The organism is Pseudomonas sp. GW821-FHT07B01 (assembly GCF_059419065.1).
The window spans coordinates 108953-166623 of the sequence record NZ_JBWKRA010000006.1 but is presented as its reverse complement, the minus strand read 5'-3'; the positions used below and the strand labels follow the sequence as shown (position 1 = coordinate 166623).

Below are 57671 nucleotides of genomic sequence, written 5' to 3'. Positions count from 1 at the left end.
TGAAAACGCGCCGAGCAATCGGCGAATACCGGCGAGCCTCCCTCCCCCGGCTCGTACTCGACCAGGGCGAAGCGGTCTTCACGGGGGCGCGCGAAATTGTTGGATAGATGCACCTGGTCCGCCGCCAACACATTCACGGCAAAGTGGCTGGCCTCCTCGAACACGGCATGGCTATTGGAGCGTTTTTCGATGCTCCACAGCACCAGCGGCGGGTCGAGGGACACCGAGTTGAAACTGTTGGCCGTCACGCCCACCTTGCGCCCGGAGGCGGTGGCGGCGGTGACCACGGTCACGCCAGTGGCAAAATTGCCCAAGGCGCGACGAAAGGCCCGTGGGTCGAATACGTCAGACATGCAAGACTCCCGGGTGGCCTCTATGGGCCGCCCTGATTGTTGTAGGGAAAACGCAGCTACACCATGCTCGGGTCGGGCTCCAGGCCCATCAGCTCACGGCCAAGGATCTGCGCGCACACGTCATAGTCGGTGTAGGCATGCGCGCCGGTCATGTGGGCATCGCGGAACAGGCGCTGCATTTCGTTGTGTTCGAACCAGGCATTGCCACCGGCGGCGGCGAACAGCCGGTCTACCGCTTCGATGCACATCTTGGTGGCGTAGGCCTGGTTGGTGCGCCAGAACGCCAGGGTTTCTCGCGCTGGGTAGCGGTGGGCGGCGCTGTGTTCGGCGTGGTCTTGCCAGGTCTTCTCCAAAAACGCCCGAGCAGCGGCCACCTGGTGGGTGGACTCGGCCAGGCGCATCAGCGCCGGGGTCGCTGCGCCGACGGCGGCACCGGTATAGGCGCGCACACGGTTTTTGGTTTTTTCGCGGAACACCTCCAGCATGCGCTCGGCCACGCCGAGGCTGACGGTGGAAAAACCACTGGCGAAATACGGCCGGTACGGCGCGTAGAAAATCTGGCTGTCTGGGTAGAGACCAAAGCCTGCGGACTTGCCTTCCATCATGTCCTTGGCCTTCTGGATCCGGTGCTCAGGCACCCAGGCGTTGTCGATGATCAGGGTCTTGGTGCCGCTGCCTTTCATGCCGGCCGCGAACCAGTCATCGCGGATCTGATAGTCACTGCGCGGCAGCACGGCAAAGCAGTAATCCTGGGTACCTTCGGCATTCTGGCGACGGCAGCCGACAATCGCCCACTCGCCATGGTCACAGCCGCTGCTCCAGCCCATCTCACCACTGAAGTACACGCCGCCCTCGCCCTCGGTCACCCGACCGAACGGCGCAATACTGCTGCTGGCCGTGGCATCCGGGTTGGCGCCCCAGATCTCCTCCTGCAACTGCGCCGAGAACAGCGCCAGTTGATGGCTATGGGTACACAACAAACTCATGGCCCAGGCGGTGCTGGCGCAACTGCCGGCGAGCAAGGCGATGCAGTCGGCGAATTCGGGCAGCGACAGTTCCAGGCCACCGAATGCCTTGGGCTGGAAGGCGCGGTGCAGGCCGATGCTTTTGAGCAGCGCGATATTCTCATCCGGCACTTGGCGCAGCTGTTCGGCACGGCTGGCGTTCGCGGCAATGGCAGGCAGAAGAGGCTTGAGGTCTTCAAGGAGCGGGTTTGGCTTTTTCATGGACGGCCCTGCTTATTATTGGAAGTCCGGCAGGCGCTCCGAATCGTGGAACGGCGCGGGATGCAGGGCCAGTATCAAACGGGTCGTGCAGGCGGGAAATGCACGTTCGGCAGGCAAGCTTGTACTTTTCACAAGCACGGCAGGCACAGGCATAAAAGCTGGCAGGCACAGTCAAGCCGCTTATCAGTGCGTTGGTTAACCTCGGGGTTTCTTTGTGAACTGCCAGGAACCTGCCATGAGCGATATCCCGTTGCTGCCTCAAGTGGAAGCTTTTTTGCGTCGCCGCCATGGGCTGTTTATCGACGGTGTCAGCGTGCACAGCCACGCCGATCAAACCCTGAACGTAATCAACCCTGCCAACGGCCGGGTGATCGCCGAAGTGGCCGATGCTGACCTGGCGGATATCGACGCTGCGGTCGCTTCTGCCAACCGTGGTTTTCAGCTGTGGTCCCAGGCTGCGCCCGCCATCCGCGGCAACGTGCTGCTTAAATTGGCCGACCTGCTGGAACAGCACCGCGAAGAACTCGCGCAGATCGAAACCTGCCAATCAGGCAAGATCATCCAGATTTCCCGTGCCTTTGAGGTCGACCAGGCCGCGCACTTCCTGCGCTATTACGCAGGCTGGGCCACCAAGCTCAGCGGCCAGACCCTCACGCCCTCCCTGCCTTCGTTCAATGGCGAGCGTTACACCGCCTTCACCTTGCGCGAACCGGTGGGCGTGGTGGTAGGCATTGTGCCGTGGAATTTCTCGACCATGATCGCCATCTGGAAGCTGGCCTCGGCGCTGGTGACCGGCTGCAGCATCATCATCAAGCCCAGCGAATTCACGCCGCTGACCCTGCTGCGCATCGCCGAACTGGCCATCGACGCCGGCTTGCCGGCGGGGGTGCTCAACGTGCTGACCGGCGGCGGCCATGTCGGCAAGGGGCTGGTGGAACATCCCGGCACGCACAAGGTGTCCTTCACCGGCTCAGTGCCCACCGGTATTGCAGTAGGCCGCAGTGCCATGGGCGCCGGGCTGACCCGCGCGACCCTGGAACTGGGTGGCAAGAACGCCGCCGGCTTCCTGCGCGACATGGATGTAGACAAAGCGGTGGATGGCATTATCGAAGCGGGCTTCCTGCACTCGGGGCAAATCTGCGCAGCGGCCGAACGTTTCTTCGTGCACCGCTCGCAAATCGACGCTGTGCTGGAAAAACTCAAGGCGCGTCTCAGCCGCCTGACCATCGGCTCGCCCCTGGATGACCACACCGACTTCGGCCCCGTGACCCACCAGCAACACCAACACAAACTGCTCGGCTACTTCAACCAGGCCCGCGCCGAAAACAACACGATCATCCACGGCGGCCACCTCATCGACCGCCCCGGCTGCTACGTCGAACCCACCGTGATCCTGGCCAACCACCTGCACGACACCCTGCTCAACGAAGAAACCTTCGGCCCCATCGCCACCTTCCTGCCCTACGACGATGAAGACGAACTGCTCGCCATGATGAACCACGGGCCCTTCGGCTTGAGCGCCAGCCTGTGGACCAATGACCTGGGCAAGGCCCTGCGCATGATCCCGGCCATCAAGGCGGGGACTCTGTGGGTGAACATGCATACCTTGCTCGACCCGGCAGTGCCGTTTGGGGGCAGCCGGTCTTCGGGGTTAGGCCGGGAGTTTGGTGGTGCGTTTATTGAGGATTACACCGAGCTTAAATCGGTGATGATTCGGTATTGAATGGCTGTAGGAGCGAGCCTGCTCGCGAAAAACGTCAACGATAACGCGTGCATCCTGAATAAATGCGGCGGCTATGGTTTTTTCGCAAGCAAGCTCGCTCCTGCAAAAGCCCTAACTGAACGGAACCACCGCCTCCGCCTCAACCTCGATCAACCACTCAGGCAACGACAACCCACTGACGATAATCCACGAAGACGGCGGCGGGTTGTGCGCGAAGCGCTGGCGCAGCGCCTCGACAATCGGCTCCTGCTGATCCCGGGCAGATTCGACGATATACAGCCGCAGCATGATCACATGAGACAGGTCGCCCCCACCTCGGTCAGCACCTTTTCGACATTGTCCAACGCCGTGGCCGTCTGCTCGGCAATACCTGGGCCCACCGTACGCTCTTGAGCATCGACCCCCACCTGCCCGGACAGCATGATCCGCCGACCCTCTGGCACTTCCATGGCCTAGCTGAAACCGTATTGCAGGGAGTTGAATACCGTCGTGGGATTAATGACCTTTCGTTGCATGACCAATCCTTGTTTGTCAGTAGGAAGACAAGGCTAACCTAGAGACTCTGCCCACGCTGACGGTTCAACATCCAGCAACATGTTCATGGATGAAGCGCTGAACCGGGAATGCCCGGCGGCCTGATGATCAAACGCAAACTCAACAGGCAATGACGTTCCTATGTGGGAGGGGGCTTGCCCCCGATGAGGTAGTGTCAATCAATACATCTGTGACTGACCCACCTATATCGGGGGCAAGCCCCCTCCCACATTTGATCTGCTGCACCCGAACGATCGTGCTCGACGCTGGACGATCACTGCTATCATCCAGCCACTACTTATGACATGGAGGTCGCTATGCGCCAGGTAACAACCCTCGCTTGCTTACTGGTATGCGGCGCCCTCACCGGCTGCAGCATCACGCAAACCGTCACGCCCGTCCCCTCCTCGACTGTTCACTCGCCTGAAATCTGCATGATCCCCGCTGCCGGCTTGCGTGAGGGTTTCAACACGACTTACACCGCCCAATTGCGCAGCAAAGGCTTTCAAACCCGCGAGTTACCGCCAGGCACCCCGCCCGCCAATTGCGCGCTTTCGACCACTTACATCGGTACATGGAGCTGGGACATGGCGTTGTATATGAGCTTCGCCGACATTCAGGTGTTCGAGAACGGTCGGCGGATCGGACAGGCACTGTATGACTCGACCTCGGGCGGCGCCCGAATGGGTAAGTTCATTGACGCACAAAGCAAGATCATCGAGATGACCAACCAACTGTTTCCCCACACTGACTACGGCAAAACTGCGGGTCAGGCTAACCGCCTTCCATAGACTGAATTCGTCAGACGGCTCTTACACAAACTTCGGGTTGCGTCCGATGAGCCTCGCCGCTAACCTTCGCGGGTCGCTGCAAAATCAGCGAATGGGTGTGGTAGCCCAGTTATTTCATAGACCCCGAAACGCTCAAGGGCGTTTTTTTATGCGGGCTGCTTTGTGGCGGCTGTGCATGGGAGGCTTCGGCCTGCCGGGTTTCTATGACCGGTCTACCACCCCGTGTACAGTCGCCTCCTTACTTCGTGTGGTAGCGAAATGGAGGTGCTCATTCATAGGAGCTTCGCCATGAAGAAAGTCACACCCAATCCCCCGTCATCAACTTCGGATGACAACCCGCAACTACCTCCCGATGTCATCTTCACCATTCGCCCCGGACTCAGCACTGAAGCCGCCTTGAGCAATGCCAGCGAAATGCTGGAGTCAGCGACTGTCTGCGCCTACGACTGTGCCGAACAGCTTGACGGTCAGCGCCGCAAGCACGTGCTGGCGGTGGTGCAGATGATCGAGATTGCGCAGTTGCTGGTCGATGAAGCGCTGAATCGGGAATGCCCGGCGGCCTGATGAGCAAACGCAAACTCAACAGGCAATGACGTTCCTATGTGGGAGGGGGCTTGCCCCCGATTGCGGTGGGTCAGTCACAGATGTGTTGGCTGACACTGCCTCATCGGGGGCAAGCCTCCTCCCACATTTGATCTGGCTGTGCCAGGGAGCGGGTGACAGGCTACCAGGTGCCCATCGCCAGGCTGTGCGGCGAAAACTCAGCGAATTGCCAACGCAAGGCCAAGGCTGCCGGGCGGCGGACCATGTGCTCCACCGTCACCGTCCACAAGCGCTGCGCGCCTTCGAACTCAGCCACTTGCGGCCCGCTCAGGATCAACGATGTACGCCCTGCCACTTGCAGCACGTCGCCGGTCTCAAAATCCACAAACAATAACCCTGCCACCGGATTGGCGTGCAGGTTGCCGAGGGTGTTGAAGAACAGGTTGCCGGCGAAATCCGGGATGGTCAGCACGTTACCCTCCACCCGCACAAACCCCGTGTTGCCGCCGCGATGGGAAACGTCCACCGCGCGTTCGCCGTGCTGGTCCGCGTAGCTGGCGACGAAGAAGGTGTCAGCGTTGCGGATCAGCGCTTGTGCAGCAGCGTCCAGGCCATTGCTGCGCTCGGCAGCGTTGCCGGGTTTGCGTGCAATCCCGGCGACGGGGCGCAGTTGGATGTACTTGGGGCAATTGCCAAAGGTGTGCACCACCTCGACCGCCAAGCCTTCCTGATCAAGCATTCCAATCCGGCCATTCATGCGGTTGCGGCGGCGGGTGTTGAGGTCGATGCCCAGGAGGCCGATCGCCGCGCCATCCGTTATCCCAGCCCAGGCGGGATCGCTTTTGGCGGGCAAGCTGTCGATCTGCAGCGTGTGTGGGTCCGGTGAATGCACAAACCCTGGTGCGCCTTCCAGCATCGTTGCCCAGGGGATGCCCTGCTCGTCCACCACGCCCGCGATCAAGTACGGCAGCAGCGGATAAAAATCGCGGTGCTGCTCAGGCAAATGATCACGAATGACCTTGGGCCCGATCATGGCCATGCGTTCAGAGACGCCGGCACTTTCCTGCATGTGTCGTTCGCCGACATGCCAAGGGGTTGCTTCAATCGAGTGCATGGCGCTCACCTCCGGTTAGATACGAGCATGCTGCGCCCAGGCCGTAATGGAGAGAATGCCCACCCAGGGCAATCCACTATTACGCCAACTGAAACGCCGGATGCTCGCGCAACGCGGTGACGCAGTAGTCGACAAAGCTGCGCACGCGCATCGACGCATGACGGCCTTCGCGGTAGACCACATGCACCGGCTGCGGCGGCAACTCGAAGGTAGGCAACAGGCGCTGCAACTGGCCGCTCGCCAGGTGTTCGTGCAGCGGGTAACTCAAGGCTCGAATCACGCCCGCCCCCTGCACCGCCGCATTGATCGCGCCCTGGACGGTGGCGCAACTCAGCCGGGCGCGAGCCTTGAGGGCGTAGTGCGCAAAATCCCAGTGCACCGGGTCGGCGCTGGCGATCAGATGATGCTGCTTGAGTTCGGCCGGGTGGCGAGGTTCGCCCCGGGTCGCCAAGTAAGCGGGGCTGGCACAGACGACAGTGCGCACCTGCCCGACTTGCCGCGCAATGAGTGACGAGTTGGGCAACTCACCGATCAGCACCGCTACGTCCAACCCCTCTACGTGCAGGTTCGGATAATAGTCGTGGTAATGAGCGATAACACGCACCGCCGGGTAGCGATCCGCATAATCGGCCAACAGCGGCGCCATGACATAGCGGCTGAACAGCAACGGCAGGAATATCCGCAGGTCGCCCTGGGCCTGCACATGCAAACCGTTGGCCGAGGCCTCGGCCACGTCCACCGCTGCCAGCAGGCGCACGCAGTCGGCAAGGTAAGCCTGGCCTGCGTCGCTCAGGCTGACCCCACGGGTGCTGCGCTGCAGCAACACCACACGCAGGCGTGCCTCCAGGCGCGCAACCGCACGTACCAGGGTCGGGCCGGAAACCTGCGCATGGCGTGCCGCCGACGCCAGGCTGGGTTGCCCGGCCAGCGCGGCAAACAGCTGCATATCGCGATAACGCTCCATCAGGCACGCTGCTTGGTCGCGGCGTTCAGGGCCGGGTCCTGCCCGAGGCGATGGCTGAGGAAATCCACAAAAGTATTGACCTTGGCCGGTACTCGGCCGTTTTGCTGGAACACCACGTGGATCGGCAGCGGCGCCGGTTCGAAATCCTCCAGTACCAGTTCCAGTTCCCCCGCCGCCACCGCTGCCGCGACTTGATAAGACAGCACCCGCGTCATGCCCCACCCCAGGCGGGCCAGGTTGATCGCGGCATTGTTGGCGGTGACAACCAGGCGTGGCGCGATCGGTACCTTCAGCGGTTGGCCGGCGTCAACGAATGTCCACTCACTGACCAGTTGGCTGGACGATGAGGTGACGAGCTTGGCCTCACGCAACTGCTCGGGGCGCTGGGGGCGCCCGTGTTGGTCAAGATAAGCCGGCGATGCGCACACCACTCGGCGTACTTCGCCGACCTTGATCGCTTGCTGCAAGGATTGCTGCAGGTGGCCGATACGTACCGCCACGTCAACACCTTCGTCGGTCATATTGACCACCCTATCGACCAGCAAGGCGTTGATACTCACCAACGGAAAACGGTCCAGATAATCCCCCAGTACCGGCGCCACATACAACTCGCCAAACAGTACCGGTGCGGTCACCGTCAACTGGCCGCCCGGGATGGAGTAACTGCCCGCCGCCGCTTCCTCGGCTTCGTCCAGCTCGGCAAGGATGCGTCGGCAATCGTCCAGATAACGCTCGCCGGCTTCGGTCAAGTGCAGGCTGCGGGTGGTGCGCGCCAGCAACTGGGTGCCGATGCGTTGTTCCATGGCGGCAATGGCGCGGGTCACACTGGGCGGCGACGTGTTCAGGCGCCGGGCGGCAGCCGCAAACCCCTCCTCTTCGGCTACCGCCAGAAAAACCTGCATCTCATGAAATCGATCCATCTTTACGCCTTCTGATTATGTGCCCCTGTGGCGAGGGAGCTTGCTCCCGCTGGGGCGCGCAGCGGCCAGGAAAGCTGCCAGCGCGGTTTGGCTGAATAAATACGGCAGCCTTGTTGGGGCTGCTGCGCAGCCCAGCGGGAGCAAGCTCCCTCGCCACAGGTGCTGGGCTTCAACTCGATTGCAGGCCGACCGCCGTGCGCGGCATGCCAACGAAACCCGGCAGTGCTTCGATGCTGGCGAGCCAGGCGCGTACCTCAGGGTAGTCGGCCAGGGACACATTGCCTTCCGGTGCATGGGCCACGTAGGTGTAGAAAGCGATATCGGCAATGCTGGGCTGCTCACTGGCGAGGAAACGGCTCTGGTTCAGTTGCTGTTCCATCACGCTCAGCAAGGCATGGGCACGGTTGATTGCACTGACAGTGTCCACCTCGGCGCTAAACACCGTGGCCAAGCGCGCCGTGGCAGGCCCGGCATGGAGTGGGCCGGCGGCGGCCGAGAGCCAACGCTGCACCCGGGCTTGCCCGACAGGGTCGCTCGGCAGCCATTCGCCGCGGCCATAGGTGCTGGCCAGATAAATCAGGATCGCATTGGAGTCGGCCAGTACCGTGCCGCCGTCATCAATCACCGGCACCTGGCCAAAGCTGTTCAGGGTGGTGAGGAACTCAGGCGTTTTATGCGCACCTTGCTTGAGGTCCACCAGGATAAATTCACTCGCCAGCCCCAGCAGGGACAACATCAGTTCGACCCGGTGGGAATGGCCGGACAGGGGGAAACCATAGAGTTTGATCGCAGGCTGGGTCATGACAGGCTCCAAATGAGTGGGTATCGACGCCAGGGATGTTCTACCACTGCCATGTCTGGCGGAATGACCAGGATTCACAATCCAGCATTTCATCCAGCGAAACAATCTTCATTGACGTCATAGCCAAGCTTGGCGCGAGGTTTTCATGAAAAAATTCAAACTATCGCCGCCCCCGTCGTTCACACCTTCACGTGCAACGTTAAGTAGGAGGCAACATGCAGTACCGACAACTGGGTCATTCCGGCCTGCTGGTATCGGAAATCATCCTGGGCACCGTGCCCTTTGGCGGTCGCGCAGAGTTTGAAAAATGCGGTGCGGTGGACGTGCCCCTGGCCAAGCGCATGTTCGATATGGCGTTCGACGCCGGGGTGAATATGGTCGACACCGCCGACCTCTATTCCCACGGCCTGGCCGAAGAAGTGGTGGGCAAGGCGCTGGGCGACAAGCGCAACGACATTCTGCTGGCCACCAAAGGCCGCAGCCCGGTGGACGACAACCCCAACAACTCCGGCTCGTCGCGCTACCACTTGATCCGCGCCTGCGAAGCCAGCCTCAAGCGCCTGGGCACCGACCACATCGACTTGTACCAACTGCACAACTGGGACGGCATGACGCCAATCGAAGAGACCCTGGAAGCCCTGCGCCTGTTGGTCGGCTCAGGCAAGATCCGCTACTTCGGCACCAGCAACTTCACCGCCTGGCAGATGATGAAAACCCTGGGCAAGGCTGAACTGCACGGCATGCTCAAGCCGATTACCCAGCAGATCTACTACACCCCGGAATCCCGCGAGGCCGAGTACGAGTTGCTGCCGTTGGCCCTGGACCAGCAGGTTGGCACTTTGGTATGGGGCCCGATGGGCGAAGGCTTGCTGACCGGCACGACCCGACGCGGGCAAAAGCCGCCCGCCAATACCCGCCAGGGCAGCGGTTGGCCGGAACCCTACGTCCACGACCAGGAGCGTGCGCTGGACATTATCGAGACCCTCGCCGCCGTCGGTGATGAACACGGCGTCTCGGTCGCCCGCACCTGCCTGGCCTGGCTCAAGGATCGCCCGGGGATCACCTCGCTGATTATCGGCGCCCGTACGGAAGCACACCTGCGCGATAACCTGGCGGCCACCGAGCTGAAACTCACCGAAGAGCAGTCGGCGCGCATCGAAGCCGTCACTCGCCGTCAGCCGTTGTACCCCTACTGGCACCGCTTCACTGCCGGGATTGATCGTTTTGATCCCGCGGAGCAACCCTTCCTGGCCGAGCATCAAAAAACCCTGGCTGCGCGCCAGGACAAGTAAAACAGCACCCGCTCCAATGCCGATGAATTAAGCGAACGCAATGCTCAAAGCAACGAAGATCCAATGTGGGAGCTGGCTTGCCTGCGAAAGCGGTGGTGCAGTAACAGATGCAGCGACTGACCTACCGCTTTCGCGAGCAAGCCCGCTGCCACACAGGGACTGCGCTTGACTGAGTGGCACTGGGGCAATGCCCACATTTTCAGGGTTGCACCGAACGGCAATGCTGCCTATATTTCCCGTCTGGCGCTCTCTACGCCACCTTCCGCGGAAAGGGCTGCGCCCAAGGCATCCCAGCTCCAGCTCATTTCTACGACTCCCAACCTTGAAGCGGAAAAGGTTTGTGCAAGGAGCTCGTATGTCGCAACGCCCTTTAGCCTCCACTACCCATGGCCGCCTCAACCTTGAGCAGCAGCGCAAGCGCGCCAAGGAACTGTTGTCGCAGCTGAAAAGCTTAGACCCCAGCGCAACCTTGTCCCAGGCTCAATGGCAGGTAGCCAAACAGCTGGGCTTCGCCAGTTGGCCCAAGCTCAAGGCCCACGTCGACGCCCTCGACTTTGCCGCCCGCCACCCTGGTTTCGATGCCAGCGATGAATCCCGCACCACTCATTGGCGGTGTGGTAATGATATTGCCCACAGCCTGCAACTGGCCGGGTTCAAGGGACAGTTCCGGATGCTCACTGACCCGTTGTGCATGGGGCCAGTGCGTGAACTACCCAGCGAAGCGTTCCGAGCGATGCGCAGTACCTTTATCAGTCAGGCCTTTGCCCTTGACTCCACTGAAGTTGCGCATCGCATCAACGATGAATACAACCAACTACAAGCCTTGAACAACGCCGATCACAGTGTGCTGTGGTGCGAGGCGGACGCCTACGATCAATTGTTCCTGGTCCGCGCCCTGGCTGGCCTTGAGCAGGCGCCGCGCAAGCTGGAGCTGATTGAGGCAGACCGAATTCCCGGCGTCGAGAGATTTATCGGCATAGGCCAATTGGCCCCCGATGTGCTGGCCTGGCTCTGGCCGCAGCGGCGCTTGATCGACGACGACGCAGTGCAGTTGGCCAAACGGGCCTGGTCGGCTTACTGCGACAGCTCACCGCTCAAGCTCGCGGAACTGGCCCATGGCAATCACCCTGCCCTGCCCTTTCTGGCGCCGGCGTTACGGCGTCAGTTACAGGAGTTGCCGGGTCTCGAGGACGGGTTGTCACTGACTGAACGTTTGTCCTTGAAATATATTACTGAGGTCGGGCCTGTGCCTTTCGGTCGGGTGTTTGCCGAGTTGATGGCCAAGCGCGAGCCACTGCCTTTCCTGGGCGATATGATGTTTCACGCGCTGCTGCGCCCATTGATTGATGGGACGGCGCCGCTGCTGATCGAGACCGAAACGAACATGGAGTGGCCGCGCCGCGTATTGGCGCTGACGCCACTGGCGCAGCAGGTACTGGACGGCAATGCCTGCTGGCTGGACCACGCCAGCCATGAGCGCTGGGTCGGTGGTGTGTGCCTGCGGCCACGGCAACCTCACTGGGCACTGGACCATGATGATCTGCCCGTCTGGCGTGACTGATGCTGCACGATACGATCAGCGCTTGGGAAACAACCCCACGGCACATGCCACCACCGTCGGGTCGCCTTGATAGACCGCCCGCGGGCTAATCGAAGGCTGGGACGCTCGGCCGTCCACGGCGTGCAGCATGGGCCACTCAGCGATCGGAGAACTGTGTGCCGGATCGACAATTTCCATGCAGCGACGCAGGGAGGTGAAGTCGGGCGACTGTGACAATGACAGGTGCAGGGTCTGGCTAACCGAGACCGACACCACAGAGCGCTGCGCACATTGCCCGTCATAGATCAGCGTGTGGCGGATCAACGGGTTGTCATGGCAGTACTTGAGCAGGTTGACCTGCCGTGAGTGCACCAGCGCAGTGTTGATGATCAGCAGGTCAAACGCCACAACGCCCGAGCGTGTCAGTGCCTGCAACTCGTCGAACGAACTCAACGGGGCGATGCGGTGATAGCCCAGCTGGTTGAGCATTTTCTCGATCTTGATCCGTTGCAAAAGCTCTGCATCGGCAATCAGAAGGCGTAACGCTTTATTGGACATAGGGTAAACCTGACAGTTGGGCATCCGCGTCGATCATTCAACGCTGAGCAAAGTAACCGTCAGGGGTGAACCCTGACTTTAAGGCGATTCTGAAACGGCAATCAGGGGCACACCGTACTTTTAAGAATCGCCTCAAAGCCTTCGTGCCACTCCCTCCCTACCATGGTCTGCGTTCCCTCACCCGACCATGGAATTGCCGTGTTCATGTTTCTACTCAGAGTGGTACTGCTGGCCTGCGGGCTGCTGGTGCTTGCACCCCCGCCTGCCAATGCGGCGCTGAAGATCGAAGGCACCCGCCTGATCTATTTCGGCCAGGACAAGGCCGCCGGTATCAGTGTGGTCAACCAGGCCTCGCGGGAAGTGGTGGTGCAAACCTGGATCACCGGCGAGGACGAATCAGCCGACCGTACCGTGCCCTTTGCCGCCACCGAGCCATTGGTACAACTGGGCGCCGGGGAGCATCACAAGCTGCGCATACTGTATGCCGGTGAGGGCTTGCCCAGCGATCGTGAATCGCTGTTCTGGCTCAATATCATGGAAATCCCGCTCAAGGTCGAAGACCCCAACAGCGTGCAATTCGCGATCCGCCAGCGGCTCAAGCTGTTCTATCGCCCTCCCGCACTCCTGGGCGGCTCGGCCGAGGCGGTGCAGCAGTTGGTATGGAGCAGCGACGGGCGCACGGTGACGGCCAACAACCCCAGCGCCTTCCACCTATCGCTGGTCAACCTGCGAACCGACAGCCAGACACTCAGCGATTACCTGCTGCTCAAGCCTCATGAACGCAAAACCCTGACCGCGCTCGACGCTGTGCCCAAGGGCACCACTCTCCACTTCACCGAAATCACCGATATCGGTTTGCAAGCCCGTCACAGCACGGCGCTCAACTGATAAATCACGGGGTATTTGAACCGATGTCACTGACCAAACGCTGTTTACCGCTTCTGGTGTTGGCCTGCGCGGTCTTGCCCGCCACCAGCCACGCACTGGCCTGCCGCGAGGACGGCACCAACTCGATCATCACCCAGGAAGCGCTGGGTACGGCGCTGGCGGTCGCCGCCGACGCACCTAACGGCACTATCATTTGGGAATCAGGCCCGCGCTCGACCAATGTCATCTGCAAGGACGACTACCTCCACGGCCGTGAGGAAGTGTATTTCTACGTCAACCCCGCCAGCGTGAGTATCGGCACCGGGATTCGCGTGGGCATTCGCTACAACAACCAACCGATTACCCAAAGTACCGGCAAGGTCGGTACCGGTTTCTTCTCCGACCGAGGCTGCAATTTGTCCAACTGCGTGGGCTGGGACAAGGCGCGCTTCACCCTCAATTTCAGCGTGTTCATCGAGAAGTACGACCCCACGCCACCGAGCGGCCAGGCCAGCACGCTGACCTCTTACCGCGTGTTCCAACTGGACGGCGTGCGCGGGCTCAACTCACGCCCCAACAGCAACTTCAATTATGTGGTCACTGGCATGAACGATATCCGCTTCGTGCCTTGCACTCCCGAACTGACCATCAGCCCCAGCGTGGTCAACTTCCCCACACCTTCGCGCAAAGCCTCGATCGGTGAAGTCGCCAGCAGCGCAAACTTCAGCCTGAACCTGCGCAAGGGTTGCGACACGCCCTATACCGTCAGCGCACGCTTCGCCACCACGCCGGGCGGCGGCAGTGTGAACAATGGCCTGCTGGTGCCGGACAACAACAGCTCAGTCGGCATCTCGCTATCTCGCGCCGAGAGCCAGCAGCAACTGCCCTTCAATAACTGGTTCACGCTGCAGGAACTGATGGGCCTGGGCCAGAGCCACGATGAATTCCGGGCCGACCTCAAGTGGCGCACCCTACCGATTCCAGGAGCGTTCGATGCTGCCGTGGTGGTGGATATGTACTACAAGTAGGTGATTTTTAAGGATCGTCTTATGCCACCGGCAAAGGCCCAGACGTAAAGTCTGCCGATGCGATTGAAAAGTTATCTGCTCCAGATCAACCCCGTCCTCTCCCGACCCGAAGCAGCCAGAAGGCTGCTTCGTATTTTTGCGAGCGTGCTGCTGGTAGGCATCCTCAGCGGGGTCTATACCTTTTTGCTGTCGACCTTCAACAACGACATCTCCCAGCGCCGCGGCTACATGAGCAGCGCCATTGCCGAAGCCCATACCTTTTTCACCAACCGCCAAGCCCTGCTCGAAAGCCTGAGCCTGTCGGCAGTGCGCAAGCAGTCCAGGGTCTATCCATCCTCGGCCGAAGAACAGCACCTGGAATTGGGCGACACATCGGGCAACCAGTGGAGCATCTGGCTGACCGCACGCATGCGCGACTACCTCAAGGCCAAACAGCTGAACCTACTCTATGTCAACGCCGGCCCCAACCCGCAAGTGATGCGCCTTTACGACGCCATCGCACAGGTATTGCCGATTTCCAAATGCATGCTCAACCGCCTCAAGGCCCTGCAGCACACCGACCCGGCCACACTTAACGAACTTTGGCTGAGCGACAGGACTGAACAGCACTCGCACCTGTACATCTTCATCCGCCTGGACGAACGCGACCCCGACTCCGGCTGGCTCGGCCTGGAGATGGATAGCCGTGAAGTCTCCTCGACACTCAGCGACCAGAGCGCCGGCGAGTTCATGATGCTCAATTCCCAGGGCATGCTGGTGTTCACCAACAGCACCGATACACAGTTGAGCCAGCAACAGCTGAGGCCCGGCGAAGACAGTTTTTTCGGTTTTGTCGGCAACGGCTGGCTACCCGACCACCTGGTGATTCGCAAACACCTGAAGTCCTCTGAGTGGCAGTTGATGTACTCCATCGACCTGCGTGCAGTGGTCACTGGCCTGTGGAAACAGCTGCTCGGTTCGTTGTTGCTCTGCCTGTTCAGCCTGACGCTGATCGGGCTGGTGATGCGCCGCGTCGACCAGCGTTTCATCATTCCGTCGATCCATCGCATCCAGGCGCTGATCGAAAGCGAAGCCTTCGGCCGCGATGTGATCCAGACCGCTCCTGTGGCCCTCTGCGTGCTGCGCCGCACCGACGGCCAGGTGGTACTGGAAAACGCCCTGGCCCAGCAATGGCTGGGTAACGGGCCGGAGCGCGAGGCGCTGCGCGCCGGCTGGATCGAGCAAGCCTTTGCCAACGGACCTTCCGAGCGCAGTGACTACTTTGAAACCATCGATGGCCGTCACCTGTACCTGAGCAGTGCACCCACCCGCTACAAAGGCGAAGACGTGCTGTTTTGCGCCTTCAGTGACATCAGTGCGCGCAAGCAGGTCGAGGCGGCGCTGGAAGAGGCGCGGCAATCGGCGGACGCAGCCAACGCGGCAAAAACCCTGTTCCTGGCGACCATGAGCCATGAAATCCGTACACCGCTGTATGGCGTGCTCGGCACCCTGGAACTACTGGCGCGCACGCAACTGGATGCACAACAAAAGGACTACTTGCAGGCGATCGAAGGCTCATCGTCGACCTTGCTGCAACTGATCTGCGATGTGCTGGACGTATCGAAGATCGAGGCCGGGCAGTTGGCACTGGAGATGGGCGAGTTCTCTGCGCTGGACCTTGTGCATGAAATCATCCAGGGCTACGCCGCAGCGGCCCACGCCAAGGGCCTGCAGTTGTATGCCTGCTTTGATCCCAAGCTGCCGGAACGTCTGATCGGCGACGTAACGCGCATCCGCCAGATTCTCAATAACCTGCTCAACAACGCGGTGAAATTTACCGACTATGGGCGCGTGGTGCTGCGGGTCAAAGTGCTGGGCCGCGACGGAGAACGCTCCAGTCTGTTGTGGCAAGTCTCGGACACCGGCAAAGGTATCGCCCAGGAAGACCAGGCGATGATCTTCGAGCCGTTTTACCAGAGTGAAGGCAATACCAATGTGGTCGCCGGCACCGGCCTGGGCCTGCCTATCTGCCAGCGTCTGACGGAGTTGATGAACGGCAATATCCGCATGGTCAGCGAACTCGGCCTGGGCAGCAGTTTCAGCCTGATCCTGCCGTTGGAAGAAGCATCTGTTCCACCGATGACACCGTTGCTGGCCGAGACCATTTACGTGGCCTCGCCGATCCCGGAACTGGCAAACGCCGTCGCCGGCTGGTTGCGCCGTTGGGGTGCGAGGGCCCAGGCCGGCTTGCCGACGCTGGCGGACACACATCTGCTGTTGCAAGTGCACCCCGGCAGTGTCGACCCGTTGCTGGTGCCCGAGTGGCCCGGGCCGGTGATTCACGTGAGCAGCAACGCCTGCCCCGGCGTAGAAGCCGACGCCGGCGCCTGGCACGTCAACCTCAACCACCTGGGGGCTATTCATCAGGCCGTGAGCCAGGCGCAAGGGCTATGGGTGGCCCGTGCCGATGAGCAAACGCACCGGCGGGATCTGAACAAACTCAACCTGCATCTGCTGGTGGCCGAGGACAACATCATCAACCAGCTGATTTTGCGTGATCAACTGGAAGAACTCGGCTGCACCGTGGAGCTGGCGGCCGACGGTCAGCAAGCGTTGCAGCTCCACACCGCCGGCAACTTCGACGTGGTGTTGACGGATGTGAACATGCCCCATATCAACGGCTATGAACTGGCGCGTGAACTGCGGCGCCAGGGCTGCACGTTGCCGATTATCGGGGCCACCGCCAACGCCATGCGCGGCGAGGCCGACCTGTGCCTGGCCGCCGGCATGAACCATTGCCTGGTCAAACCCTTTGCGTTGCGGGCTCTATTCAACTCCCTGGCGCCTTATGCACGGATCACCCATGAAGCCCCTTAGTATTCTGATTGTCGAGGACCATCCCCTGCAGCATATCTACCTGCAGAACTTGCTCAGCGAGTTGGGAGACTTCCTGCTCGAAACCGCCGAGGATGGCAAAGAAGCGCTGGAGCGCCTGCGCCAGCGGGACTTCGACCTGGTACTGACCGACCTGCTGATGCCCGGCATGGACGGCGTGCAGTTTATCCAGTGCCTGGCCAGCCTGCGCTGCAAGCCGGCGCTGGCAATCATGAGTGCGGCGTCGAGGCGCATGCTGATGGCGGCCAGCCTGGTGGCGAAAAACCTCGATGTGGAAGTGCTTGGCCTGATTTCCAAGCCCGTGAACGCCGAGGCCTTGCGCACCCTGGTCAACCAACTCAGGAACAGGGTGCGCACGCCTACCCCCGAACTGCCCGAGCACATGGACATCGACCGTCACACGCTGGTGCAGGCCATGAGCAGCGGCCAGTTCCAGGCCTGGTTCCAGCCGAAAAAATCCCTGGCCAATGGCCGTATCGTCGCTGCCGAAGCCCTGGTGCGCTGGATGCACCCCGAACAAGGCGTGATGCTGCCTGCCGCGTTCCTGCCGGCAATCAAGGCGTTCGAACTGGAGGAGCGGCTGTTGTGGCTGGTGCTCAAGCAAGCGATCCACGCCCAGGAACACTGGCGCCAGCGCGGCTATGAAATTCCAGTGTCGATCAACCTGCCGACCCACTTGCTCAACAGCCATGACCTGGCAGACCGTTTGCTGGAGTTCGTGCTGCACCACGATGGTATCCCGGGAATGATCTGCTTCGAGTTGATGGAATGTTCGGTGCCGCAGGACATCAGCAATTTCTACGCCGGCGCCTGCCGATTGCGGATCAAGGGGTTCGGTTTGTCCCAGGATGATTTCGGCAAGGGCTACAGCTCCTACCTCAATCTGGTGTCCACGCCATTTACCGAACTGAAGATCGACCAGGCGCTGGTGCAGGGCAGCCACGACAACGAAGGCATCGCCCAGGCATTGGCGAGCATTATCGCGCTGGGCCGCAAGTTGGGTCTGACGGTGGTTGCCGAGGGCGTGGAGACCCCGCAGCAATTGGCGCTGCTGCGCAAAATCGACTGCAATCAGGTGCAGGGGTTCCTGATCTCTCACGCAGTGTCTTCGGACCAATTTCAGCAGCTACTGAACAATGATGGCCCCGCGACATCTCACTAGCTGGCGGCCACGATCATAAGGAGTAAGCTCCATCCAGTGCCGATTTATCCTGCGCCTGCGGAAACCCCTGATGAAGCACAATAACGCGATTCTCGAAGCCTTTACCCGCAGCTCATTGCGCCTGAACAAAGGCTTGATGGTGTTGATGGGAATCGCGTTGCTGCTGATGCTGACCAATTACTGGTCTCTGCACCGGGGCGTCGAAATTCGCTACAGCGCGATGCGCTTTCACTTTGCGCGGCTGATGGAAAACCTCGCAGAACAGCAAACCTACCTCAAGAGCCTGACACACCCCGGCATCCAGGCCGAACTGCTGCACGCCACCAACGTGCAGGTCAGCCTCAAAAGCCGCATGGTCGACAACCGTCGCACGCTGTACGAAGGCCAGAAGTATTCGTTTTCGGTGCCCTTCAGCGTCAAGTTCGATGAACAGCAGATCAGCACCGCCGCGAGGCCGCCGATTTTTGCCCTGGGTGCGCACTTGACCAGCTACTACAGCGCCTTCTGGTCCTCCTCGCCGTACGAGGCGCCGCAAACCTTCCTGCTCAATCGCCAGGCCGACTACGCCATCACCATTCCGTCCGTGGGCTATCAGCACCGCGAAAGCCCCGAGGATACCGACAACCCGGTGGCCCGGGTCAACGCCGTGCAGCAAATCCTTGCACAGGCGCCGCAGCCACTGGAGCAGAATCGGGTGTATTGGCAGGCCGGCCCCGAACCCGAACATTTGCTGGCCTACATCGGCCTGCCACTCGACGCCCAGGGCCGGGCCGTGATCGGCACCCTGCTCGACGTGTCGCAGGTCGACGATGTACAGCGCGCGCTGAATCACTCGGCGTTTGATCGCTTTACCCTGATTGGCCCTGACGGTAACCGGTTGATTGGGCCAGCCAACCAGGCGCAGCTCAGCGATGGTGTGCATTTCACGGCCGACGGCTTTGAATTCAAGGTCACCGAGGCCGGCGACCAGCCCTGGAGCGCGGTCTATGGCCTGAACTACTCGCACTTCTTTCACTCCGCATTGTGGCCGTTGAGCACCATGGCGTTGGTGCTGTTCAGCCTGATTACACTGGGTTGGGCTGGCAGCCGATGGTATCGACGCCAGGTGATCACCCCAGCACAACTGGCCCACGAACGCATCGCCGAAAGCGTGGCGTTCAGCCGCGTGATCATCGACACCGCACCCACTGGGTTATGCGTTGTGCGACGCAGCGATGGCAGGGTATTGATCGAGAACCAGCGCGCCCAGCAGTGGCCGGGCACCTCACGCCTGGTGGAGGCAATGGCCGGTAAGCAAGATGGCGCCGAGAGCGGTGAGACGCACTTGGAGATCGAAGGCCGGCACCTGCAGATCGGCTTTGTGTCGACCCGCTATCAGGCTCAAGACGTACGCCTGTATGCATTCAACGATATCACCCGGCACATCGAAGACGCCCAGGCCCTGGAAGAGGCACGTCATGCCGCCGATGCGGCCAGCGAGGCCAAGACGCTGTTCCTGGCAACCATGAGCCATGAGATCCGCACGCCGCTTTATGGCGTGCTCGGCACCCTCGAATTGCTCGGCCTGACCGACCTCGACCCGCACCAGAAAACGTACCTGCACACCATCCAGCGTTCGTCCGCCACACTGTTCCAACTGATCAGTGATGTGTTGGATGTCTCGAAGATCGAGTCCGGGCAAATGGCGATAGAAGCCGTGGATTTCTGCCCGCTGGACATGCTCGAAGATACCTTGCACACCTACGCCGCCTTCGCCCGGCGCAAGGGGTTGCAGCTTTACAGTTGCATCGACCCGCAGTTGCCGAACTGCCTGATGGGCGACCCGATGCGCATCCGCCAGGTCCTCAATAACCTGGTGAGCAACGCCATCAAGTTCACCGACTTTGGGTGCGTGGTGATTCGTGCCAGGGTGGTGGGCAGCGACGCCAATAATGTCGACCTGGAATGGCAAGTCACCGATTCCGGCGTTGGCATTGCCGAGGCGCAGCAGGCCAAGCTCTTCGATCTGTTCTACCAGGCACCGGACACCGCCAGCGAAGGCGGCACCGGGCTTGGCCTGCCGATTTGCCGGTGGCTGGCGCAGATGATGGACGGCGAAATCCGCGTGGTCAGCGAGCCCGGGCTGGGCAGCAGCTTTACCCTGAAAATGCGCTTGCCACTGTGTTGTGGTGCACTGACCAACCTGCCGCTGATCGAGCCCAGCTCGACGCCGGTGTATGTGCAGGCACCGGTACGCGAACTGGCGCAGGCAATGAGTGACTGGCTCAACCGCTTGGGAATCACCGCCGCCCTGGCCGCGACCACCCAGGACAAAGACAGTCACCACGCGGTACTGGTAGAACTGTTACCCGGCGATCCCCCTAAGCCATGGCCCGGCCAACGTGTGCTCTGCCTGCCCGGTGCACACAGCCCGCCGCTGCACACAGCCCAAGGCTGGGTGGTGGATATGCACGACATACGCACCATCGCCGCCACCGTATCACTGGCGCAGCACGGCAGGCACGAGCAACCCACGGCGACCCGGCCACAAAGCGCCGGGCGGCTAGAGCTGCGCATCCTGGTGGCCGAGGACAACCCGGTCAACCAGGCGATTATCAAGGAACAGCTGGAGGCGCTCGGTTGCTCGGTGAGCCTGGCCGCCAACGGTGAACAGGCGTTGCAGTTATGGCAACCGAAGGCCTTCGACCTGGTGCTGACCGACGTGAACATGCCGTTGATGAATGGCTATGAACTGGCCAGAACCTTGCGTGAGCATGATCCACACTTGCCGATTATCGGCGTGACCGCCAATGCAATGCGCGAGGAAGGCGTACGTTGCCTGGCAGTGGGCATGAACGCCTGGATCGTCAAGCCCTTGAGCCTGCAAACCCTGCGCGATCAGTTGATCAAACTGTGCAAGGTCAAGTCGCCGGTTGAGCCTGACGCCCAAGTATTCGACGATCGCGTGCAACTGTCGGACAAGATGCGCCCGCTGTTCATCAGCAGCGTGCAGCAGGATATGCAGCGCATCGGCGCGGCCCTGGTCCAGCGTGATGCTCATGGCCTCGGCCAATTGCTGCACTCGATCGCCGGCGCTCTGGGCGCAGTGCAGGCGCTCAGCCTGGCCCAGGCCTGCATCGAACTGGAAAGCGCACTTAACCGCGGCAGCCTCGACACAACGCTTGAGCTCAAGGTGAAGACTGTGATGCAGCGTCTGTCGGCCGTTCTGGAGACTCTCCAGCTCGGGCACTCTTCACTCACTTGAACTGGCACTACGGACGGCCCTTTATGAAAAAATTCAACGTGGTAATCGCGGACGATCACCCGATCGTGTTGCTTGGCGTTCGCGAACTGGTAGAGCGTGACATGCGCTTTCAAGTCGTCGGCGAGGCCGTGTGTTCGGCCGGCCTGATCGAGCTGTTGCAGCATCAAGGCGCTGACATCGTGATTACCGACTACAACATGCCGGGCGACTCGCCTTATGGCGATGGCCTGAAGCTGGTGGAGTACCTCAAACGGCACTTCCCGCAGGTACAGATCCTCATCCTGACCATGATCTCCAACCACCTGATCCTCACCCGCCTGCAAGAGCTGGGCGTGGTCGGCATCATCCAGAAAAGCCAGTTGCATACCGAGATTCAACTGGCACTCAAGGCGATCGCCCAAGACAGCGACTATCGCAGCCTGGAGCCGCCAAAGACCTCGGTGATAGAGACCCTCACGGCAATTGACGAGCGCTTTACAAGTTTGTCACCCAAAGAGTTCGAGATCCTGCGCCTGTTTATTTCCGGCATGAGCGTGAGTGACATTGCGCGCCGCCAGAATCGAAGTTCAAAGACCATCAGCGCACAAAAAGTATCGGCCATGCGCAAACTTGAAGTGAGCAGCGACCAGGACCTTCTTGCTTATTGCCTGGAACGTAACATCTTCAACTAACGCATAACTTGCAAGCCATTTCTGGACAATGGCTTCGCCCTTTGTTTTCTGGCTCTTCACTGCTGCAACCGTGCAAATAACCTGCCCGCCCCAGCGCTTATAAGAATCGTCTTATTCGCTCCTACCGCCTCGTCGCCTACTCTTTGCTCGCAGTTCAACAACAGCACTTTTTTTCCAACTAAACCTTACGGACATCATCATGAAGAAGTTTTCCCTGGCTGTTATCGCCTCGGCTATTATCGGGGCCTCCGGCAGTGCATTCGCCGAAGGTGAAGCAGCAGCGCCAACCCTGGGCGGCAGCGGCAAAATCACCTTCACCGGCGTGATCAACAACGACGCGTGCTCGGTGGACGGCGCCAACTCCGACCGCACCATTTCGGTGGACATGGGCAACGTTTCGATCAAGGACATGGGCACCGCGGAAAACCCAACCGCAGGTCGTGTGACCGCCAAAGACTTCAACCTGAACGTCAACTGCAACCAGGGCACCAAGGTCGCCATGATCTTTGACGCCAACAACGGCGGTTCCGGCCTGGTCACCGGCAAAAAAGTACTGGCCCTGAACCCGGGTTCGGCCACTGCACAAAACGTCGGTATTGCCCTGCTGGACAGCAAGGGCAGTCTGATTGACCTCAGCTCGCCAAGCACCGCACGCATTGAAAGCACCATGCACGGTGCCGGTACTGAAGGCGGCGACGCCACCCTGAGCTTCGCGGCCGCCTACGTCACTACCGCAGCGGCGGGTTCGTCGACCGCCGGTCGCGGTGACGCCACCCTGCCGTTCATCCTGCAATACGAATAATTCGGCGCCCCGGGCACCGAACGCGCGAGGCCTTGCGGCCTCGCCATTGTCTTCTGATTACACCGGATAACCCTCATGCCGCCTCGTTCTATCGCCGCATGTCTGGGGCTGCTGGGCTTGCTCATGGCTACCCAGGCCGCCGCCAGCATTTCATTGAATGCCACCCGTATCGTGTTTGACGGTGACCACAAGGAAGCCAACATCACCGTGCGTAACGGTAACCAGGATGTATTGATTCAATCCTGGGTCGACATGAACGACGCCAGCGCCAGCCGTGCACCGTTTGCCGTCACCCCGCCACTGGCCCGGGTATTCGCCAAGGAACAACAACTGCTGCGCATTCTGTATGAGGGCACCGGCATGCCCACGGACCGCGAGTCGGTGGTGTGGCTCAATGTGCAGGAAATCCCCCAAGCCAGCGAATCCGAGAACACCTTGCAGTTGGCCATCCGCCAACGCATCAAGATTTTTTACCGCCCTGCCGGTCTTACCGGCAGCGCGCTGCAAGCCCCTGCACAGCTTGAATGGACGCTGGCCAAACACGGCAGCCAAACCCTGTTGCAGGTGAAAAACCCGACGCTGTACCACGTGTCCATGGCCGACATCAAAGTGCAGGCGGTAGTGGCCAGCGACTCCACCATGATTGCGCCCGGCGAACAAAAACAGTTTGCGCTCAGTGCTCCAGTTGCCAGCGGGCCGGTGCGGTTGTCGTTTTCCAGCATCAATGATTACGGCGCGCAGAATCACTACAGCGCGCCACTGTCTAGCGGCACTGCGCTACCGGCGTATGCGACTGAATCGCGACTTAACCCCTAAGCACTTTCGCTAACTCACAAGCTCACTTCGCGTGCGTGTTTGCGTGCCCGACTGTCCGTCAATCAGGGATGTCATAGGTCTTCGCATGTCTTTTCTTTCCAGCAACAGGCCCGCACGTGGCGTATTGAAGTTGAAGACGCTGTCGCTGGCGATTGCTGCCAGCTTGCCCAGTCTGACCATGGCCGATGACGCTGCGCAAACCTTCAACACCACCTTCCTGCAAGGCTCGCAGTCGCCGGTGGACTTGCAGCAATTGCTCTCGGCCAACAGCGTGCTGCCGGGCAATTACCGCGTCGACCTGTACAGCAACGAAATGCTGGTGGGCCGACGCGATATCGATTTCAAGCGCAACCCGAAAAACGGTCGTGTAGAAGCCTGCCTGACCCTCGACCTGCTCAAGCAACTGGGTATCGACCTGCACCGTTTGCAGGCCGAGGGCAAACTTGACCCGCAGCAGCCGCAGGACTGCTACGCCCTTGCCGACATGATCGAAGACGCCAGCGTGCGCTACGACAGCAGCCGTCTGCGCCTGCTCGCAAGTATCCCGCAGGTGGCGATGCAGCGTGGCTTGCGCGGGTATGTCGACCCACAGTTGTGGGACGACGGTGTGCCCGCCGCTTTCATCAACTACCAGCTCAACAGCAGCCGCACCGCCGGCGACTATAAAACCCGCATTGCCAATAACCTGGGCCTGCGCAACGGCATCAACCTGGGGGCCTGGCGCCTGCGCAACGAGTCGAACCTGAGCGGCGGCACCGATCGCTCGAACACCTTCACCAGCAACCGCACTTACTTGCAGCATGACGTCACCGCGATCAAGGGCCAGTTCAGCGCCGGTGAGATTTTCTCCGACACTGACCTGTTCGACAGCGTGCGCTATCGCGGGGTCAAGCTCGCCTCTGATGATGGCATGCGCGCCGACAGCGAGCGCGGCTATGCACCCGTAATCCGTGGGGTGGCGCAGACCAACGCGACGGTGGAAATCCGCCAGAACGACTACATCCTCTACACCGCCAACGTCGCGCCAGGCCCGTTCGAGATCAACGATATCTACCCCAGCGGCTCCAACGGTGACCTGCAAATCACCGTGATTGAAGCCGACGGCACGCGCCGGGTGACGATGCAGGCGTTCTCCAGCCTGCCGATCATGGTGCGCGAAGGCCAGGTGAAATACAGCGTCTCGGCGGGCACGTTCAAAAGCAATGCCGATGGCCTGGCCTCCCCGCGCTTTCTCAGCGGTACGCTGGCCTACGGCTTGACCAGCAACCTCAGTGGGATTGTCGGTGTGCAAGCCAGTGAGGACTACAGCGCGCTGTCGATCGGTGCCGGGCGGAACACCTCGTTCGGTGCGTTCTCCCTGGATACCACCCATTCGTCCAGCAAGGCCCAGGGGCGAACCTCCCAGGGCAGCAGCGTACGCGCCTTGTACGCCAAGACCTTTGCCGGCACCGATACCAACTTCACCCTGGCCGCCTATCGCTACTCCACCGAGGGCTATCGCACCCTCACCGACCATGTGGAAGACAGCAGCGAAGACCTGCGCGTACGCACCGGCCACTCGAAAACCCGCACCGACCTGACCATCAACCAGAGCATCGGACGCAACAGCGAATTCGGCAGCCTGTATGTGAACGCCAGCGACCAACGCTACTGGAATCGGGGCGGCTCCCAGAGCTTTTCCGCGGGCTACACCGGCAACTGGGGCGACCTGAGCTACAACCTTGGCGTGACGCGCACCAAGCAGATCGTCACCTGGGGCGAGCCGAGCAGCGACACGCTGGTGAACCTGTCGGTGTCTTTCCCGCTGGGCAGCCAGGCCCGCGCGCCACGGGCGTTTGTCACCACCAGCCACCAACGTGGCGATACCACCACCCAAGCGGGCATCAATGGCTACGTGGCCGATACCAGCGACACTTTCTATTCGGTGCAGGCCGGCCACAGTGACACCAGCGGCGACTCAGGCTCGGTGAACGTCAACAGTCGCACCGCCGTGGCAGATGTCAGCCTCGGTTACAGCCAGGGCCAGGGCTACAACTCACAGAACTTCCACCTCGCAGGCTCGGTGGTGGCTCATGCGGGTGGCGTCAACCTGGGGCAGACGGTCAGCGAGACCTTCGCCCTGGCCGAAGTACCAGGCGTCTCTGGTGCCAAGATCAGCAGCTACAGCGGGGTGGAGACCGGGTACAACGGCTATGCCGTGGTGCCCACTGCGCAACCCTACCGGGTCAACTGGATCAGCCTGGACACTCGCGATCTGGGAGGCGACGTGGAAATCACCAACGCCACCCAGCAACTGGTGCCGCGCCGTGGCGCCATCGTGGTGGCGCATTACAGTGGCACTAGCGGGCGTCGCGTATTGTTTGAGTTGTTTGATGCCCAGCATCAACCGCTGTCGTTTGGTGCCTCACTGGAAGACGCCAATGGCAAGCAGTTGGCGATTGCCGATCCGAATGGCAATGCCTTGGCACTGGTGGAAGAGGATCAGGGCACGCTGATCATCAAGTGGGGTGAGCAGCATTGTCGTGCCACCTATGCGTTACCACCGCAGAACAAGGCGCTGAACTATGAGCGCCAGTCACTGGTGTGCACGCCTTGATTGTGCGGGTAATTGCGCTACTGTGCTGACCACGCGCCTACCCTCTGCGAGACTTGCTCATGCGTAACTTGTTATTCGCCAGTGTCTGCCTGTTGACCACCGCTCTGGCAGGCTGCCAGCAAACACCCCCGGCCAACGACCAACTCGATGCAGTGCTCTGGACCCAGACGTCCATCGAACACGAGCTGATCTACCGCCAGCTCTTCGCCAACGCCACCCGCCAACTGGATGTCGCCCTGGCCGACCCGAGCTGGGACGCCCTGCCCTTTGCCCCACGCAACCTGGCCGGCTTGCCCCCGGCCGTGGTGGTGGACATCGACGAAACGCTGTTGGACAACGTGCCCCTCAACGCTCGCGACATCATCAACAATCAGGTCTATTCCTACGATCGCTGGAATACCTGGGTCGAGCAGGCCAAGGCCCAGGCGCTGCCAGGTTCCGTGGCGTTCCTGCAAGCGGCCAGACAAAAAGGTGTCAAGGTGTACTACCTCACCAACCGCGAACACAGCCAGGTCGCGGCCACCGCCAAAAACCTGCGTTTGCGCGGCTTTCCGATTGAGAGCGACGCACAGATCCTGGCGGCCAGCACCCCCATCGGCCACTGCGAAAGCGCGGGCTACGGCAAGCAGTGCCGCCGCCAGTGGGTCGCCAGCCATGCCCGCGTGCTGTTGATGGCCGGTGACTCGCTGGGAGATTTCGTGCAAGCCGAACACAACACCCTGGATGCACAACGCAAGGCCGTCGAACCCTATGTGAATTGGCTAGGCCAGCGTTGGTTCCTGCTGCCCAACCCTAGCTACGGCAACTGGTACAGCGCGCCGTATGGGGATGATGAGAGCTTGCCGTTTGCGCAGAAACGCAGGCTCAAGCAGCAGGCATTGCTGTTGCAGGAATAGAGAGTAACCATGTGGGCCGTTCATCCCACTCATTTGCACCACCGCCCTCTTGTCATCACACTCGTCATCAACCCGCCAACTCAGGAATCACAGATGCCTCACTCGTTGCTCAAGCCTGCCTTGCCCGGCATTGCGCTGCGGCGGTGGCGTTTGCTGCACCGCATCAAGCAAAGTCATGCGGCGCAGTTGTTCAACGTCACTCAATCGACTATTTCGCGCTGGGAAAGTGGCGTACAAGCGATGGATCCGGCTGCGCATCAGCAGCTAGAGCAGCTGTTGGCAGCCCGGCTTGATGCAGCCGCCGATCAGGCATTGGCCCGGCTGGTCAGTGAGAGTTCGCAAGCGATGCACCTGGTATGCGACCTGACTCACCGCCTGCTCGCGTGTTCGCCCTCCCGCGCACGCCAGTTCAGCAGCCCCCTCGCCGATCTCATGGGCCAGTCGCTGTGGCGTTTCGCAACGCCGCAAATCCAGCTGGTCGAAGCCACACTGGAGCATACCGGCTGGCGCGAAACCCAGGCACCACCGGCCCTGGAATTCATCACTGGAAGCAACGATTCCAACCTCGTGCCCATACGCCCCAGTACCTGTCGCTGGACACGCATGACCCTGAGCGATGGCAGCGCAGCACGCCTGGTCGAAACACTCTGAAGCCCGCCACGCATATTTTATGCGTGGACGATCTGCACTCCCACACCTAGGCTTACCTGCACAACCGACCTTGCGGGGCAGCAGCATGGACATGGAAAAAATCAAAGGCCGTCTCGACTTTCTGCGCGAGGCGGAAAAACTCAAGGATGTGCTCAGAAGCGCCCACACGGCTTCGGGTCGCACTGAAAGCACGGCCGAACACAGTTGGCGCCTGTGTCTGATGGCGATGGTGTTCGCTGATCAATTGCCCGGCCTGGACCTGCTGAAAATCCTCAAGATGTGCGTTATCCATGATTTGGGAGAAGCCATCCACGGCGATGTCCCTGCGGTTAATCAGGTGGCCTTTCCCAACAAGGGCGAACAGGAACGGCGCGATCTGCTGCTCTTGGCGCAGTCCCTGGACACCCCCCTGAAAGCCGAGATCCTGGCGTTATGGGATGACTACGAGAACGCGCTTTCGCCGGAAGCAAAAGCCGTCAAGGCCATGGACAAACTGGAGACCCTGCTGCAGCACACCCAGGGGCTGAACCCTCCCGATTTCGATTACGCCTTCAACCTGGCCTACGGCAAAAAACACACAGATGCCCAACCCTTGTTCGAAGCGTTGCGGGCACTGATCGATCAAGCGACAGAGCAAAGGCTCCACGCCACAGAGTGACGGGTGTGATCACACCGCCCTGGCCGCAATCGCCTCCACCTCCACCAACGCCCCCGGCAACGGCAACGCCACTACTTGCAACGCGGTGCGCGCCGGTTTGTTTGGCTGTTCGGGCGTGCCAAAGAACTGGGTATAGCCGCGCTGCAACCCGGCAAAATCCAGCTTGCCACCGGTCTCCTCGGCGCCGACCAGAAACACCCGTAACTGCACGATGTCGCCCAGGTCTAGGTCGTGTTGGCGCAGGATCTGGCGCAGTTTGTTGAACACTGAAACGCTCTGCACTTCGGTGTCGCCATACACCCCAGGCACCTTCGGGTCGGCGGGGTCCGGCAGCGTGCCGCTGACAAACACCAGGCTGGCCGAGGCCGGCACGGTGACGGTTTGCGAGATGGGGAATTCGCCGACGCTGGTGCGTTGGATGCTGTCGCTCATGGTGAGACTCCTCAGGATGCGGCCAACGCCGCGAGTTGGTGTTGTTGGGTGATGCGCTCGGCCAGTTGCGCGACCACATGGCGCGCCGAGTTGGCTGCCGATTCCTGCCAGATACCCACGCCGCTCTGCACCAGGCCGTCGCCGGCGAAGTACACCCGGCCATGGGGCTGTTCAAGCAGGGCGTGGGCCTCGGCGGGGAAGTGTTCGCGTTGCAACCACGGGCCTTCGCTGTAGGGGATCTGCTCCCAGGACACCGCCAGAGGACTGCGCAAGTGCCTGGAGAAACCTGGATGCAACAGCTCCACGGCTTGCCGGGAAGCGGCGTACTGCTGATTGAGGGGCTGGCCGCCAAACACGTCGGCGCCCTCGCCGGTCACGTAACCGGCCACCAGCACGCCTTCGCGGGTGTTGAGGTCGTTGCTGGGGTACCACAGCAGGCGCGCCGGATGCTCGATCCACGACAAGCCGCCGTAGGTACGGTAGTCGGTCTCCCAAAAGCGCGGGGATTGCCAGGCCACCTTGGTCGCCTGGTCGCTGCGGGTGCTGAGCAGGGCCGCCTTGACCGGCGCGCTGAAGTCCGTGTCGAGCTTGGCCAGCAGGGGCAGCGGCAAGGTGGAGACCAGAAAGTCGGCACGCGCCACCTGTTCACGGCCACTGTGCTGGTCGTGGTAAGTCACCGCCACGCCGTACTCCAGCTGGCGGATCTGCCGCACCTGGGCGCCCAGTTGCACCTGCTCCTGCACGCGTCGGTAGAAGGCCTCGGTGATACGGTCCATGCCGCCCACTGGCTGGAACATGGTGGCCGAAAATTCCGGGAACTCGGTGTGCAGTAAAGCCCCCCAGAGTTCCGGGTGCAGCAACCGCTCTAACGTCAACGGCCTGCGGCGGTCGGGCAAGGCGCCAGGGTGGGCGGCAGATTCAAGGTGCCCGGAGCGCAGGGTGCCTTCAAAAGCCAGCTCTTGGGACAGGTCACCGTACACCTGCAAAAAACCGAGCAGGCGTGTGCGCTCTTCGCCACTTAATACATCATCGAGAGCGTCGCGTTGCACCGCCTTGGCCAGCAACCCCGACAGATGCCCGCGGGTATCGTTGAGCGCCTGGCCGACACTGAACGCCGCTTGGCTGAGGTCCGGCCGCACCTGGGCGCCATGGCTGCTGTTGACCAGCACTTCCAACGGCACGCCAAGCTCACTGCAATAATCGAGGATCGTGCGGTGCTGGCTGGGGATGCGCGCCGGCCCGGCGTTGAAATACTGGCCTGGGTCAAACCCCACCGTCTGCGAGCGACCGTCCTTATAGTCCACGCGGTCGCCGTTACGCAGGGTCCAGGTGCGGCCACCCACGCGCTCGCGGGCCTCCAGCACCTGCACACTGAAGCCGGCGCGTGTCAACTCCAGCGCAGTGACCAGCCCGGCAATTCCGGCGCCCAGCACCAGAACCCGAGTGCCCTGCCCCAGGTCGTCCTTGAGTTTCAGCGGTTGCGGTCGGCGGTGTGACGATGGGCCCAGGCCCAACACCGCCAATGCGTCCTTGACCGCCTTCTCACCGCCGACTGCGGCAATACTCGATAGCGCTTCACGTCGTGTCAGTCCCATGTCGATGCTCCTAGTCCGGCAGGCCCGGTGGGTTGATCAGCGACTTGTCGACGCGCTCGACATCCAGGCCCCAACGTTGGAGCACCTGCTCGTATTGGCCGCCGGCAATCGCACCCTGCAGTGCCGTGTGGATCGGCTGCACCAGGCCGTTGTCCTTGCGCGTGGTCACCGCGATATCCGCCTGCAACGGCCAGCCACCATTGACGGTGCCGACACGCTTGATGCCGCCGGTGATCGCTGCCGAATAGGCATACACCGAGTTCGGCCCGAACAGTGCGTCACTGCGCCCCGACTGCACCGCCAGTTGTGCGGCGGCCTGATCGTCGAAGTACTGCAACAACGCAGGTTTGAGGCCGGCTTTCTCATTGGCCTCGTTCCAGGCCAGCAGGACTTTTTCCTGGTTGGTGCCGGAACCGACAATGATCTTGAGCCCGGCAATGTCCGCCGCCTGCTTGATCTCACTGATCTTGCTGGTGCTCTTGACGTAAAACCCGAGCACATCCTGGCGGTAGGTGGCGAAGTCGAAACGCTTTTTGCGCGCCTCGGTCACAGTGACGTTGCTGATCACCGCGTCGTACTTGCCCGAGCTGACGCCCAGGGGCCAGTCTTCCCAGCTGGTCTGCACTACGTTGAGTTGCAGGCCAAGGCTGTCGGCTACCAATTGGGCGGTGTCGGCCTCGCTGCCGATGGTGGTCTTGTCGTCACTGGCCAGCAGCGCCAGCGGTGGCCCGGCTACGCCTGACACGGCCACAGTGAACTTGCCCGGCTGGGCGAACTTGAAGCCCGGCGGGATCTGCGCGATGGCCGCTTCATTGCGTGGCGCATGGATGCGCGGTCGGTCGGGGCTAAGGTCGACCTGTTGCACGGCAAATGCGTTGTGGGCAGCGGCCCCGGCAATTGCCAACAGGACGACACGGGCAGTGGTGATAAACATGGGCAGTCACTCCTTGAACTAAAGCACTTTGCCGAGAAAGGCCTGGGTGCGGGGATGTCGGGGTTGGCGCAGGATCTGTTCGGGCGGGCCTTCTTCGATCAGTTGGCCGTCGCAGAGGAACACCACGTGGTCGGCCACTTCGCGGGCAAAGCCGATCTCATGGGTGACGATCACCAGGGTCACGCCCAGTTGGGTCAGGCCCTTGATCACGTCCAGCACCTCCCCCACCAGTTCCGGGTCGAGGGCCGAGGTGGGCTCGTCGAACAGCAGCACTTTGGGGTCGAGCGCCAAGGCCCGGGCGATGGCGACGCGTTGCTGTTGGCCGCCGGAGAGCTGGCGCGGGTAGGCGTCGGCCTTGTCCGCCAGGCCGACCTTGGCGAGTAATTCATCGGCCTTGTCACGGGCCTGCAGCCGGCTCCAGCGCTTGTGCGCCAGGGGCGCTTCGGCGATGTTTTCCCAGGCGGTGAGGTGGGGAAACAGGTTGAAGTTCTGGAACACGAAGCCCACGTCGATACGGCGCTTGAGAATCTCGCGTTCGGTGAGTTCAAAAAGCAGCTCGCCTTTGCGCCGATATCCGACGTACTCACCGTCGATGGTGATATGCCCGCTGTCGATCTTCTCCAAATGGTTGATGGTGCGCAGCAAGGTGGACTTGCCCGAGCCGGACGGCCCGAGGATCACCGTGACCTTGCCAGGGTCAATGCTCAGGTCGATATGATCGAGTACCTGCTGGTTGCCAAAGCGCTTGCCCACGCCCTGGATCTGAATGCGCCCGGCGCGTGCTTCAGGCATGGGCCTTCTCCTTGAACCAGCGGCGCACGCGCTGCAACGGCGTGGGTGGCAGCACCCGCGCGGTGCCCCGGGCGAAGTGGCGCTCTACGTAGTACTGGGCGCTGGTGAGCACGGTGGTGATGATCAGGTACCAGACCGTGGCGACGATCAGCAACGGGATCACCGCCTGGGTGCGGTTGTAGATGACCTGCACGGTATAGAACAGCTCGGGCAAGGCCAGCACGTAGACAATCGAGGTGCCCTTGACCAGGCCGATGATTTCATTGAACCCCGACGGCAAGATCGAGCGCAGTGCCTGGGGCAGGATGATCCGGAAGATGCGTCGAGAGGCCGGCAGCCCCAAGGCCGCCGCCGCCTCATGCTGGCCGGCATCCACGCCAATCAGCCCACCGCGAATGATCTCCGCCGCGTAGGCCGCCTGCATCAGGCTCAAGCCCAGGACGGCCACGGTAAATTGGCTGAGCACATCCACCGTCGACCACTCGGCGAACACCAGGTCGGTGAACGGCACGCCTAGCACGATGTGGTCGTACAGGTAGGCAAAGTTGTAGAGGATGATCAGCACCAGCAACGCCGGCATCGACCGGAAAAACCAGATATAGCCCCAGGCCAACGCCGCCAGCAACGGCGAACCCGACAACCGCGCCAGGGCCAGCGCGGTACCCAGCAGGATGCTGAACACTGTGCTCAACAGCGTCAGCAGCAACGTCTGGCCCAACCCGCGCAGCACCGAGGGCGAAAAGAACCACTGGCCGAACACCCCCCATTCCCAGCGCGGGTTGGTGGCCAGGGAGTGCACGATGGCGAGTAATACCAGCGCGGCGAAAATCGACCCGGCCCAGCGCCAGGGGTGCCGGGCCGGCACCACGCGCAACGCCTTGATTGGCGTGGCGGCACGGCGCTGGCGCAGCGGTTGGACGCTGACTTCATCCAGCAGGTCATAGGGTTTGGCGACAATGGGCATGTTCTTTTCCTCGCAGGCCTCAGAAGGCGTAAGTCAGCCGGGTGTAGTAATACCCACCGGTAAAACCGTAGGGCGAATAGGTGCCGTAGCTGGCAACCATGGTGCTGCTCGGCACCCCTTGTTTCTTGGGATAGAGGTCGAACAGGTTCTTGGCGCCGATGGCAATGTTCAGGTCTTTGGTGAGGCTGTAGCCCAGGTCGAGGTCGGTGATCCAGCGGGCGTTGTAGGCCCGGTCCAGGTCACGATTGGCCGATGAGTTCACTTCCTTGTACGAGCCGTAGCGGGTCAGGGCCAGGTTGAGGTTGAAGCGTTCGATACTCCAGTCACCGCCCAGGATCAGCTTGGTGTTGGGTTGCACGCCGGTGATCAGGTTGCGCGCCTGGCGGTCCATCAGGTCGTAGGAGGTACCAAGAATGTGGGTGGATTCCTTGTAGTTGAGGATTTGGGTCTGGTTCCAGTTGAACGCGGCGGTCCACTTCAGCGCGCCGAACGCGCCCAGGTCCTGGTTGTAGCTGCTGACCAGGTCCAGACCCTTGGTGCGGGTGTCGGCGCCGTTGATAAAGTACTGGCCGCCGGAGGTGGAGTTGATGCCGTTGTTCTGCAGCACCTGGGTGACTTCCGGGCCCAGCAAGGTGCCGGTAAGGGTGATGCGGTCACGCAGGTTGATCACGTAGGCATCGGCGGTGAAGCTCAGGCGGTCGGTGGGCGTGAGCGTGAAACCAAGGCTGAAGTTGGTGGAGCGCTCGGGCTTCAACGCCTGCGCGCCTAGCGCCTGGGCCGCCGCCGAGCCCACGGGGAGCACGCCATAGTTGATCGACTGATACACCCCATCGACGACGCCATAGGTGGTGGAGCGCGCACTGAACAGACTGTTGGCCAGGGACGGCGCACGAAAGCCATTGCTCACCGTGGCACGCACCGCGAACTGCGGGGTGAAGTCGTAGCGGGTGGTCAGCTTGCCGCTGCGGGTGGCGCCCACGCCCTCGTTGTAATGCTCATAACGCACCGCCGCGCCAACGTACCAGTCCGGCAAGGGGTTGAAACCCACATCCACGTAACCGGCCAGGCTGTTGCGTGACGCGCTGCTTTCTTCGTCCGGTGAAATACCGTTGGTGACCTGTGCCCCGGACGACGCACAGTTACCCGGCGCCACGCAGTAACCGCCATTGGCATAAGACGCGTAATCGCCGGCTTGCACCTCGTAAGTGTCGCGCCGATGCTCGAAGCCATAGGACAGGTCCAAGGGCTTTTGCAGTCCGATGTCGAAGCCACGCTTGAAGTCCAGGTTGGTGGTCAGCTCGGTGGAAATCCAGGTACCGGAGGTGAAGCTGTTCGGCGTGGCTTCGCCCAGGGAAGGGTTCTGGTTGTGGGTGGTGCCCTGCTCCGCTTCGTTGCGCCCATAGGTGGTAGACAAGTCCCAGTCCCACTCGCCCACAGTACCCTTGCCACCAAACGCCGCCTGGAAGTCGTCCTCGTCGATGTACCAGGTCGGGGTGTACCCGGCCGGGTAACCGTTAGGCCCGGTGGTGATGGTGTTGGTGATGGTCGGCAGACGGAAGTTCTGCCCCTGCTCGGCCTTGCGTCGCGAGTAGGTGGTAAAGGAGTAGAGGCTGAGGCTGTCGTCGATCGGCAACTCGGCGTTGTAGCCCAGGGTCAGCAGGTTGGTCTTGGGCGTACCGTAGCCGCCATAGGTGGACTTGCCCGCCAGGCCATAGGCTTGCTCATAGGTGTAGCCGTTGGCGCTGGCCTTGTTGTCATCGTTCTGGCTGCGTGCATCCAGGGCCAGTTGCACGATGCCGCCGTTGCCGATTTCGAAGCCCTTGTTGAGGCTTTGCTGCACGGTCTGTTTCTTGCCGTCGTAGCCAAGGCCCGCGTGGGTCACCGAGGTACCACGGGTGTCAGCCTTGAGGATCACGTTGATCACCCCGGCGATGGCGTCAGACCCGTATTGGGCAGCCGCACCATCGCGCAGCACTTCGACATGGTCGATGGCGCTGATGGGGATCAGGTCCAGGTCAGCCGGCGCCGCGCCGGTGTTGATGCCGTTGATATTCAAGGTGGCACTGGTGTGGCGGCGCTTGCCGTTGACCAGCACCAACACTTCGGCGGCGCTCAAACCCCGCAGGTTCGGTGCCCGGGCAATGCCGCTGGCGTCCCAACCGGTTTTTTCCGGCAGGGTCAGCGAAGGGATCACCGCGCTCAACGCCTCCATCAACCCGGGCTTGCCGGTGTTTTGCAATTGCCGGGCGCTGACCACGTCAATCGGCACCGGGCTGCTGGTGACCGTGCGCTGCTCGGCGCCACGGTTGCCGGTCACGACGACCGTCGACAAGGTGCTGTCATCCTGGGCCTGGGCTGCTGCGGCGAACAGCGACAGGGTCAGGGCAGCAGTAGGTTGCAGAATTTGCTTCATATCCATTCCAGCTTTTTCCAAATCGCAAAGTCGGGCAGGCACGCGCCTGGCGCGACGTGGCCGGTAGTCAAAGGGGCGATGCGGCTTGGGCTAGGTGTGGGGCAAGCGAGGGGTTTGAAGTGGCAACATACGTTGAGCTCCCGTCCAACGACTCTGCGGCGGCGGGATGATTACCCGGTCAGGCGCGCAGAATCTGAATCACGCTGGGTACCATCCGAGGTCAGGGGTAGGCTGTTGGGATCAAACATAACGGAATGGATTTTAAAAATATAATGCTATTTGGGCATAAGCTAATATTCTGTACTTTCATTATTTATAAAAACAATTATTCATAAAAATGATTTTTAATCTGAGCTCGCAGAACGCTCAAAGTGTGGAAGGGGGCGTGCTCCTGATGACTGTGGGCCAGCCAAAATGCATTTACTGACACGCCCCCATCGCAACGGTAACTAAGGACGGTAACCACGATGCGAAGCGAGCCGCTCTTGATCTTGATCTGCTTTTGATCTTAAGCGCCCCGTCAAACCACGCTGGCCGGAATTCGACAGGGATTTGGGGGGTAAACCGGCAGGGATGCCGGTTTAGCCGCCCCGCGCCATGGATGGCGCGTGGCGGCGGCCCCCCAAATCACTGGCGGATTACGGGCACACCGAGCCCAGGCGAGGTGCCGAGTGGTGGGGCAAGAGCGTTTTGCTTACTTTGCCGCTTTTGCAAAGTGAGCCGCCGTCAGGGCGGAACCCTAAGTGGCCGTTACCGCAGGAATGGATATGTACCCGGTATAACTGCGTCGCCTGTTAGGCCGCCTTCGCGAGCAAGCCCGCTCCCACAGTTTGATTGCGGAGTGTCAGGTAGATAGGCGTCGGCTGGCACGCCGTTATCGCAGGCAAGCCAGCTCCCACATTTTTGATCGCGGGGTGTCAGGTTGATAGGTGTCGGCTGGCAGGCTGTCATCGCAGGCAAGCCAGCTCCCACATTTTTGATCGCGAGGTGCCAGGCAACCATCGGGAGCGAGCCCCCTCCCACATGGGTACTCGGTACAGCCAGGATCATTGAGCCGGTCGCAACAGCTGCATCTGCTGGCGATAATCATCCGTCACCTGCCGCGCCTGGCTGCTGCTGGTAATCACCCTCGGCGTAATCAACACAATCAGCTCCGTGCGGTCCTTGGACTTGCTGGTATTGCCAAACAACCAGCGCAACCCCGGAATCTTCCCCAGGTAAGGCACGGCACTGACGCTCTCAGCGTTGTCTTGCTTGATCAACCCGCCGAGCAGCACCGTCTGGCCACTCTGCACCGCCACCTGGGTGGACACCGAGCGCGTGGAGATACGCGGGTTCACCGGCGTCTCACTGTTTCCCGTCGAGTTCTGGGCATCACTGACCTGTTGTTGGATATCCATGTACACCAGCCCACCCGGATTGATGCGCGGCACCACATCCAGAATCACCCCCGTCTGCACATATTCCACACTGCTCAAGGTGGTGTCGGCGTCCCCGGTATTGACGGTGGTCTGACTGATGGGAATGTTGTCCCCCACCTGGATCTGCGCCGGCTGGTTGTTCATCACCACCAGCGATGGCGCCGACAGCACCTGGGTGCGGCCGTTGGTCTCCAGGGCGTGCAGGGCCACTTGCAGGTTGGAACTGACGAAGGAGTAGAACAACGAGTCCGCCGCCCCCAGCCCTGCCCCGCCACCGCCCAAGGCGCCTTGGCTGCCGGAAGCATTGGCCACCGTGGTGCTGGTGGAATTGCCGGCCAGGCGGCCCAGGTACCACTGCACCCCCAGGTCCAGTTCGCCGGTGAGCTTGACCTCCAGGATGCGCGTCTCGATCTGCACTTGCAGCGGTGGGTTGTCGAGGCGTTTGATCGCCGCTTCGATCTCTTTCCATTGCGCCGGGCGGGTGCGTACCAGCAGTTGGTTGCTGCTCTTTTGCGCGGTGATGCGCGTGCCCGCCTCGAGGTCGCTGGTGGGCGATGCCTGGGTGTTTTCGGCAGGCTCGGATTCAGGTTCTTCGGCTGCGGGCACCGGGGCGCTCGCCTGCAAACCGGCACTGGTGGACGAGGACAAGGTGGTGGTACGCAAGCCCGGCGCTACTTTCGCCGGGGCGTCATCCTTGATCGCGCCGTTGCCGTAGATCTGCCGCAGGTACTTGGCGAGGTCGGCGGCCTTCATATTGCGCACGTCGTACACATACATCTGCGGCTCGTTGCCGCCGCCCTCGTCGATGGTGCGGATCCAGTCGCCCACTTCGCTGAGGTACTGGGGCTGGGAAGAAATCGCCACCACCGAGTTGGTGCGCTCGACCGGCAAGAACCGCAGCATGCCGGCCAGGGGTGTGCCACTGTCCGCGCCGAACATGGCTTGCAGCTCGGGCATCAGCTCGGCCACCGAGGCGCGTTGCAGGCCGAACACCGCCACCGACATGCCCTTGAGCCAGTCCACGTCGAAAGTGTCGATGGTGTCCTGGTAGTTGGCCAGTTCGTCGGGCGTGCCGGCCAGGCTCAGGACATTGCGCGCCGGGTCCACCAACAAAAAAGCGTTTTCACGAGCGAAGGGTTTGAGCAGTTTCTGCATCTCGGTGGCCGAGATATAGCGCAGTGAAAACAGACGTGCCGAGAGGCCGCTGGCCGGTTGCGCCACGCGCATCTGCGGCACCAGCTTGCCCGCCACTGCCTGGTTGGCCGGCAGGATCACATAGCGGTTGCCCTGTTTGATCATGGCGTTGTCGGTCCAGGACAACAGGGTTTCGAGAATCGACAGCGCTTGCTGTTTGTCTACAGGCTTGGAGGTGGAGAAGCTGACCGTGCCCTTCACGCCCTCGGCGATGCTGTAGTTCTCGTGCAGCAGGTCGCCCATCACGCTGTTGATCACGGCCTCGATGGGCTGATCGGCGAAGTTGAACACGATGTCGCCGCCCTGCTCCGGCACGTTTACGGGTGCCGCGGGTTGGCGCACAAACGCTTGATTGCCACGAATGAGCTGGCGCTGCGGCGGAGCCTGGGTGGCAGGTGGAGCGGTTTCGGCCACAGGCGCCTGAAGCGGCGGGCGTTGTGCGCCGGTGCCCTGCAGGGCCTCGTGCAGCAGGTCGTCGTCCGGGTCGAGGGTGTCGGGCAAAGAGCCACAGCCGCCCAGGGAAACGGCGGTAGCCAGGCAAAACAGCGAAGTGCGCATATCAATCAAGGGAGAGACTCGCGGGGATGTGAGATCAGGGGTAACCGCTTACCGTAGAGGCTCAGGGTCTGGGTGCGCCCGTTGAGGGCAAAACGAGCGTATTGCGGGGTCAGGTGTTCCAGGCGCCAGCCGTTGGGCAACGCCTGGCCCAAGCGCACCGTGAGCGTTGGGCCACCGGCTTGCTTGAGCATGGCCATTTGCAGGTTGCCGGTGATCATGATGCCGCTGAGGGTCAGGTTGGCCAGGCTCGCCACTTGGGTTTTACCCACCTCCCGGTCCGGACGGCGATCCGGGCTGAACAGCGGCGCTTGCCAGGTACCGGCAAGGTCTCGCAACGCCGGCGTGGGAGCGGCCTGCACCTGGAACGAGGGTGGCGCGTGCACCGGCGCATCGGGTAACCACCGGGGGGCGTCGCCGATGCTGCTGAGGATCATCGCCATCAACAGCCCCAAGAGCCCGGCCACGCCGAGCCAGCCCCATTCAAGAGGACGCAATGGGCCAATCATGGTGCCACCCGCGCCGGTTGCAGGTAGCCGCGCACCAGCAGTTGCACCGCCAGCTTGCCCGCCCCGCCACTGGCTGGCGCCTGTTTGTCGCGACGGATATGCAACTCATCGACGAACAGAAAAGGCGGTTGATATTCCAGCCCATGCAGGATCGCGGTCAGCGGTTCGATGGCGCAATTGAGCGTGAGGCTAACCTTGACCTGACGATAGGGCTCGCTGTCGTTCTGTTCAGGCGTGATCGGTTTGCGCTGGGTGAGGTTGCAGCCGCCGCCGAGGTTGGCGTGGCTGTTGATCAGGTCGGCGAGACGCTGCATCAGGTCGGCGGCGACCACGTCCGGGTCGTCCCCTGGCAACAGGCTGGCGCTGCTGGCCGGGTCTTGCTGTGCTTGCGCCAACTGTTCGCGCAAGGCATCGCCCTGGCGTATGACGCTGGCATAGCGCTGCTGCTGTTCACGCAACTGTTCGGCCTGTTCACCCATGGCCCGCAGCGGCCCGGCGAACCAGCTGTCGATCAACAGCCAATAGGCCGCGCCGAGCACCAACGCCAGGGTCAACAAGGCGGCGCCGCGGCGTTCACGGCGTGTGAGGGGTCGGCGCATCGGCGGCCTCCTGGCGTAAGTGGGCACGCAAGGCAAACTGGTCCTTGCCGGTGCGTGCGTCGGGTTGGATCACCCCTTCGAACTGCGCGTTGTCCAAGCGCTGGCAGCCTTTGATGCGGCTGATCAGGCCACTGGCCTTGGCGCTCTGGCCGGAGAAACTCACCTCGCCGTCCTTGACGTCCAATTGGTCGAGCCAGGTGTCGGCGGGCAGGCAACTGGTCAAGTCATTCAGCAGCGCGGCCAGGGGCGGTTGCGCCCGTTTACGCTGGCTGAGGTACTGCGCCGCGCCACGGGTGTTGAGCAGTTGCTGGCGCAGGGCGTGCACCTGGGCGACCTCGGCTTTTTGCTGTTGGACAGTGGCGTGCATGCTGTCGAGTACCCGCTGGCGGTCGTTGAGCCACAACAGCATCGCCGCGATCAGCAACGCGCCGCACAACCACGGCAGGCTGCGCTGCAATTGCTTGCCGGCAGGCCGCGAACGCGGGCGTAACGGCGCGGGCAGCAGGTCGATACCCAGGCCCGCCACATCCACGCGGTGTGGGTACAGGCCGAGGGCGGCGCAGTCAGTGAGGACCTGGTCAAGGCGCTCGCGCAGGATCGCCACCACCCTCACCTCCAGGTGGCTGGGTGTGCGCCGCTCCTGGCGGGCGACAAAGTAGAGCTGCTCGGCGTTGAACGGGGTATAGCGGTCCAGCTCATAGCCAACCACCTCCACGAGGTTGCGCGCGGCAGCCAGAGGCAGTTGCACGCTTTGCTGCAACACGGCATCAGGAGCAAGCATCAGCACCTGGCGCGCATTGCCTGGCACCACTGGAGCCGTCAGCGGCCAGTGATGAACCTGCTCAGGCGGTTCCTGGAACGCCAGCCACTTGGGCACACAGCCGCGTAACTCCGTGAGCCACAGGCGCCAGCCTTGTTGCAGCAGGCTGCCGCGCCAATAGCGGGCAATCGGTTCGAGTTGAATCATTCTTGCCACCGCACCACCCGATAGGGCCGTGCGCTGTCCTCCGCAGGGCTTAGTAAAAGGGTCAGTCGCAGGCGTGCCTGATAGCCGCCGGGGCGCTCGGCGCGGCTGTCGATTTCCACGACCTGGCCGGGGTCGACGCCCTCGGCGTCCTGGCGTGGCAGGTTCAACGCCTTGCGCATCAGGGGGCTGGCGAATGCCGGAGCGGGCCGGTCGAGGTCGCTCCACAAGGTGATGTGCGGCAGTAGTTGGCTGTAGAGCGCCGGGGTCATGCCGGGAAGTTGACGTACCTCCTCCAGCACCCGAAACGGCGCCAGGCCCTGATGGCGGCGAGTCTCAAGGGCCTTGGCCAACTGCTGGGCCTGAACCGGTGTGGCGCCGCAGGCCAGGGCCAGGCGCGTGAGGTCTTGGGGGGCAGCGTTGACCAGGTACAACTTGCCGCGCTCACTGCGCAGACTGACCTGCAAGCGGGCGTCGTCGAAGGTCAGTGCCATAGAACGCCCGTCCGCCACCCACTGCCCTTGCGCCATGACCTGTGCGATACCGGCCTGAGCGGCCAACAGCGTCTGGGTGTGCTGGCGCAGCCACAGCGCCTGGCGACTTTGCAGTTGCACCCACCCGGCCAGGCCACCCAGCAATACGCTGAGCAAGGCCAGCACCCACAACACCAGCAACAAGGCCGCACCGCGTTGGCGCTTCATTCTTCGCTGCTCGCGCTGGACAGGTTCAGGCGCAGCGCAACCACCTGGGCGACCCATGGCACCGGCCCGTCGACGGAGGCGTCGATACGCACCGCTGTGGGCAAGCGCCGGGGCCAGGGCCACGGGCTCAACCAGTCGGTGGGCTGGCCCAGTGGCGAGACACCGCGATAGCTGAACTGCAGCGCCTCGACGTTATGCAAAAGCACCTGCGGCTCATCGCGCTGCGCGTTGGCGTGGGAGGCCCTCTGCGAAAAAGCCACCTGCAGATCCTGCCCGACCCGTTGCAGGGTAAAGCGCTGGATTCCCCCGCCCAATACACCGGGCAAGGTCGCCACAAACTGCAGACGCTCAGGCGTGCCGATAAAAAAACCTTCGGCCTGGCTGTCATCGTCAGTGAGCTTTAGCGGCAGCGCCTCGCTGATCGAGGTGCGCAAAAACTGTTGGGCGGCGCGCATTTCATCCAGGCTGACGGTGTAGGCCTGGGCCTTGGCCACCGCCCGATTGGCCCCCAGCAACGCTGCGCTCACCAGCAGCAACAACACCGACAGCAAGCTGAGCACCACGAGCACTTCCAGCAGGGTGAAACCCTGCTCACGGCGCTTCACAGGCGCGCCTTCAAAGTGCTGAAGTGCGCCTGATGCGCGCCTTCACGCACGTTCAGGTCAAGACGAAACAGGTGCGGCTGTTGGCGGGTGCTGGTCAATTGCCAATGGATGCCGTCGAGTTGGCCTTGGCGGGTTCCTTCAATCAGCGGGCCGGCAGCTTCCTGGTCCAGCAGCGTGAGCGCGGCATGGGTAAGGCGGTCACTGCGGGCCACCTGGGACAAGGCGCGCGCGCTCTGGCCGAAGGCAACCAGCAACACGCTGCTGCACACCGCCATCAACGTCAGGGCGGCGAGCATTTCCAGTAAGGTGAAGCCGGCCTGGTGCTTCATGGCAGCGCCTTGGACTGCACACTGCCGGTGAGCCAACCTATGTCGATGCGCCAACGCCGGCTGCCGTTGGCCAGCAGCAGGTTGCCGCCGGTAGAACTGCCGTCGGGATAGAACACCACGGCGGCCCCGGCCTGCTCGGCACTGTGCAAGGTCACTTGCACCTGCGCTGGCCACTGCTGTGACGCACGCCCTGGAGCCTGGAATGTGCGGCCCTGGAGGTCAAACTGAGTGTGCGTCGCCTGGCCGCTGACGATGGCGCTCGCCCGCGTAGCGCGCAGGGCCTCGACCATCTGCGCGACCACCCGGCGCTCCATGGCCACCTGCAGCCCTTGCCGTACACCCAGCCCCAACAACCCCGCCGCAATGCCGATCAATAGAATGACCACCAGCATCTCCAGCAGGGTAAAGCCTCGCTGGACCACGGGCGGGTTATTCCCAGTTGCCCAGGTCGGCACTGTAGCCCTCACCGCCGGGTTGGCCGTCCTGGCCGTAGAAGATCAGGTCGAAGGCACCGTGCTCACCGGGAAAGCGATAGCCGAACCCGTGGCCGAACGGGTCTTTCAGCTCCGAAGGCTTGGCGTAGGGGCCGGACCAGTTGGAAGCACTGGCCGGCTTGTCGAGCAGCTGTTGCAGGTTGTTGGGCGGCGCCCCCACGTCCAGGGCGTAGCTGTCGATCTTCATGCTCAAACTGGCCAATTGCGCCTTGCCCGCGCCGTACTTGCCCTTGTCCACATTGCCACCGACCTGGCGCACCACAATGGTCGCGACAATGCCCAGCAGCACGATCACCGCCAGCATTTCCAAAAGGGTGAAGCCGCCTTGGCGGTGTCGGGTTTTCATCGGTTCTGCTCCTTGAAAGTTCATATATGGCTGGTGAGGCTCATCAGCGGCAGCATGATCGCCAGCATGATCACCGCCACCAGCACCGCCATGACCACGGTCAGGGTCGGCACCAGTGCAGCGAGCAAGCGTTCGATGGCGCGCTTGGCCTCGACGTCGAAGATGTCGGCGACCTTGAGCAGCATGCTGTCCAGTTCACCGGCCTGTTCACCGACTTCAATCATGTGCAGCGCCAGCTCCGGTAGCAGCGGCTGGCGGCCGAACGCATCGGCCAGGGTGCCGCCGCCCTTGACCCGTTGCGCTGCCAGCGCCACTTGCGCCTGGAGCGCACGGTTGCTGCAGACTTGCCGGGCGATCACCAGCGCGGGCAGCAGCGCCACGCCATTGCTGAGCAACGTGCCGAGGGTGCGGGTCAGGCGGGCGGCTTGCACCCGTTGCAATAGCGGGCCGATCACGCGGATGCTCAGCAGGTGACGGTCGTAACGCTCACGGCGACGGGGGTCGCGCAGGCGCGCCGCCAGAATCCACCCACTGATCGACAACCCGGCCAGCACCACCAGGCCATAGGCGCCGAGGAACTCGCCGAGCGCCAGGATCACCTGGGTGATCAGTGGAATCGGTACGCCAAGGTCCTGAAAAATCGGCACGAATTGCGGCACCACATAGGCGAGCAACAGCGCCAGGGAACCCAGTACACCCACCACCAGGAACGCCGGGTAGATCAGCGCATTGATCACCTCGCCGCGCAGTAACTGGCTGCGCTCCAGGTAGTCGCTGAGCTGGCGCAAGGTGCCCTCCAGCGCCCCGCCGGCCTCACCGGCGCGCACCATGCTCAGGTACAGCGGGGAAAACGTGCCGCCCTCCTCCTCCAGCGCCGCCGACAGCGGTTTTCCGGCCTTGACCTGGTCGCGAATGCGCTCGATCAAGGCCTGCACCTGAGGATGGCGGGCTTGCTTGAGCAACAGGTTTAAAGCGCGTTCGAGGGGCTGGCCGGCGCCCAGTAGCGTGGCCAATTGCTGGGTGAAACTCACCAGCGCTACGCCCTTCAACTGCCCACGTGCCTGGCGCAACAAGGGGCCGCTGGCCGTTTCGATGTGCAGCAACAACCACCCGCGCTGATGCAAGACGGCGACAGCGGCCGCTTGGTCAATGGCCTGCAACGTGCCGCTCTGGGCCACGCCCTGGCTGTCCAGGGCGCGGAACTTGAACAGGCTCACGCGTCATCTCCGCGGGTGACGCGCAGCACTTCTTCCAGGGAGGTGACACCGGCCAGGGCCTGGCGCAAACCGTCTTCATACAAGGTGCGCAAACCGGCGCGGCGGGCGGCGTGCTCGAGGCTGGCGGCGTCGGCGTGGCCCATCAGCAGGCCACGCAACTCGTCGTTCATTACCAACAACTCAGTGAGGGCGCTGCGGCCGTGATAGTCACCGCGGTAAAGCAGGATCGGACGCTGCTCGGTCAGGCGATCCAGGCCGTGCTCCTTGATCAATTCCGGCGGGGCCTGGAAGGCCACGCGCGTGGCAGGGTCCAGGCGCCGCACCAGGCGCTGGGCGAGAATACCGCTGACCGTGGAGGCAATCAGGTAGCTCTCCACGCCCATGTCCAGCAAGCGCGTGATACTCGCAGCGGCGCTGTTGGTGTGCAGGGTCGAGAGGACCAGATGGCCAGTGAGTGAGGATTGGACGGCAATGCGGCAGGTTTCCAGATCGCGGATTTCGCCGATCATGATCACGTCCGGGTCCTGGCGCACGATGGCGCGCAGCGCTCCGGCAAAGTCCAGGCCGATGGCGGGTTTGACCTGGATCTGGTTAATCCCTTCAAGCTGGTATTCCACCGGGTCTTCCACGGTGATGATCTTGCGTTCAGCCGTGTTGAGCTGCGACAACGCGGTATAAAGTGTGGTGGTTTTGCCCGAGCCCGTAGGCCCTGTGACCAACAGGATGCCGTGGGGCCGCGTCAATAGATCCTGGAAGGCCGCCAGGCGCGGGCCGTCGAAGCCCAGGCTGGGGAAATCGAATTGCACGGTTTGCCGGTCCAACAGGCGCATCACCACCGACTCGCCAAAGCTGGTGGGCACCGTGGACACCCGCAGGTCCAACGCTTTGCCCTGGATGCGCAGCATGATGCGCCCGTCCTGGGGCAGGCGTCGTTCGGCGATGTCCAGGCGCGCCATGATCTTCACCCGCGAGATCACCGCCGCCGACGAACTGGCAGGCGGTGCTTCGGCGTCGTGCAGCACGCCGTCGATGCGGTAGCGCACCTTGAGTTGGTTTTCGAAGGGTTCGATATGGATATCCGAGGCGCGCTGTTCCACGGCGCGCTGCAGGATCAGATTGACCAGGCGAATCACTGGCGCTTCGGAAGCCATGTCCTTGAGGTGTTCGATGTCTTCCAGCACGCCGCCCTGCTCATCGAGGTTTTCGATCAGGCTGCCCATGGCGGAACGGCCCTGGCCGTAATAGCGCTCGATCAGCGTCTCGACTTCATTACACGAACCGACTGCCAGCCAGACCGGCACCTCACAGGCATACGCCAGGGCCTGGAACGGATACCACTGCGCCGGGTTGGCGGCCATTACACGCAACCCGCCCTGATGCCAACCCATGGGCACGACCTGGTAATGACGCATAAAGCGCTCGGTGAGCACGGGAAGCGGGTCGAGCAACGGTGGCGCCGCGTCGGCCAGCAGCAGTGGCGCATCCAGCAAATCGGCCCAGGCGCGAGCCAGTTCGACCTCGGACACCAGGCCCAGGCGCGTGAGTAAACCGAGCAGGTCGCCAGGCTCAGTGGATAAACGCTGGGCGCGTTCCAGATCAGCGATTTTGAGCCCGGCGTGCTGCATCAGCCACGCGCACACCTGGTCGGTATGCGGGATCTGCATCTTGCAAGCATCGATGGGCGCTGACGACATCATTGAGGAATATCTAACGTTGCGAAAAGTATGGCTATTTAGAACTACCGAACAATGCCATTAGTTCGCCATAGCCCAGGCAGGCGTTAGCCGGTGTATCGACTGGAAGTTATAGCCCTAGTTCCGGATAAGGGGGTAATTAAATACAAAACATTGCCAAATGCACTGATTTAGAGCGTTAGCAGCCAATAGCCACTAGTTGCAATTAGCCATAACGGCGGGTCATTCAGGTGCTCTCTCTTTCAATTAACTGACAGTGCAAAAGATTCAAGCGCTTAACTTCATCGGTGGCTAATACGCCCAGACTTTGCAGGACGCGTGTGGCAGCGAGTACACCAATCTCCAACGCGGGTGGCTGGAGGGTGCTGAGGCTGGGCAGCAACATATGGGCAAACGGGTAATCGCCAAAACCCAATACAGCGCAGTCCTGGGGGATGCTCAGCCCGGCGCGTTGACCGGCCAGCAAACCGCCCGCGGCGAGGTTGTCATTGGCGAAGAAAATCGCGTCGGGCGTGATCGTCTGCCCCATCAGCGTGTCCATGGCCTGCTTGCCAGCTTCGAAGGGCGCACGGTCGGCGTCCGGCACAAAGACCCACGGCTGCACACCCAACTCGGAGAGGGTCGCGGTAAACCCATCGCGCCGCTCCAATGCGCTGAAGTCGCCCACTGCACTGTTTTGTACGAAGGCGATGCGCCGATAGCCTTTGCCATGCAAGTAGCGAGCGGCGGTGACGCCCACTTCATAATGAGAAAAACCCACTTGCAACGGCGCGCGTTCCGGCACGTAGTCCCAGGTTTCGACGATCGGTATATCTGCCTCGGCGATCATCTTCTCGGTGCCAGGGCTGTGAAAGCGGCTGGTCAGCACCAGCGCTGAAGGCGACCAGCCGAGAAAGGCACGCACCGCACTTTCCTCCTGTTCGATGCTGAAATAGCTGGAGGCCAACAACAGCTGGTAACCGTGACGACTGAGGGTGTCGCTGAAGCCCTGCAGCGTATTGGCAAAAATCGGCCCCGAAATATTCGGAATCACCATCGCAACGATTTTGCCGCGCGCGGAGGCCAACCCGCCGGCCACCAGGTTCGGCACATACCCCAACTGCGCAACTACCTGGGCGATACGTTCACGGCGCTCGGGTGACACCTGTTCAGGTTGGTTGAAGTAACGCGACACGGTAATGGCCGATACCCCGGCCTGGCGCGCCACGGTGTTCAGGGTGACGCGGCCGGCGCCCCGGCGCTTGCGCGGTTTGTGTTCGTCCACGGCAAAACCTCAAAAAAGGAATATAAAACTAATTTTTTAGTATTTGACGCTCTAAACGGCCCGCTTCAATAATGCCGATGTTAGCGCTAACAAAGCGCGCTGTCTGCTACTCGCTCGAGCGAATGCCCAAGACATGTTCACAGGCGCTGACGGTCGCAGAACCGCAGCGGACCAGGGTATTTTTTCGAGCGGGCACAGCATGCATAACTTTCCACGGCACACCCATTTGTTGCTTCTGGCCGGCCTCAGCGCCTTGCCCGTCTGCGGCGCTGTTGCGGCTGATGAGCAGGAACCCACGCTCCAATCCGTGACAGTCACCGCTACCCGCCGCGAAGAATCGCTGCAAAAAGTCCCGGTGGCCGTCTCGGTGCTCGATGGCGAGCAACTGGAGCGTGACAATCGCAACGGGGTGGCGAGCATCGCGCAGCAGGTGCCATCGCTGAACTTTCGCACCGGTGCTTCGAACAAGGACACCTCATTGTTCGTGCGCGGCGTGGGCACCATTTCTACCTCGCCTGGGGTGGAGCCCACTGTGGCCACGGTGATCGACGGCGTGGTCTATGCACGCCCCGGCCAGGCCACCCTCGACCTGCTGGACCTTGAGCGCATCGAAGTACTGCGCGGCCCGCAAGGCACGCTGTTCGGCAAGAACGCCTCGGCCGGCGTGCTGAATATCACCAGCAAGGCGCCGACGGCCCAGACCCAGGGGTTTATCGATCAGTCGTTCTACAGCGGTAATGAAAGCCGCACGCGCTTCGGCATCGGCGGCAGCCTGGTACCGGAGGTACTCAAAGGCTCGATCAGCACCTTGTTCGGCAGCTACGACGGCAACGTCGACAACCGCCATAACGGTCAGGAGGTCAATGGCTACAACCACAAGGGCGTTCGCGGCAAGCTGGAGTTCACGCCCAACGACGACGTGAAGCTGACCCTGATCGCCGATTACATGCAGTCCCACGATGACGCGCCCAATGGTGTGGTCAGCAAGTCCCTGAACCCGGCGTTCAGCAATGCCTTGAGGCCGGTGCGCGCCTCAAGCGACAACCGCGATATCAACACCGATACCCGCAGCCATGTGCAAGACACCAACAAGGGCCTGTCGGCACAGTTGGACTGGAACCTGGGCGACTACACCCTCACCTCGATCACCGCCTGGCGCGGCTGGGACAACATTCAATATCAGGATGGCGATCGTCTCGGCACGGTCACCGCCGCGTTCCCCGGCACCGCTGACAAGGGCGACCTGGCGTTCGACCAATACTCCCAGGAGCTGCGCCTGGCCTCGCCCAAAGGCGAGTTCCTGGAGTACGTCGGCGGCCTGTTCTACATGCATGGCAAGGATGAGGAGACCTATCAGCGCACCCTCACCACCACGACGCGGGTCGATAGAGGCATTGCCGACTACAGCACCACCAGCGACAGCTACGCGGTGTTCGGCGAGACCACGCTCAACTTCACCTCGCGCTTTCGCGGCATCGCCGGGTTGCGTTACACCCATGACGACTTGAAGTACGACCATCGCCGCGTGTCCACCTCTGCCACTACCGTCAGCGGCATTCAACCGGCGACATCGAGTTCCGGTTCGGTAGACGAGGACGGTTGGTCCGGGCGGCTGGGCGTGCAGTACGACATCAGCGACACCGTGACCAGCTACCTCACTTACTCGCGTGGCTACAAAGGCCCGGCCTACAACGTGTTTTTCAACATGCAGCCGCGCGACACCGACGCGCTCAAGCCAGAAACCTCCAATACTTGGGAAGCCGGAATAAAGGCCACGGCCTGGAACAACCGCCTGACCACCAACCTGGCGGTGTTCCACAGTGACTACGACAACTACCAGGCCAATTTTTTTGACACGGTTGCCGGCCAAGTCGTGACGCGCCTGATCAACGCCGGCAGCGTCAGCACCGAAGGCGTCGAGCTCGATTACGCCCTGCAAGCCACCCAGCAACTCAAGCTCTCCGGCGCCCTGGCCTATACCCGAGCGCGCATCGATCAGTTCGCGTGCCCGCCAGGCGCAGCGGCAACCTGCAACGTCAATGGCAAACCACTGCCGTTCAGCCCGGACTGGAAAAGCTACGTGCGCGCCGACTACAGCATCCCTCTGGATAACGGCCTGGATATCGAACTGGGCACTGACTACAGCTGGCAGAGCGAAGTGCAATACGACATCAGCCAGAACCTGAACACCAAACAAGGCGCCTACGGCCTCTGGAACGCCAGCGTGGCCCTGGCCGACTACACCAATGGCTGGCGCGTGGCGCTGTTGGCGAAGAACCTCGCCGACAAATCCTACTCACCGCTGCTAGCCAGCGGCGGCAACTACATCTACCGCGCCGTGCCTCGTGACGATGAGCGTTACTTCGGCGTGCAACTGCGCAAGGATTTCTAGCATGGGCCGTCAACTCAAACTCGGCGCCTTCCTGATGGCTACCGGGCACCACGTGGCCGCCTGGCGCCACCCCGACGTACCGGCGAACGCTGGCCTGGACTTCGCCCACTACAAGCATTTGGCACGGGTGGCGGAAGCGGCGAAGTTCGACGCACTGTTCGTGGCCGACAGCATCGCCGCCGCCACCGGCGAGGTCGCCAGCCAGATGGCGCGCTCGGATCATTTCGAGCCGCTCACCCTGCTCTCGGCCCTCAGTGCCGTGACCGAACATATCGGCCTGATCGCCACCGCTACCACCAGCTATAACGAGCCGTACCACGTGGCGCGTAAATTCGCCTCGCTGGATCACCTCTCCGGCGGTCGCGCAGGCTGGAACCTGGTGACCTCGGATAACGCCGCCGAGGCGCTGAATTTCGGTCGCGACGAGCACCTGGGGCATGCCGAACGCTACAGCCGCGCACGGGAATTTCATAAGGTGGTGACGGGGCTGTGGGACAGCTGGGACGATGACGCCTTCGTGCGCGACAAGGCCAGCGGGCGCTATTACGAACCAAGTAAACGCCATGTGCTGGACCATGTGGGCGAACACTTCCAGGTCAAAGGCCCCCTGAACGTGGCGCGCTCGCCCCAGGGCCAGCCAGTGATCGTGCAGGCTGGCTCCTCGGAAACCGGCCGTGAGCTGGCCGCGCAGACCGCCGAAGTGGTGTTTACCGCGCAGACCTCACTGGCCGACGCGCAGGCCTTCTACAGCGACCTCAAAGCTCGCCTGGGCCAATACGGGCGCGAGGCCGATTCGCTGAAAATCATGCCGGGCGTGTTTGTGGTGGTGGGGCAAACCGAAGCCTTGGCCCAGGCCAAATTCGAAGCGTTCCAGGCGCTGGTCGAACCCAAGGTGGGGGTGGCGTTGCTGGGGCGCATGTTGGGTAATTTCGACCTGTCCGGCTACCCCCTCGATGGGCCGCTGCCCGAGTTACCCTTGACCGACAGCGGTCAACGCAGCCGCCAGCAACTGCTGAGTGAACTGGCCCAGCGCGAACACCTGACATTGGCGCAACTGGGCCGACGCATTGCCGGTGGCCGCGGTCATTACAGCGTGATCGGCACGCCGATTCAGATCGCCGATGAACTGCAGCGCTGGTTTGAAGAAGGTGCGGCGGATGGCTTCAATATTCTGGTACCGCACCTGCCGGGTGGGCTGGAGGATTTTGCCGGCCTGGTCGTTCCTGAGTTACAGAGGCGCGGTTTGTTTCGTCGCGAATACACCGGCACCACACTGCGCGAAAACCTTGGTTTGGTGCGCCCGGTCAGCCGTTTCAAGCAAGCACGATTATAAAAACCCCGCCTTGTTACTGACCAAGGCTGCCTTGGGCGGCTGATCCGTCGACCTCATGCATTAAGGTAGGCACAGCCGTGGGCAACGTACGAAACAAAGACCGTGAGCTGACTCTTCCTCTGGATTAACCTCTCACAGTGCACACGCGCTAGTGAAAGCCACCTAAACTAACCAGGGTTTGGGCCGATACCCCGATCAAACTCCCTTTACCGGGAAATTGAGAAACGCTTCAGCGGATTTAGATTATGAAAGACATTTACCTACTCGTAGAACATGGAGCCGATCAAGGGGAGGTGTACATTTTGGGTTGGTTCGATGACCAAAAAAGTGCAGCCGATATTGCAGAAGCAAAGGAATGGCAGGCTTACCGAGAGGCGCTGAACACTGAACACTCATGGTCTCGCCAAAAACCTGTACCTCCCGACCAGACCAAATACCGCCGCTACTGGATTCAGAGTGTCTCCAAATTTTCTGTGCCTACAATTCAAGCAACACCCGCGCTTCATTAAGCTGCGGAACGTCATTTAACGCCGGCATAGTCGGTGCCTTAGGCTTGGTAGGCATGCACAGCCATTATGGCGCTGGCTCCGTCGGCGGTGATGGCGGCGGCGGTTGACAGGCGAGCCTGGCGCAACCGCTAACCCTCCAAGTTTTGGAACTCCTCTCAAAAGCCGCCCCACCGAAGCGCAAAGCGCTCCATGACCTCAAGGAAATGACAGGGCTAAAGACTGTACTCTACAAGGGGGGCGCCTTTAGTTCTGGAACGGTCCACCCTCCCTCGGCGTCCTGCCGAACGAAATTTACCGAATGCCCTGTCGCAATTTCAAAACACGTCTACAGTCTCTGTTATTCGAACGGACCTCGATTAATACAATACAAAGGAATCATCATGCATAGGATTGCTTTTGCGAACGCGGGCTACCGTCTCCAAAATCAGGCACCGCCGATTTGTAAAATCGGCGTTTGCGAGACGAGTCCGTACAGTGCGTTTTATTTGGAAATTCCAACATAAGGTTCGTGAAGAATGCTGTTATTTATTTCAGCTATTTTACTGTGCGTTCCGTTACGGATATTTGTTCCAGCTCTGGGTGTCGAAATAGCCCCCTCTGACGGCCTATGCCTAATTGCGCTACCCTACGTACTATTTATTTATCAGAGAGCGAACAAATGGCTTTTGACTAGTATAGCTTTTTCACTCATATCGATAATTTACATACAACTATTTTTCCAGCCGGGAAACATAACAAGAGCACTTCTTTCCATGGCCTTCTTTTTCAAACCTTACCTAATATACTTACTGGGACGAAGCTTAGCAGAAGTCAATCTTAATCCCGAAAAATTCAACAGAAATCTCATCTACTTTATTACCTTCACTGCGTTTGCAGCAACAATTGATGCGATTTTATTCAAGGGGCATGTGACGACATTTGTTGAGTTTGAACGTATTCCGGGAGAGGTCATTTATGGCGGGGTATTTGACCCAACATTTTTTGGCCTGAAATTTCACGGTAGCAATGGAATTAATGGTATCGCTGTATTTTTCTCAGTAGCATTCATGATTTGCCTGTCACTTGGCGTAATAATGAAACCAAAAAGAAGCTTACGATTAGTTTCATATATTGGAATGATGTGCAGCTTGATTTTAGTGTTAGGCAGCGGATCACGACAAGCTGCGCTCGGATTGGTCGTTAGCTGCCTGTGCTGTTTTTTTGCTGGAAAGATGACAACCCGCAGAACAATAAAAGTATTCTTTTATATAGTCTTTTCGCTATTTTCTTGCGCCACCATTGTAATATTATTTTCAGACTATTTCTCCGAACTGTTTGCAAAAATATTAATCATGATAGACAACATATACTCTGGAAACTGGGATGGCGTATCGTCTGGACGATTAGGTTTATATGTGATATTAATTGAAGACCTGATTAAGAGCCCGTTATTCGGTACTGGCTTTAGCGGATATGGTATTTTCGATTCAGAACTCGGCTACTTCGACAATGACGTTAGTACATCTGGATACACTCCCCACAACCAATATTTAGGAGCCCTTTGGAAGATGGGAGGGATAGCAGGAATATTTTACTTAATATTTCTCTGGAAAATAATAAAACCATTCTTCAAAGCACAACAAGAAGACGAATACCAAAAACGATTTTATATTGCGATGATGGTGATAATCATACCGTTCTTTACAGTGTTTAATATGTTTCAAGATGGTCTTTCCTCACCATCTACAGGTCCCATATTCTTGCTAATAGTGGGCTTCTATTGGCGACATGCTGTCAATTTAAACCTCCACAAAAGCATCTCCAAGAACGCTCTCCCTGACCCATGCCTCATTCCATCCGGCCAGCCCGCTTAAATAAAAACGTATCGTCTTTACGAGTACCTCACGCGAGGCTAAGAACGCCAGTCTTAGGGAAGGCGACTGGTGGGAGGGGGTAAAAAGCTATTCAGGGAAAATTTTTGAGCGAAGAAGGTCAAGTTTTGACCTTCTTCGTGCCTCCTCTTAAATGATATCGAAATATTGAGAGGCGAACAGATTCATCACACAGCTAGAGCTTATGAAAAATCCTGCTTGCTAAAGATAAAGCAATCAACGTTCTCTGGACTCTCGTAAGTATCAAGAATTAGAGGAAGCTCTGTCCTCGGCCGAATATAACCACTTCGGATAGATTGGGTATATACGCCGACATTTACATTGTTCCTGCGGGCTCCCCAGCGACTCGCGGTAGGCCTTGGCGCTTCCGTAAAGCAACCAGCGCTCGCGCTGTGGAAGCGTTCGAAAATTACCGTAGGTTGGCCAGGGGCGGGTGATGGTACAGGCCATTGTGGGCAAACCACCCTGATTTTGTGTCTTCGATTCCAGTGGAGTGATCATTGCAGAGTCTCTCCAGGCTTGCAGCAGATCCTGGCGCCCATGGTTTCCAATGAGCCGCCAGACAGGCGCAACACCAGCAGACGCAGGGCGATGGTGGAGTCAATGGAGAAAGTGCGAGCCTCGCCCAACACCGAAGCCTTCGATGACTGGTCCATGATCAGCACTCTTACGCGATCGCTGTAGTTAAGCGCCGTACAAACCACTTGTTGGTACGTCAGGGCGGCGAACGCCTCATCCGGCAGGCACTCCACAGGAAACACCACAACGCTTATCGCGGCTTGGGCCCGCCTCCAGGTTTGCCTCATCTATAGCGCGGGTGTACCTGCTCCATTTCAGGAAACCTTTTTTTGGTTGTCTTGCTCACGGCGAAGATATGCGCCCTCATAGGGCTTCTTCTAATCGGGATTAAAAATTGGGCTCTTAGCCGAATTTCGCAGATAGGCCCAGGCAACGTCGGCCGGAGCCGAAACCAGGAGATTTGCAAGCTTCGAAACACAGCGTGGTCAGCATCTGCTTTACGTGTTTCGTTTGGCAAACCAGATGGCGAGGGGACTAAACAACGGTTCACCGCATGAATGACTCGGTTTGGAAGAAAGCAAGAATCGGGGCGACAAAGAAGAGGCAGGAGAAATTCTTGCGACCGCACGTGACGGCTTTGGCAGAATTCGAATTCACGACTTGAAGCACACCTTTGGGAGAAGGCTGCGCGCACCAGGCGTGACAGAAGAGGGTTCGGAAAGCGCTGCTCAGACACAAGAGCGGAAGCATCAATAGTCACCACTCGACGGCGGAGCTGTATCTGCTGGCTACTACAGCAAATAAGGTGTCGGCAACCGACTCACGCGCACCAGCCTTGGCGATTCTGAAACGGAAGGAAGCGTGAAAAACGCCAAGGTCCCTATAAACACCAAAACACTTTACAATCTGCGCCGCTCAACAAAAGCAGTCGATTAACCAAAAGGAACACCACTATGCAACGGATCGCTTTTGCGAACGCCTTGCGAGGCGTCGCAGCTCTCTGCGTTGTCATTGCCCACTACATCCTCATGTTTAACTATCTCCGTGGTGAGTTTGGCGGACTGCCGGCCCACGAAGAGGAGCCGTTCCCTACCTGGATGATCAGCATGTTCAATCCGCTCGACAACCTTAATATGGGGGCGTTTGGCGTTGCTCTGTTCTTCCTGATCAGCGGCTTGGTAATCCCAATATCTGTCGCCAGCCTGCAGGGTAAGCCGATGGCGAAAACAAAGTTCGTGATTGGCCGGCTGTTCAGGATCTGGCCAACCTACATTGTCGGCCTGCTGATCACGCTCGGTGCGCTTGAGGTTGCTGCCCGATACATGGGCTACACGACCTCATACACGGCGCCGCAAGTCCTGACCCAGATGTCGCTGTTCCGCGACTGGTTTGGCAGTTCGGTGCCGTTGGATGGTGTGGTGTGGACGCTGGAAGTCGAAATCAAGTTCTACCTGGTCGTGCTGCTGTGCTGGTCGATGATTGACCGTGGCAAGCTTCTCCCGCTATTCGCACTCGGCGTGGCCACCGTTGTGGTGGCGAACTTTTATCCGGGGAATATACACCAGACCGGCGCCCTAGCCGCCTTCGTTTTCCCAATTAAATACATTTTCTTCATGCTGATCGGCGTGGCGTTCAACTACCATTTCCGGGGACTGCTAAGCTTGGAGCGACTGTTCGCTATTTCGGTAGGGATGCTCTGCGTCTTTGGCTACAGTTGCTTCACAGAAGGCTGGCAGGTCGAGGTTATCGTTTCCTACTTCGCAGCTTTTGCACTGTTCACCGCATTCTACCTGCTAGCCAGGGACTGGAATGGCGGTCCTGTATTCGAATTCCTGGCGAACATTAGCTATCCGCTGTACGCCTGCCATGGTGCCTTTGGTATCGTAGGGATCCGCATCATGATCGAACACGGTGTTAATGCGATCGCCGCCCTGGTCATTCAAACGGCTGTAACACTGCTGCTGTCTTGGATAATCCATAAAGCAGTGGAAAACCCGACGCATCTCCTCGGCAAGAGGATCGCGAAGTCACTCACAGTACCTACCGAACTACGCCCTGCGGCGATGTAGCAGAAATAGAAAAGCCCGCATTGCGCGGGCTTTTTTTTGCTCGTTATTTAGGCAAAAGGCTGCGGGTCTACGATGTAGCAATCAACACTGTCGTCACTAATGTATGTGTCTAGAGCCAGCGGACTGCCTACTTGCGGCCTCAAGAATCCGCTACGGATAGACGAAAACGTTACAGCGGCATTCACCGTATTCAGTCTGGCTCGGGTGTTTACGAACACCGTGTCGATGCTGTAGGTCATTGCGGCACCGTTACCGCATCGCTCGCCACCAGAGTTAACGATTTTGGTCGAGTCCTGCCCTTCTACAACTACGCCCCAGGCATTTTGCTCAGGACCTACGCCGGCCTCGGTGCCGGTGCAATAGCTATCTAGGATCAAGTTGTTCTCGCCTCCGTTGTCGAGCAACAGCATGCAACGACCTCTCCAATCCACTGATGTGATGTTTTCAAGCACACATTGCTGCGCGTAGTGCATGTGCAGGCCAACTGTGGCGTTACCGGTGAACTCAAGATTGCGGATGTAAACATTTTGGATCGGCGTGCACTTGGCAACGATTGCGCCAAGGGGGTGTTCGCGCTTAATTACGCGGTTGATGATTAGAGATCCAGCCAGCACGAAGATGACTTGACGCACCTCCATAGGGCCATCCAGTGGCAACGGCTGGTTGGGGAAGTCGGTAGACGCATCAGAAATAACGATCCAGTCGCCGTTAGTGTACTTCGACGAGTCACCTACAAAGATTTGGGTCGTATTAACATGCGCGATGGCGGTCAAATAGCTGGCCGGGCGCACGTTACCTTGGTAGTCGATAGCCGCATAGCTCGGGTTGGACGGCTGATCTGGATGCCTGCCCACGCCAGTGCAGTCGATTGTTACCTTGTCGATGCCTGGTGCTGGCTCAATGATCTGACCGCTGTACGGCCAGTTGTCATCACGATTTAGAAGGACAGTAGTGCCGATTGGGCATTCCGTGCCGTTGATCTGTAGCCAACGATAACCAGCCTTCAATAGGGCCTGAATACGAGGACCATTGTCGTTCGCTGGGTCTGGGGTGAAGACGTAAGGTGTATCTCTATAAATTGGCATGAGCTCTCTCTTAATTTTTTTGATTGCGCCAAATCGACGAAAGCAAACTGTACATGCATACAGTATTTTTATAAAGCTTATGCGCAACCTATTGATAATATTGTTTTTATTGCGTTCTTTTAGAATGGTTTTTCGTCCCGCTAGGACCTACCAGTTATACATTTGATCGCAATCGACGAGCAATCCCACGCACGCAAGGCAATTATGGCGTTATCGCCGTCGTCGGTGATGGCGACAATTCGTTGC

At 60.6% G+C, this 57671-nt stretch carries 48 protein-coding genes and 3 pseudogenes (1 of these 51 cut by a window edge); 23 read left to right on the top strand and 28 right to left on the bottom strand.

Annotation, left to right across the window (positions count from 1 at the left end; translation table 11 throughout):
* Together AC07S6_RS09480 and AC07S6_RS09475 are read right to left on the bottom strand one after the other, a co-directional pair.
* Window positions 1-353: pseudogene (locus tag AC07S6_RS09480) on the bottom strand (flavin reductase family protein); its annotated part reaches 121 nt to the left of the window's first position; the annotation flags it as partial.
* 56 nt (window positions 354-409) lie between these two features.
* Complete coding sequence (locus AC07S6_RS09475) at window positions 410-1579, bottom strand: p-hydroxyphenylacetate 3-hydroxylase oxygenase component (protein ID WP_032901980.1); 1170 nt, start codon at window positions 1577-1579, stop codon at window positions 410-412.
* Window positions 1580-1814: 235 nt separating this feature from the next.
* Here AC07S6_RS09475 and AC07S6_RS09470 point away from each other — a divergent pair, with 235 nt between their 5' ends.
* Window positions 1815-3302: an aldehyde dehydrogenase family protein gene (locus tag AC07S6_RS09470; protein ID WP_197883728.1), complete on the top strand. Its 1488-nt coding sequence runs from the start codon at window positions 1815-1817 to the stop codon at window positions 3300-3302.
* A 111-nt stretch (window positions 3303-3413) separates the two neighbouring features.
* Here the strand turns inward: AC07S6_RS09470 and AC07S6_RS09465 are convergent.
* A pseudogene (locus tag AC07S6_RS09465) lies at window positions 3414-3751 on the bottom strand (RidA family protein).
* A gap of 402 nt (window positions 3752-4153) precedes the next feature.
* Here AC07S6_RS09465 and AC07S6_RS09460 point away from each other — a divergent pair.
* Both AC07S6_RS09460 and AC07S6_RS09455 read left to right on the top strand, forming a co-directional pair.
* Window positions 4154-4627 (top strand): Sbal_3080 family lipoprotein, encoded by a 474-nt coding sequence (locus AC07S6_RS09460; RefSeq protein ID WP_198707732.1) that lies wholly within the window; start codon window positions 4154-4156, stop codon window positions 4625-4627.
* A 288-nt stretch (window positions 4628-4915) separates the two neighbouring features.
* Window positions 4916-5191 carry a DUF6124 family protein gene (locus tag AC07S6_RS09455; protein WP_495112183.1) on the top strand — a complete coding sequence of 92 codons (276 nt, stop codon included), beginning with the start codon at window positions 4916-4918 and terminating at the stop codon, window positions 5189-5191.
* 160 nt (window positions 5192-5351) lie between these two features.
* Here the strand turns inward: AC07S6_RS09455 and AC07S6_RS09450 are convergent, their stop codons facing one another.
* The 4 genes from AC07S6_RS09450 to AC07S6_RS09435 all read right to left on the bottom strand — a co-directional run bounded on the left by AC07S6_RS09450 (window position 5352) and on the right by AC07S6_RS09435 (window position 8970).
* On the bottom strand, window positions 5352-6284 hold the full coding sequence (locus tag AC07S6_RS09450; protein WP_495112182.1) for a flavin-nucleotide-binding protein: 933 nt from the start codon (window positions 6282-6284) through the stop codon (window positions 5352-5354).
* A 79-nt stretch (window positions 6285-6363) separates the two neighbouring features.
* A complete protein-coding gene (locus AC07S6_RS09445) occupies window positions 6364-7248 on the bottom strand; it encodes a LysR substrate-binding domain-containing protein (RefSeq protein ID WP_495112181.1) in 885 nt (294 codons plus the stop codon).
* Window positions 7248-8168, bottom strand: coding sequence for a LysR family transcriptional regulator (locus AC07S6_RS09440; RefSeq protein WP_495112180.1), 921 nt, complete (start codon window positions 8166-8168; stop codon window positions 7248-7250). Before AC07S6_RS09440 ends, AC07S6_RS09445 begins: the two co-directional genes overlap by 1 nt.
* Before the next feature lie 169 nt (window positions 8169-8337).
* Complete coding sequence (locus AC07S6_RS09435; protein WP_495112179.1) at window positions 8338-8970, bottom strand: glutathione S-transferase family protein; 633 nt, start codon at window positions 8968-8970, stop codon at window positions 8338-8340.
* A gap of 215 nt (window positions 8971-9185) precedes the next feature.
* On the opposite strand from AC07S6_RS09435, the gene AC07S6_RS09430 reads away from it, so the two are divergent.
* Both AC07S6_RS09430 and AC07S6_RS09425 read left to right on the top strand, forming a co-directional pair.
* A complete protein-coding gene (locus AC07S6_RS09430; RefSeq protein ID WP_495112178.1) occupies window positions 9186-10262 on the top strand; it encodes an aldo/keto reductase in 1077 nt (358 codons plus the stop codon).
* 355 nt (window positions 10263-10617) lie between these two features.
* The gene (locus tag AC07S6_RS09425) at window positions 10618-11823 is read left to right on the top strand and encodes a DUF1835 domain-containing protein (RefSeq protein ID WP_072446220.1); all 1206 of its coding nucleotides are present in this window, start codon (window positions 10618-10620) and stop codon (window positions 11821-11823) included.
* Window positions 11824-11838: 15 nt separating this feature from the next.
* Here AC07S6_RS09425 and AC07S6_RS09420 read toward each other — a convergent pair whose 3' ends face one another.
* Window positions 11839-12360 (bottom strand): ANTAR domain-containing protein, encoded by a 522-nt coding sequence (locus AC07S6_RS09420; protein WP_014719098.1) that lies wholly within the window; start codon window positions 12358-12360, stop codon window positions 11839-11841.
* Window positions 12361-12564: 204 nt separating this feature from the next.
* Here AC07S6_RS09420 and AC07S6_RS09415 point away from each other — a divergent pair, with 204 nt between their 5' ends.
* The 12 genes from AC07S6_RS09415 (at window position 12565) to AC07S6_RS09360 (ending at window position 28625) form a co-directional block, all read left to right on the top strand.
* Window positions 12565-13248 (top strand): fimbrial biogenesis chaperone, encoded by a 684-nt coding sequence (locus AC07S6_RS09415; protein ID WP_229999901.1) that lies wholly within the window; start codon window positions 12565-12567, stop codon window positions 13246-13248.
* 23 nt (window positions 13249-13271) lie between these two features.
* Window positions 13272-14255, top strand: coding sequence for a fimbrial protein (locus AC07S6_RS09410; RefSeq protein ID WP_054898363.1), 984 nt, complete (start codon window positions 13272-13274; stop codon window positions 14253-14255).
* A 57-nt stretch (window positions 14256-14312) separates the two neighbouring features.
* Window positions 14313-17111 (top strand): ATP-binding protein, encoded by a 2799-nt coding sequence (locus tag AC07S6_RS09405; RefSeq protein ID WP_495112177.1) that lies wholly within the window; start codon window positions 14313-14315, stop codon window positions 17109-17111.
* Window positions 17098-18291, top strand: a complete 1194-nt coding sequence (pvrR, locus tag AC07S6_RS09400) for a response regulator cyclic di-GMP phosphodiesterase PvrR (protein ID WP_003192443.1) — start codon at window positions 17098-17100, stop codon at window positions 18289-18291. The genes AC07S6_RS09405 and pvrR overlap by 14 nt, the downstream gene beginning before the upstream one ends.
* A 70-nt stretch (window positions 18292-18361) precedes the next feature.
* Window positions 18362-21535: a hybrid sensor histidine kinase/response regulator gene (locus AC07S6_RS09395; RefSeq protein WP_495112176.1), complete on the top strand. Its 3174-nt coding sequence runs from the start codon at window positions 18362-18364 to the stop codon at window positions 21533-21535.
* Between the two features lie 23 nt (window positions 21536-21558).
* Window positions 21559-22206 (top strand): response regulator, encoded by a 648-nt coding sequence (locus AC07S6_RS09390; RefSeq protein WP_054898360.1) that lies wholly within the window; start codon window positions 21559-21561, stop codon window positions 22204-22206.
* A 199-nt stretch (window positions 22207-22405) separates the two neighbouring features.
* The gene (locus AC07S6_RS09385; protein ID WP_492616777.1) at window positions 22406-23008 is read left to right on the top strand and encodes a fimbrial protein; all 603 of its coding nucleotides are present in this window, start codon (window positions 22406-22408) and stop codon (window positions 23006-23008) included.
* Between the two features lie 75 nt (window positions 23009-23083).
* Complete coding sequence (locus tag AC07S6_RS09380; RefSeq protein WP_014719105.1) at window positions 23084-23824, top strand: fimbrial biogenesis chaperone; 741 nt, start codon at window positions 23084-23086, stop codon at window positions 23822-23824.
* A gap of 85 nt (window positions 23825-23909) precedes the next feature.
* Window positions 23910-26420, top strand: a complete 2511-nt coding sequence (locus tag AC07S6_RS09375) for a fimbria/pilus outer membrane usher protein (RefSeq protein WP_495112175.1) — start codon at window positions 23910-23912, stop codon at window positions 26418-26420.
* Window positions 26421-26479: 59 nt separating this feature from the next.
* Complete coding sequence (locus AC07S6_RS09370) at window positions 26480-27316, top strand: 5'-nucleotidase, lipoprotein e(P4) family (RefSeq protein ID WP_197900661.1); 837 nt, start codon at window positions 26480-26482, stop codon at window positions 27314-27316.
* A 93-nt stretch (window positions 27317-27409) separates the two neighbouring features.
* Complete coding sequence (locus AC07S6_RS09365; RefSeq protein WP_495112174.1) at window positions 27410-27967, top strand: helix-turn-helix domain-containing protein; 558 nt, start codon at window positions 27410-27412, stop codon at window positions 27965-27967.
* A gap of 85 nt (window positions 27968-28052) precedes the next feature.
* Entirely contained in the window at window positions 28053-28625 is a 573-nt protein-coding gene (locus AC07S6_RS09360; protein WP_495112173.1) for an HD domain-containing protein, read from the top strand.
* A 9-nt stretch (window positions 28626-28634) separates the two neighbouring features.
* On the opposite strand, the gene AC07S6_RS09355 is transcribed toward AC07S6_RS09360, so the two are convergent.
* The 18 genes from AC07S6_RS09355 to AC07S6_RS09270 all read right to left on the bottom strand — a co-directional run bounded on the left by AC07S6_RS09355 (window position 28635) and on the right by AC07S6_RS09270 (window position 47647).
* Window positions 28635-29057 carry a RidA family protein gene (locus tag AC07S6_RS09355; RefSeq protein ID WP_072446228.1) on the bottom strand — a complete coding sequence of 141 codons (423 nt, stop codon included), beginning with the start codon at window positions 29055-29057 and terminating at the stop codon, window positions 28635-28637.
* 11 nt (window positions 29058-29068) lie between these two features.
* On the bottom strand, window positions 29069-30652 hold the full coding sequence (locus AC07S6_RS09350; protein WP_495112172.1) for a flavin monoamine oxidase family protein: 1584 nt from the start codon (window positions 30650-30652) through the stop codon (window positions 29069-29071).
* A 10-nt stretch (window positions 30653-30662) separates the two neighbouring features.
* Window positions 30663-31586, bottom strand: a complete 924-nt coding sequence (locus tag AC07S6_RS09345) for an ABC transporter substrate-binding protein (RefSeq protein WP_034128214.1) — start codon at window positions 31584-31586, stop codon at window positions 30663-30665.
* 18 nt (window positions 31587-31604) lie between these two features.
* A complete protein-coding gene (locus tag AC07S6_RS09340) occupies window positions 31605-32378 on the bottom strand; it encodes an amino acid ABC transporter ATP-binding protein (RefSeq protein WP_034128215.1) in 774 nt (257 codons plus the stop codon).
* Window positions 32371-33342 carry an amino acid ABC transporter permease gene (locus tag AC07S6_RS09335; protein ID WP_495112171.1) on the bottom strand — a complete coding sequence of 324 codons (972 nt, stop codon included), beginning with the start codon at window positions 33340-33342 and terminating at the stop codon, window positions 32371-32373. Before AC07S6_RS09335 ends, AC07S6_RS09340 begins: the two co-directional genes overlap by 8 nt.
* A gap of 19 nt (window positions 33343-33361) precedes the next feature.
* On the bottom strand, window positions 33362-35755 hold the full coding sequence (locus tag AC07S6_RS09330) for a TonB-dependent receptor plug domain-containing protein (protein WP_495112170.1): 2394 nt from the start codon (window positions 35753-35755) through the stop codon (window positions 33362-33364).
* Window positions 35756-36801: 1046 nt separating this feature from the next.
* Window positions 36802-38928 (bottom strand): type II secretion system secretin GspD, encoded by a 2127-nt coding sequence (gene gspD / locus AC07S6_RS09325; protein WP_490614338.1) that lies wholly within the window; start codon window positions 38926-38928, stop codon window positions 36802-36804.
* Window positions 38929-38933: 5 nt separating this feature from the next.
* A complete protein-coding gene (locus tag AC07S6_RS09320) occupies window positions 38934-39434 on the bottom strand; it encodes a type II secretion system protein, XpsN-like (protein WP_102666129.1) in 501 nt (166 codons plus the stop codon).
* Window positions 39431-40033, bottom strand: coding sequence for a type II secretion system protein GspM (gene gspM, locus AC07S6_RS09315; RefSeq protein WP_032902001.1), 603 nt, complete (start codon window positions 40031-40033; stop codon window positions 39431-39433). The genes AC07S6_RS09320 and gspM overlap by 4 nt, the downstream gene beginning before the upstream one ends.
* Complete coding sequence (locus tag AC07S6_RS09310; protein ID WP_072446241.1) at window positions 40008-41000, bottom strand: PilN domain-containing protein; 993 nt, start codon at window positions 40998-41000, stop codon at window positions 40008-40010. Before AC07S6_RS09310 ends, gspM begins: the two co-directional genes overlap by 26 nt.
* Window positions 40997-41698: a type II secretion system minor pseudopilin GspK gene (locus AC07S6_RS09305; protein WP_495112169.1), complete on the bottom strand. Its 702-nt coding sequence runs from the start codon at window positions 41696-41698 to the stop codon at window positions 40997-40999. Before AC07S6_RS09305 ends, AC07S6_RS09310 begins: the two co-directional genes overlap by 4 nt.
* Window positions 41695-42303 (bottom strand): type II secretion system protein GspJ, encoded by a 609-nt coding sequence (locus AC07S6_RS09300; RefSeq protein ID WP_020300758.1) that lies wholly within the window; start codon window positions 42301-42303, stop codon window positions 41695-41697. The genes AC07S6_RS09305 and AC07S6_RS09300 overlap by 4 nt, the downstream gene beginning before the upstream one ends.
* Complete coding sequence (locus tag AC07S6_RS09295; RefSeq protein ID WP_014719114.1) at window positions 42300-42632, bottom strand: type II secretion system protein; 333 nt, start codon at window positions 42630-42632, stop codon at window positions 42300-42302. The genes AC07S6_RS09300 and AC07S6_RS09295 overlap by 4 nt, the downstream gene beginning before the upstream one ends.
* Complete coding sequence (locus AC07S6_RS09290; RefSeq protein ID WP_200599352.1) at window positions 42629-43054, bottom strand: type II secretion system protein; 426 nt, start codon at window positions 43052-43054, stop codon at window positions 42629-42631. Before AC07S6_RS09290 ends, AC07S6_RS09295 begins: the two co-directional genes overlap by 4 nt.
* Before the next feature lie 7 nt (window positions 43055-43061).
* Window positions 43062-43472 carry a type II secretion system major pseudopilin GspG gene (gene gspG, locus AC07S6_RS09285; protein ID WP_087715863.1) on the bottom strand — a complete coding sequence of 137 codons (411 nt, stop codon included), beginning with the start codon at window positions 43470-43472 and terminating at the stop codon, window positions 43062-43064.
* 20 nt (window positions 43473-43492) lie between these two features.
* Complete coding sequence (gene gspF / locus AC07S6_RS09280; protein WP_495112168.1) at window positions 43493-44689, bottom strand: type II secretion system inner membrane protein GspF; 1197 nt, start codon at window positions 44687-44689, stop codon at window positions 43493-43495.
* Complete coding sequence (locus AC07S6_RS09275; protein ID WP_495112215.1) at window positions 44686-46383, bottom strand: GspE/PulE family protein; 1698 nt, start codon at window positions 46381-46383, stop codon at window positions 44686-44688. Before AC07S6_RS09275 ends, gspF begins: the two co-directional genes overlap by 4 nt.
* Before the next feature lie 226 nt (window positions 46384-46609).
* Window positions 46610-47647 (bottom strand): LacI family DNA-binding transcriptional regulator, encoded by a 1038-nt coding sequence (locus AC07S6_RS09270; protein ID WP_197883984.1) that lies wholly within the window; start codon window positions 47645-47647, stop codon window positions 46610-46612.
* A gap of 199 nt (window positions 47648-47846) precedes the next feature.
* On the opposite strand from AC07S6_RS09270, the gene AC07S6_RS09265 reads away from it, so the two are divergent.
* The 4 genes from AC07S6_RS09265 to AC07S6_RS09250 all read left to right on the top strand — a co-directional run bounded on the left by AC07S6_RS09265 (window position 47847) and on the right by AC07S6_RS09250 (window position 53734).
* Window positions 47847-50039 carry a TonB-dependent receptor gene (locus AC07S6_RS09265; RefSeq protein WP_495112167.1) on the top strand — a complete coding sequence of 731 codons (2193 nt, stop codon included), beginning with the start codon at window positions 47847-47849 and terminating at the stop codon, window positions 50037-50039.
* 1 nt (window position 50040) lies between these two features.
* Window positions 50041-51372, top strand: coding sequence for an LLM class flavin-dependent oxidoreductase (locus AC07S6_RS09260; RefSeq protein ID WP_495112166.1), 1332 nt, complete (start codon window positions 50041-50043; stop codon window positions 51370-51372).
* A 245-nt stretch (window positions 51373-51617) separates the two neighbouring features.
* Complete coding sequence (locus tag AC07S6_RS09255) at window positions 51618-51881, top strand: hypothetical protein (protein WP_080751120.1); 264 nt, start codon at window positions 51618-51620, stop codon at window positions 51879-51881.
* A 752-nt stretch (window positions 51882-52633) separates the two neighbouring features.
* The gene (locus AC07S6_RS09250; RefSeq protein WP_060765110.1) at window positions 52634-53734 is read left to right on the top strand and encodes an O-antigen ligase family protein; all 1101 of its coding nucleotides are present in this window, start codon (window positions 52634-52636) and stop codon (window positions 53732-53734) included.
* Between the two features lie 515 nt (window positions 53735-54249).
* On the opposite strand, the gene AC07S6_RS09245 is transcribed toward AC07S6_RS09250, so the two are convergent.
* Window positions 54250-54408, bottom strand: a complete 159-nt coding sequence (locus AC07S6_RS09245) for a hypothetical protein (protein WP_495112165.1) — start codon at window positions 54406-54408, stop codon at window positions 54250-54252.
* A gap of 334 nt (window positions 54409-54742) precedes the next feature.
* On the opposite strand from AC07S6_RS09245, the pseudogene AC07S6_RS09240 reads away from it, so the two are divergent.
* Both AC07S6_RS09240 and AC07S6_RS09235 read left to right on the top strand, forming a co-directional pair.
* Window positions 54743-55136 (top strand): annotated as a pseudogene (locus AC07S6_RS09240) (tyrosine-type recombinase/integrase); the annotation flags it as partial.
* Between the two features lie 88 nt (window positions 55137-55224).
* Window positions 55225-56340, top strand: coding sequence for an acyltransferase family protein (locus tag AC07S6_RS09235; protein WP_495112164.1), 1116 nt, complete (start codon window positions 55225-55227; stop codon window positions 56338-56340).
* 47 nt (window positions 56341-56387) lie between these two features.
* Here AC07S6_RS09235 and AC07S6_RS09230 read toward each other — a convergent pair whose 3' ends face one another.
* Window positions 56388-57425, bottom strand: a complete 1038-nt coding sequence (locus tag AC07S6_RS09230) for a hypothetical protein (protein ID WP_495112163.1) — start codon at window positions 57423-57425, stop codon at window positions 56388-56390.
* Between the last annotated feature and the right edge of the window lie 246 nt (window positions 57426-57671).

Bases quoted from the DNA above. Each gene is read 5' to 3' on its own strand.
- gspG (WP_087715863.1), bottom strand. From the start codon at position 43,472: ATGAAAACCCGACACCGCCAAGGCGGCTTCACCCTTTTGGAAATGCTG.
- AC07S6_RS09390 (WP_054898360.1), top strand. From the start codon at position 21,559: ATGAAAAAATTCAACGTGGTAATCGCGGACGATCACCCGATCGTGTTG.
- AC07S6_RS09295 (WP_014719114.1), bottom strand. From the start codon at position 42,632: ATGAAGCACCAGGCCGGCTTCACCTTACTGGAAATGCTCGCCGCCCTG.
- AC07S6_RS09250 (WP_060765110.1), top strand. From the start codon at position 52,634: ATGGCCTTCTTTTTCAAACCTTACCTAATATACTTACTGGGACGAAGC.
- AC07S6_RS09335 (WP_495112171.1), bottom strand. From the start codon at position 33,342: ATGCCCATTGTCGCCAAACCCTATGACCTGCTGGATGAAGTCAGCGTC.
- AC07S6_RS09475 (WP_032901980.1), bottom strand. From the start codon at position 1,579: ATGAAAAAGCCAAACCCGCTCCTTGAAGACCTCAAGCCTCTTCTGCCT.
- AC07S6_RS09245 (WP_495112165.1), bottom strand. From the start codon at position 54,408: ATGGACCAGTCATCGAAGGCTTCGGTGTTGGGCGAGGCTCGCACTTTC.
- AC07S6_RS09445 (WP_495112181.1), bottom strand. From the start codon at position 7,248: ATGGAGCGTTATCGCGATATGCAGCTGTTTGCCGCGCTGGCCGGGCAA.
- AC07S6_RS09275 (WP_495112215.1), bottom strand. From the start codon at position 46,383: ATGTCGTCAGCGCCCATCGATGCTTGCAAGATGCAGATCCCGCATACC.
- AC07S6_RS09410 (WP_054898363.1), top strand. From the start codon at position 13,272: ATGTCACTGACCAAACGCTGTTTACCGCTTCTGGTGTTGGCCTGCGCG.
- AC07S6_RS09435 (WP_495112179.1), bottom strand. From the start codon at position 8,970: ATGACCCAGCCTGCGATCAAACTCTATGGTTTCCCCCTGTCCGGCCAT.
- AC07S6_RS09420 (WP_014719098.1), bottom strand. From the start codon at position 12,360: ATGTCCAATAAAGCGTTACGCCTTCTGATTGCCGATGCAGAGCTTTTG.
- AC07S6_RS09345 (WP_034128214.1), bottom strand. From the start codon at position 31,586: ATGTTTATCACCACTGCCCGTGTCGTCCTGTTGGCAATTGCCGGGGCC.
- AC07S6_RS09375 (WP_495112175.1), top strand. From the start codon at position 23,910: ATGTCTTTTCTTTCCAGCAACAGGCCCGCACGTGGCGTATTGAAGTTG.
- AC07S6_RS09425 (WP_072446220.1), top strand. From the start codon at position 10,618: ATGTCGCAACGCCCTTTAGCCTCCACTACCCATGGCCGCCTCAACCTT.
- AC07S6_RS09350 (WP_495112172.1), bottom strand. From the start codon at position 30,652: ATGGGACTGACACGACGTGAAGCGCTATCGAGTATTGCCGCAGTCGGC.
- AC07S6_RS09310 (WP_072446241.1), bottom strand. From the start codon at position 41,000: ATGATTCAACTCGAACCGATTGCCCGCTATTGGCGCGGCAGCCTGCTG.
- AC07S6_RS09450 (WP_495112182.1), bottom strand. From the start codon at position 6,284: ATGCACTCGATTGAAGCAACCCCTTGGCATGTCGGCGAACGACACATG.
- AC07S6_RS09320 (WP_102666129.1), bottom strand. From the start codon at position 39,434: ATGATTGGCCCATTGCGTCCTCTTGAATGGGGCTGGCTCGGCGTGGCC.
- AC07S6_RS09255 (WP_080751120.1), top strand. From the start codon at position 51,618: ATGAAAGACATTTACCTACTCGTAGAACATGGAGCCGATCAAGGGGAG.
- AC07S6_RS09440 (WP_495112180.1), bottom strand. From the start codon at position 8,168: ATGGATCGATTTCATGAGATGCAGGTTTTTCTGGCGGTAGCCGAAGAG.
- AC07S6_RS09340 (WP_034128215.1), bottom strand. From the start codon at position 32,378: ATGCCTGAAGCACGCGCCGGGCGCATTCAGATCCAGGGCGTGGGCAAG.
- AC07S6_RS09385 (WP_492616777.1), top strand. From the start codon at position 22,406: ATGAAGAAGTTTTCCCTGGCTGTTATCGCCTCGGCTATTATCGGGGCC.
- AC07S6_RS09380 (WP_014719105.1), top strand. From the start codon at position 23,084: ATGCCGCCTCGTTCTATCGCCGCATGTCTGGGGCTGCTGGGCTTGCTC.
- AC07S6_RS09235 (WP_495112164.1), top strand. From the start codon at position 55,225: ATGCAACGGATCGCTTTTGCGAACGCCTTGCGAGGCGTCGCAGCTCTC.
- AC07S6_RS09460 (WP_198707732.1), top strand. From the start codon at position 4,154: ATGCGCCAGGTAACAACCCTCGCTTGCTTACTGGTATGCGGCGCCCTC.
- AC07S6_RS09330 (WP_495112170.1), bottom strand. From the start codon at position 35,755: ATGAAGCAAATTCTGCAACCTACTGCTGCCCTGACCCTGTCGCTGTTC.
- gspD (WP_490614338.1), bottom strand. From the start codon at position 38,928: ATGCGCACTTCGCTGTTTTGCCTGGCTACCGCCGTTTCCCTGGGCGGC.
- AC07S6_RS09365 (WP_495112174.1), top strand. From the start codon at position 27,410: ATGCCTCACTCGTTGCTCAAGCCTGCCTTGCCCGGCATTGCGCTGCGG.
- AC07S6_RS09415 (WP_229999901.1), top strand. From the start codon at position 12,565: ATGTTTCTACTCAGAGTGGTACTGCTGGCCTGCGGGCTGCTGGTGCTT.
- AC07S6_RS09395 (WP_495112176.1), top strand. From the start codon at position 18,362: ATGAAGCACAATAACGCGATTCTCGAAGCCTTTACCCGCAGCTCATTG.
- AC07S6_RS09265 (WP_495112167.1), top strand. From the start codon at position 47,847: ATGCATAACTTTCCACGGCACACCCATTTGTTGCTTCTGGCCGGCCTC.
- AC07S6_RS09455 (WP_495112183.1), top strand. From the start codon at position 4,916: ATGAAGAAAGTCACACCCAATCCCCCGTCATCAACTTCGGATGACAAC.
- AC07S6_RS09430 (WP_495112178.1), top strand. From the start codon at position 9,186: ATGCAGTACCGACAACTGGGTCATTCCGGCCTGCTGGTATCGGAAATC.
- AC07S6_RS09370 (WP_197900661.1), top strand. From the start codon at position 26,480: ATGCGTAACTTGTTATTCGCCAGTGTCTGCCTGTTGACCACCGCTCTG.
- gspM (WP_032902001.1), bottom strand. From the start codon at position 40,033: ATGCGCCGACCCCTCACACGCCGTGAACGCCGCGGCGCCGCCTTGTTG.
- AC07S6_RS09305 (WP_495112169.1), bottom strand. From the start codon at position 41,698: ATGAAGCGCCAACGCGGTGCGGCCTTGTTGCTGGTGTTGTGGGTGCTG.
- pvrR (WP_003192443.1), top strand. From the start codon at position 17,098: ATGAAGCCCCTTAGTATTCTGATTGTCGAGGACCATCCCCTGCAGCAT.
- AC07S6_RS09355 (WP_072446228.1), bottom strand. From the start codon at position 29,057: ATGAGCGACAGCATCCAACGCACCAGCGTCGGCGAATTCCCCATCTCG.
- AC07S6_RS09470 (WP_197883728.1), top strand. From the start codon at position 1,815: ATGAGCGATATCCCGTTGCTGCCTCAAGTGGAAGCTTTTTTGCGTCGC.
- AC07S6_RS09260 (WP_495112166.1), top strand. From the start codon at position 50,041: ATGGGCCGTCAACTCAAACTCGGCGCCTTCCTGATGGCTACCGGGCAC.
- AC07S6_RS09360 (WP_495112173.1), top strand. From the start codon at position 28,053: ATGGACATGGAAAAAATCAAAGGCCGTCTCGACTTTCTGCGCGAGGCG.
- AC07S6_RS09230 (WP_495112163.1), bottom strand. From the start codon at position 57,425: ATGCCAATTTATAGAGATACACCTTACGTCTTCACCCCAGACCCAGCG.
- AC07S6_RS09405 (WP_495112177.1), top strand. From the start codon at position 14,313: ATGCGATTGAAAAGTTATCTGCTCCAGATCAACCCCGTCCTCTCCCGA.